Annotated in this window: 55 protein-coding genes and 1 tRNA gene (1 of these 56 only partly in view); 28 read left to right on the top strand and 28 right to left on the bottom strand. The window is 65.0% G+C overall.

Going from position 1 to position 55,446, the window contains the following annotated elements; translation table 11 throughout:
• The 4 genes from folD to KBY74_RS01690 form a co-directional block, all read left to right on the top strand.
• On the top strand, positions 1-277 hold the 3' end of the coding sequence (gene folD, locus KBY74_RS01705; RefSeq protein WP_254941215.1) for a bifunctional methylenetetrahydrofolate dehydrogenase/methenyltetrahydrofolate cyclohydrolase FolD. The gene continues 602 nt to the left of window position 1, outside the view; the window shows 277 of its 879 coding nt (coding positions 603-879); its start codon lies off the left edge, out of view; its stop codon occupies positions 275-277.
• 207 nt (positions 278-484) lie between these two features.
• Positions 485-1,387 carry a geranylgeranyl diphosphate synthase CrtE gene (gene crtE / locus KBY74_RS01700; protein ID WP_254941214.1) on the top strand — a complete coding sequence of 301 codons (903 nt, stop codon included), beginning with the start codon at positions 485-487 and terminating at the stop codon, positions 1,385-1,387.
• Entirely contained in the window at positions 1,384-1,869 is a 486-nt protein-coding gene (locus KBY74_RS01695; RefSeq protein ID WP_254941213.1) for a divergent PAP2 family protein, read from the top strand. Before crtE ends, KBY74_RS01695 begins: the two co-directional genes overlap by 4 nt.
• Positions 1,862-3,313, top strand: a complete 1,452-nt coding sequence (locus KBY74_RS01690; protein WP_254941212.1) for an ATP-dependent RecD-like DNA helicase — start codon at positions 1,862-1,864, stop codon at positions 3,311-3,313. Before KBY74_RS01695 ends, KBY74_RS01690 begins: the two co-directional genes overlap by 8 nt.
• A gap of 32 nt (positions 3,314-3,345) precedes the next feature.
• Here KBY74_RS01690 and KBY74_RS01685 read toward each other — a convergent pair whose 3' ends face one another.
• From KBY74_RS01685 to KBY74_RS01655, 7 genes are all read right to left on the bottom strand, one after another.
• The gene (locus KBY74_RS01685) at positions 3,346-4,032 is read right to left on the bottom strand and encodes a GAP family protein (protein WP_254941211.1); all 687 of its coding nucleotides are present in this window, start codon (positions 4,030-4,032) and stop codon (positions 3,346-3,348) included.
• Complete coding sequence (locus KBY74_RS01680; RefSeq protein WP_254941210.1) at positions 4,029-4,649, bottom strand: histidine phosphatase family protein; 621 nt, start codon at positions 4,647-4,649, stop codon at positions 4,029-4,031. Before KBY74_RS01680 ends, KBY74_RS01685 begins: the two co-directional genes overlap by 4 nt.
• 1 nt (position 4,650) lies before the next feature.
• A complete protein-coding gene (locus tag KBY74_RS01675) occupies positions 4,651-4,905 on the bottom strand; it encodes an acylphosphatase (RefSeq protein WP_254941209.1) in 255 nt (84 codons plus the stop codon).
• Positions 4,902-6,389 (bottom strand): cobyrinate a,c-diamide synthase, encoded by a 1,488-nt coding sequence (locus KBY74_RS01670; protein ID WP_254941208.1) that lies wholly within the window; start codon positions 6,387-6,389, stop codon positions 4,902-4,904. Before KBY74_RS01670 ends, KBY74_RS01675 begins: the two co-directional genes overlap by 4 nt.
• Positions 6,390-6,403: 14 nt before the next feature.
• Complete coding sequence (locus KBY74_RS01665) at positions 6,404-7,699, bottom strand: glucose-6-phosphate dehydrogenase assembly protein OpcA (RefSeq protein ID WP_254941207.1); 1,296 nt, start codon at positions 7,697-7,699, stop codon at positions 6,404-6,406.
• 36 nt (positions 7,700-7,735) lie between these two features.
• Positions 7,736-9,259 (bottom strand): glucose-6-phosphate dehydrogenase, encoded by a 1,524-nt coding sequence (gene zwf / locus KBY74_RS01660; protein ID WP_254941221.1) that lies wholly within the window; start codon positions 9,257-9,259, stop codon positions 7,736-7,738.
• Between the two features lie 142 nt (positions 9,260-9,401).
• On the bottom strand, positions 9,402-10,544 hold the full coding sequence (locus KBY74_RS01655; protein WP_254929628.1) for an FAD-binding oxidoreductase: 1,143 nt from the start codon (positions 10,542-10,544) through the stop codon (positions 9,402-9,404).
• 240 nt (positions 10,545-10,784) lie between these two features.
• On the opposite strand from KBY74_RS01655, the gene KBY74_RS01650 reads away from it, so the two are divergent.
• Positions 10,785-11,255, top strand: a complete 471-nt coding sequence (locus KBY74_RS01650; protein WP_254929629.1) for an SRPBCC family protein — start codon at positions 10,785-10,787, stop codon at positions 11,253-11,255.
• A gap of 93 nt (positions 11,256-11,348) precedes the next feature.
• Here the strand turns inward: KBY74_RS01650 and KBY74_RS01645 are convergent.
• Positions 11,349-11,421 (bottom strand) — tRNA-Glu (locus KBY74_RS01645).
• Positions 11,422-11,510: 89 nt separating this feature from the next.
• Positions 11,511-12,698 (bottom strand): histidine kinase, encoded by a 1,188-nt coding sequence (locus KBY74_RS01640; RefSeq protein WP_254941206.1) that lies wholly within the window; start codon positions 12,696-12,698, stop codon positions 11,511-11,513.
• A gap of 89 nt (positions 12,699-12,787) precedes the next feature.
• On the opposite strand from KBY74_RS01640, the gene KBY74_RS01635 reads away from it, so the two are divergent.
• Genes KBY74_RS01635 through pepN form a run of 3 tightly spaced genes read left to right on the top strand, consistent with a single transcriptional unit; the run spans position 12,788 to position 16,511 of the window.
• Positions 12,788-13,348: a hypothetical protein gene (locus KBY74_RS01635; protein WP_254929626.1), complete on the top strand. Its 561-nt coding sequence runs from the start codon at positions 12,788-12,790 to the stop codon at positions 13,346-13,348.
• Positions 13,348-13,848, top strand: a complete 501-nt coding sequence (locus KBY74_RS01630) for a cAMP phosphodiesterase (protein WP_254941205.1) — start codon at positions 13,348-13,350, stop codon at positions 13,846-13,848. The genes KBY74_RS01635 and KBY74_RS01630 overlap by 1 nt, the downstream gene beginning before the upstream one ends.
• 5 nt (positions 13,849-13,853) lie before the next feature.
• Positions 13,854-16,511: an aminopeptidase N gene (gene pepN / locus KBY74_RS01625; RefSeq protein ID WP_254941204.1), complete on the top strand. Its 2,658-nt coding sequence runs from the start codon at positions 13,854-13,856 to the stop codon at positions 16,509-16,511.
• Here the strand turns inward: pepN and KBY74_RS01620 are convergent, their stop codons facing one another.
• Positions 16,512-17,714, bottom strand: coding sequence for a glycoside hydrolase family 10 protein (locus tag KBY74_RS01620; protein ID WP_396123058.1), 1,203 nt, complete (start codon positions 17,712-17,714; stop codon positions 16,512-16,514).
• Positions 17,715-17,755: 41 nt separating this feature from the next.
• On the bottom strand, positions 17,756-18,763 hold the full coding sequence (locus KBY74_RS01615) for a ribose-phosphate pyrophosphokinase (RefSeq protein ID WP_254941203.1): 1,008 nt from the start codon (positions 18,761-18,763) through the stop codon (positions 17,756-17,758).
• A 68-nt stretch (positions 18,764-18,831) separates the two neighbouring features.
• Between KBY74_RS01615 and KBY74_RS01610 the strand changes: the two genes are divergently transcribed.
• On the top strand, positions 18,832-19,335 hold the full coding sequence (locus KBY74_RS01610; protein WP_254941202.1) for a hypothetical protein: 504 nt from the start codon (positions 18,832-18,834) through the stop codon (positions 19,333-19,335).
• Here KBY74_RS01610 and KBY74_RS01605 read toward each other — a convergent pair.
• Positions 19,318-20,313, bottom strand: a complete 996-nt coding sequence (locus KBY74_RS01605; RefSeq protein WP_254941201.1) for an LCP family protein — start codon at positions 20,311-20,313, stop codon at positions 19,318-19,320. The two genes, KBY74_RS01610 and KBY74_RS01605, sit on opposite strands and share 18 nt — an antisense overlap.
• A gap of 91 nt (positions 20,314-20,404) precedes the next feature.
• Here KBY74_RS01605 and KBY74_RS01600 point away from each other — a divergent pair, with 91 nt between their 5' ends.
• Together KBY74_RS01600 and malQ are read left to right on the top strand one after the other, a co-directional pair.
• On the top strand, positions 20,405-21,601 hold the full coding sequence (locus tag KBY74_RS01600; RefSeq protein ID WP_254941200.1) for a Coenzyme F420 hydrogenase/dehydrogenase, beta subunit C-terminal domain: 1,197 nt from the start codon (positions 20,405-20,407) through the stop codon (positions 21,599-21,601).
• Entirely contained in the window at positions 21,598-23,124 is a 1,527-nt protein-coding gene (gene malQ / locus KBY74_RS01595) for a 4-alpha-glucanotransferase (RefSeq protein WP_254941199.1), read from the top strand. Before KBY74_RS01600 ends, malQ begins: the two co-directional genes overlap by 4 nt.
• On the opposite strand, the gene KBY74_RS01590 is transcribed toward malQ, so the two are convergent.
• Both KBY74_RS01590 and KBY74_RS01585 read right to left on the bottom strand, forming a co-directional pair.
• Positions 23,088-23,900: a helix-turn-helix transcriptional regulator gene (locus KBY74_RS01590; RefSeq protein WP_254941198.1), complete on the bottom strand. Its 813-nt coding sequence runs from the start codon at positions 23,898-23,900 to the stop codon at positions 23,088-23,090. The genes malQ and KBY74_RS01590 overlap by 37 nt on opposite strands.
• A 128-nt stretch (positions 23,901-24,028) precedes the next feature.
• A complete protein-coding gene (locus KBY74_RS01585) occupies positions 24,029-24,760 on the bottom strand; it encodes a pseudouridine synthase (RefSeq protein ID WP_254941197.1) in 732 nt (243 codons plus the stop codon).
• A gap of 70 nt (positions 24,761-24,830) precedes the next feature.
• Between KBY74_RS01585 and KBY74_RS01580 the strand changes: the two genes are divergently transcribed.
• Positions 24,831-25,847 (top strand): RpoD/SigA family RNA polymerase sigma factor, encoded by a 1,017-nt coding sequence (locus tag KBY74_RS01580; RefSeq protein ID WP_254941196.1) that lies wholly within the window; start codon positions 24,831-24,833, stop codon positions 25,845-25,847.
• 6 nt (positions 25,848-25,853) lie between these two features.
• Here the strand turns inward: KBY74_RS01580 and KBY74_RS01575 are convergent, their stop codons facing one another.
• From KBY74_RS01575 to KBY74_RS01565, 3 genes are all read right to left on the bottom strand, one after another.
• A complete protein-coding gene (locus KBY74_RS01575) occupies positions 25,854-26,492 on the bottom strand; it encodes a hypothetical protein (RefSeq protein ID WP_254941195.1) in 639 nt (212 codons plus the stop codon).
• Positions 26,493-26,700: 208 nt separating this feature from the next.
• On the bottom strand, positions 26,701-27,168 hold the full coding sequence (locus tag KBY74_RS01570) for a hypothetical protein (RefSeq protein WP_106632733.1): 468 nt from the start codon (positions 27,166-27,168) through the stop codon (positions 26,701-26,703).
• 38 nt (positions 27,169-27,206) lie between these two features.
• Positions 27,207-28,289, bottom strand: a complete 1,083-nt coding sequence (locus KBY74_RS01565) for an ABC transporter substrate-binding protein (RefSeq protein WP_254941194.1) — start codon at positions 28,287-28,289, stop codon at positions 27,207-27,209.
• A 16-nt stretch (positions 28,290-28,305) separates the two neighbouring features.
• Here KBY74_RS01565 and KBY74_RS01560 point away from each other — a divergent pair, with 16 nt between their 5' ends.
• A complete protein-coding gene (locus KBY74_RS01560; protein ID WP_254941193.1) occupies positions 28,306-29,601 on the top strand; it encodes a hypothetical protein in 1,296 nt (431 codons plus the stop codon).
• Positions 29,602-29,656: 55 nt separating this feature from the next.
• Here KBY74_RS01560 and KBY74_RS01555 read toward each other — a convergent pair whose 3' ends face one another.
• Positions 29,657-31,297: an AarF/ABC1/UbiB kinase family protein gene (locus KBY74_RS01555; protein WP_254941219.1), complete on the bottom strand. Its 1,641-nt coding sequence runs from the start codon at positions 31,295-31,297 to the stop codon at positions 29,657-29,659.
• Positions 31,298-31,375: 78 nt separating this feature from the next.
• On the opposite strand from KBY74_RS01555, the gene KBY74_RS01550 reads away from it, so the two are divergent.
• The 3 genes from KBY74_RS01550 to KBY74_RS01540 are packed head-to-tail and all read left to right on the top strand — an operon-like array spanning position 31,376 to position 34,305.
• Entirely contained in the window at positions 31,376-32,707 is a 1,332-nt protein-coding gene (locus KBY74_RS01550) for a lysine decarboxylase (RefSeq protein ID WP_254941192.1), read from the top strand.
• A gap of 7 nt (positions 32,708-32,714) precedes the next feature.
• Entirely contained in the window at positions 32,715-33,374 is a 660-nt protein-coding gene (gene cbiT / locus KBY74_RS01545; protein ID WP_254941191.1) for a precorrin-6Y C5,15-methyltransferase subunit CbiT, read from the top strand.
• Between the two features lie 10 nt (positions 33,375-33,384).
• On the top strand, positions 33,385-34,305 hold the full coding sequence (locus KBY74_RS01540; protein ID WP_261360206.1) for a phosphatidate cytidylyltransferase: 921 nt from the start codon (positions 33,385-33,387) through the stop codon (positions 34,303-34,305).
• 7 nt (positions 34,306-34,312) lie between these two features.
• Here the strand turns inward: KBY74_RS01540 and KBY74_RS01535 are convergent, their stop codons facing one another.
• The 5 genes from KBY74_RS01535 to rimI all read right to left on the bottom strand — a co-directional run bounded on the left by KBY74_RS01535 (position 34,313) and on the right by rimI (position 40,205).
• The gene (locus KBY74_RS01535) at positions 34,313-34,951 is read right to left on the bottom strand and encodes a DUF2993 domain-containing protein (RefSeq protein WP_254941189.1); all 639 of its coding nucleotides are present in this window, start codon (positions 34,949-34,951) and stop codon (positions 34,313-34,315) included.
• Complete coding sequence (locus KBY74_RS01530; RefSeq protein ID WP_254941188.1) at positions 34,948-35,841, bottom strand: alpha/beta fold hydrolase; 894 nt, start codon at positions 35,839-35,841, stop codon at positions 34,948-34,950. The genes KBY74_RS01535 and KBY74_RS01530 overlap by 4 nt, the downstream gene beginning before the upstream one ends.
• On the bottom strand, positions 35,838-36,944 hold the full coding sequence (locus KBY74_RS01525) for an iron-containing alcohol dehydrogenase family protein (RefSeq protein WP_254941187.1): 1,107 nt from the start codon (positions 36,942-36,944) through the stop codon (positions 35,838-35,840). The genes KBY74_RS01530 and KBY74_RS01525 overlap by 4 nt, the downstream gene beginning before the upstream one ends.
• Positions 36,945-36,996: 52 nt before the next feature.
• Positions 36,997-39,549 (bottom strand): ATP-dependent Clp protease ATP-binding subunit, encoded by a 2,553-nt coding sequence (locus KBY74_RS01520; protein WP_254941186.1) that lies wholly within the window; start codon positions 39,547-39,549, stop codon positions 36,997-36,999.
• A 179-nt stretch (positions 39,550-39,728) separates the two neighbouring features.
• Positions 39,729-40,205 carry a ribosomal protein S18-alanine N-acetyltransferase gene (gene rimI, locus KBY74_RS01515; protein ID WP_254941185.1) on the bottom strand — a complete coding sequence of 159 codons (477 nt, stop codon included), beginning with the start codon at positions 40,203-40,205 and terminating at the stop codon, positions 39,729-39,731.
• Positions 40,206-40,232: 27 nt separating this feature from the next.
• On the opposite strand from rimI, the gene lysA reads away from it, so the two are divergent.
• The 7 genes from lysA to KBY74_RS01480 all read left to right on the top strand — a co-directional run bounded on the left by lysA (position 40,233) and on the right by KBY74_RS01480 (position 46,632).
• A complete protein-coding gene (gene lysA / locus KBY74_RS01510) occupies positions 40,233-41,621 on the top strand; it encodes a diaminopimelate decarboxylase (protein ID WP_254941184.1) in 1,389 nt (462 codons plus the stop codon).
• Between the two features lie 20 nt (positions 41,622-41,641).
• The gene (cdaA, locus tag KBY74_RS01505) at positions 41,642-42,472 is read left to right on the top strand and encodes a diadenylate cyclase CdaA (protein ID WP_106632743.1); all 831 of its coding nucleotides are present in this window, start codon (positions 41,642-41,644) and stop codon (positions 42,470-42,472) included.
• Complete coding sequence (locus KBY74_RS01500; RefSeq protein ID WP_254941183.1) at positions 42,469-43,242, top strand: isoprenyl transferase; 774 nt, start codon at positions 42,469-42,471, stop codon at positions 43,240-43,242. The genes cdaA and KBY74_RS01500 overlap by 4 nt, the downstream gene beginning before the upstream one ends.
• A gap of 67 nt (positions 43,243-43,309) precedes the next feature.
• Positions 43,310-44,197 carry a biotin synthase BioB gene (bioB, locus tag KBY74_RS01495; protein WP_396112063.1) on the top strand — a complete coding sequence of 296 codons (888 nt, stop codon included), beginning with the start codon at positions 43,310-43,312 and terminating at the stop codon, positions 44,195-44,197.
• Positions 44,194-45,129, top strand: coding sequence for a rhodanese-related sulfurtransferase (locus tag KBY74_RS01490; protein ID WP_254941181.1), 936 nt, complete (start codon positions 44,194-44,196; stop codon positions 45,127-45,129). The genes bioB and KBY74_RS01490 overlap by 4 nt, the downstream gene beginning before the upstream one ends.
• Positions 45,095-46,120 carry a DUF952 domain-containing protein gene (locus tag KBY74_RS01485; protein ID WP_254941180.1) on the top strand — a complete coding sequence of 342 codons (1,026 nt, stop codon included), beginning with the start codon at positions 45,095-45,097 and terminating at the stop codon, positions 46,118-46,120. The genes KBY74_RS01490 and KBY74_RS01485 overlap by 35 nt, the downstream gene beginning before the upstream one ends.
• Positions 46,117-46,632, top strand: coding sequence for a hypothetical protein (locus KBY74_RS01480; protein ID WP_254941179.1), 516 nt, complete (start codon positions 46,117-46,119; stop codon positions 46,630-46,632). Before KBY74_RS01485 ends, KBY74_RS01480 begins: the two co-directional genes overlap by 4 nt.
• 34 nt (positions 46,633-46,666) lie before the next feature.
• Here the strand turns inward: KBY74_RS01480 and KBY74_RS01475 are convergent, their stop codons facing one another.
• A complete protein-coding gene (locus tag KBY74_RS01475; RefSeq protein ID WP_254941178.1) occupies positions 46,667-47,887 on the bottom strand; it encodes a carbohydrate porin in 1,221 nt (406 codons plus the stop codon).
• Positions 47,888-47,946: 59 nt separating this feature from the next.
• On the opposite strand from KBY74_RS01475, the gene KBY74_RS01470 reads away from it, so the two are divergent.
• Complete coding sequence (locus tag KBY74_RS01470) at positions 47,947-48,726, top strand: J domain-containing protein (protein WP_254941177.1); 780 nt, start codon at positions 47,947-47,949, stop codon at positions 48,724-48,726.
• Here the strand turns inward: KBY74_RS01470 and lipA are convergent.
• The 3 genes from lipA to KBY74_RS01455 all read right to left on the bottom strand — a co-directional run bounded on the left by lipA (position 48,705) and on the right by KBY74_RS01455 (position 50,987).
• Entirely contained in the window at positions 48,705-49,631 is a 927-nt protein-coding gene (lipA, locus tag KBY74_RS01465; protein WP_254941176.1) for a lipoyl synthase, read from the bottom strand. The genes KBY74_RS01470 and lipA overlap by 22 nt on opposite strands.
• A 19-nt stretch (positions 49,632-49,650) precedes the next feature.
• A complete protein-coding gene (recR, locus tag KBY74_RS01460) occupies positions 49,651-50,229 on the bottom strand; it encodes a recombination mediator RecR (protein WP_106632752.1) in 579 nt (192 codons plus the stop codon).
• Positions 50,230-50,291: 62 nt separating this feature from the next.
• Positions 50,292-50,987, bottom strand: a complete 696-nt coding sequence (locus KBY74_RS01455) for a pentapeptide repeat-containing protein (protein WP_254941175.1) — start codon at positions 50,985-50,987, stop codon at positions 50,292-50,294.
• 142 nt (positions 50,988-51,129) lie between these two features.
• On the opposite strand from KBY74_RS01455, the gene psbP reads away from it, so the two are divergent.
• Genes psbP through KBY74_RS01435 form a run of 4 tightly spaced genes read left to right on the top strand, consistent with a single transcriptional unit; the run spans position 51,130 to position 54,304 of the window.
• The gene (gene psbP, locus KBY74_RS01450) at positions 51,130-51,660 is read left to right on the top strand and encodes a photosystem II reaction center PsbP (RefSeq protein ID WP_254941218.1); all 531 of its coding nucleotides are present in this window, start codon (positions 51,130-51,132) and stop codon (positions 51,658-51,660) included.
• Positions 51,657-52,742 (top strand): FAD-dependent oxidoreductase, encoded by a 1,086-nt coding sequence (locus KBY74_RS01445; RefSeq protein WP_254941174.1) that lies wholly within the window; start codon positions 51,657-51,659, stop codon positions 52,740-52,742. The genes psbP and KBY74_RS01445 overlap by 4 nt, the downstream gene beginning before the upstream one ends.
• Before the next feature lie 18 nt (positions 52,743-52,760).
• Positions 52,761-54,101 (top strand): NHLP bacteriocin system secretion protein, encoded by a 1,341-nt coding sequence (locus KBY74_RS01440; RefSeq protein ID WP_254941173.1) that lies wholly within the window; start codon positions 52,761-52,763, stop codon positions 54,099-54,101.
• The gene (locus KBY74_RS01435) at positions 54,098-54,304 is read left to right on the top strand and encodes a hypothetical protein (protein ID WP_254941172.1); all 207 of its coding nucleotides are present in this window, start codon (positions 54,098-54,100) and stop codon (positions 54,302-54,304) included. The genes KBY74_RS01440 and KBY74_RS01435 overlap by 4 nt, the downstream gene beginning before the upstream one ends.
• A 4-nt stretch (positions 54,305-54,308) precedes the next feature.
• Here the strand turns inward: KBY74_RS01435 and KBY74_RS01430 are convergent, their stop codons facing one another.
• A complete protein-coding gene (locus KBY74_RS01430) occupies positions 54,309-55,367 on the bottom strand; it encodes an FUSC family protein (RefSeq protein ID WP_254941171.1) in 1,059 nt (352 codons plus the stop codon).
• Positions 55,368-55,446: the final 79 nt, after the last annotated feature.

Raw genomic sequence — 55,446 nt, 5'->3', positions numbered from 1 at the left:
GGCCGACGTGCTGGTGGTGGCCGCCGGCCGGCCCCGCATGATCGGCGCCGATCATGTCAAGCCTGGTGCCGTGGTGATTGATGTGGGCATCCACCGCACCGAGACCGGCCTGTGCGGCGACGTGCGCTTTGAGGAGGTGGAGCCCTTAGCCAGCGCCATCAGCCCCGTGCCCGGTGGCGTCGGCCCGATGACCGTCACCATGCTGCTGGTAAACACCGTGGTGGCCTGGTGCCGCCGTGCCGGTGTCGAGCACGGCCTGGGCGATCTGGTGCCCTGAGCGGGGATTGGATGGTCCCTGGGGTGATGAGGGTCAAGGGGGTGATGTTCTGCTGCTCTCCTTGTTTCAGTAAAAGTTGTACGGAATCAAGGAGATCATGCGCATGGAAGCCATTGCTCTCGGCCGCAACCTTCCGTGCTCTTGAGCCCCCTGCGCCACCCCGCCTGAGAGAATCCCGCTAGCACGGAGGCCTCTGGCCGAAGCTCCATGACCGCGGCGGACTCCAGCCCCTTTGACTTCGCCGCCTATCTGGAGGCGACCCGCCTGCGGGTAGAGGCGGCCCTTGATGGCTCCCTGGGGCCGGAGCGGCCCGAATCCCTGCGGGAGGCGATGCGTTACTCGCTGCTGGCTGGTGGCAAGCGGCTGCGGCCGATCCTCTGCCTGGCGGCCTGTGAGCTGGCAGGCGGCGACAGCGAACTGGCTATGCCCACGGCGGTGGCCCTCGAGATGGTGCACACCATGTCGCTGATCCACGACGATCTGCCGGCGATGGACAACGATGATCTGCGCCGCGGCCGCCCCACCAATCACAAGGTGTATGGCGAAGCCAACGCCATCCTGGCCGGCGATGCCCTGCTCACCCGCGCCTTTGAGATGGTGGCGCTGCGCAGCCCAGGCGTGGCGGCTGAGCGATTGCTGGCGGTGGTGGGCGAGCTATCCCTGGCTTCCGGCGCCCCCGGCCTGGTGGGCGGTCAGGTGGTGGATCTGGAGTGCGAGGCCAAATCCGTCGATCTCGACACCCTCGAATACATCCACCTGCACAAAACCGGCGCCCTGCTGCGGGCCTGTGTGCTCACCGGCGCCCTGATCGCCGGCGCCTCAGAAGACCTGCTGGCCGCCCTGCGCACCTACGCCCGCGGCATTGGTTTGGCCTTTCAGATCATCGACGACATCCTCGATGTCACCGCCAGCAGTGAGGTGCTTGGCAAAACCGCCGGCAAGGATCTCACCGCCGACAAAACCACCTACCCCAAGCTGCTGGGCTTAGAGGAATCGCGCCAGCGGGCTGATGCCCTGGTGGCCGAGGCCAAGGCCGCCCTGGCTTCCTGGCACGAGAGTGCCGCGCCCCTGCTTGCCCTGGCCGACTACATCACGAGCCGCGACCGATGAGTAACCCCATGTTGGTAGGCGTCTTCGACAACGGCGTGCTCTGGTGGGGCCTGGCTGCCTGTGGCGTTGCCCAGCTCTCCAAGCTGGTTATTGAGCTGGTGGTGCATCGCCGCTGGAATCCGCGGGTGCTGGTGGAAACCGGTGGCATGCCCTCGAGCCACTCGGCCCTGCTCACCGGCACCACCGCAGCCCTGGGTTGGATGCAGGGCTTTGAGGGGCCCTTGTTTGCCCTGGCGGCCGTGCTCTGTTTTGTAGTGCTCTACGACGCCTCCGGCGTGCGCCGCGCCGCTGGCCTCACCGCCGCCCGCGTCAATGAGATGGGACCGGACGCCAAGCCCCTCAAGGAAAATCTTGGCCACACCCGCCTGGAGGTGCTGATCGGCGCCCTGATCGGTCCGCTGGTGGCCTTGCCTGGTTTGGTGCTGGCTGGCTCGCCGCTGCATCTGGCCCAGGGCCTGGGCTGGTTCACTGCGGTTGGTTGACCCCGCCGCGGCCCTAACTGCCGACCAGCAGGCAGCCGCCGCCGCTTTTGCCGATTGGCTGGCGGCGCCCGCAGATGGCACGCCCTTTGTGCTCAGTGGCTACGCCGGCACCGGCAAAACCTTCCTCTCGATGCGCTTTCTGGCCCAGGTGGAGGCCACTGGCCTCTGCTGGACCGTGGTGGCCCCCACCCATAAAGCTGTGGGGGTGCTGCGCTCCTATCTGGCTGGGGCTGGCCTTTCGCCCACCTGGTTTCCTTCCACTATTCACCGCCTGCTGCGGCTGAAACTCAAGCGCCAGCGCGATATCGAGCGCTGCGAGGAAACCGAGCAAACCGCCGTCGCCCTCGAGCACCTGGGCCTGGTGCTGATCGATGAGGCCTCGATGGTGGACTCCACCCTGCTGGAGATCAGCTTGCGCTGCGCCCACCCTTTTCGCACCCGGCTGGTGTTTGTGGGCGATCCGGCCCAGTTGCCGCCGGTTGGTGAACCCGTGAGCCCGGTGTTCAGCCTGGGCCGGGCCAGCCGGGCCGAGCTGCGCCAGGTGGTGCGCCACCAGGGGCCGGTGCTGCGCCTGGCCTCGGGGTTGCGCCAGGGCGACCTGCCCTGCCGCCGGCCGCCGCCGTTGCCGCCGATCCGCAATGCCAGCGGCCAGGTGGCTCTGCTGGAGCGGCGTGAGTGGCTTGAGGCCGCCCAGGCCGCCCTGCGCCGCAGCGCCGAAACCGACAATCCCGACCTAGCCCGCATCCTCTGCTACACCAACCGCTCCCTCGAGCAGCTGGTGCCGATCGCCCGCCGCGCCCTGCACGGCGATATGGCCGACCAGCTGCCGGTGCTGCCAGGTGAGGTGCTGATCACCCGCGCCGCCGTGATGGCCCCCGCCTGCCGCGAGGGCGAGGATGCCGCCGAGGAGCCCGACATGCTGCTGGGCTCCAACCGGGAGCTGGTGGTGCGCGATGTCATCCCCGAACGCTGCGATCTGGCCGACTTCGGCGTGCCTGATGCGCCGGTGATCGATACCCTCACCGCCCGGGTGGAGGCCGGCGATAGCCAGCTGAGCCTGCGGCTACTGCCGCCCCTGGGCTCGGCGGCCCGGATCGCCCTCGAGGCTGTGTTGGCCCGCCTACGCCAACAGGCCAAGGACGCCGGCAAGCAGGACGGCAAGGGGCTGTGGCGCCGTTTTTTCCTGGTGCGAGATGCCTTTGCCTCCCTCGGTCCGGCCGCCGTTCTCACCGTGCATCGCAGCCAGGGCAGCACTTTTGCCGAGGTGTTTGTGGATGGCGATGTCTTCTGGCCCAGCGACACCGTGCTGCGCCGCCAGCTGGTGTACGTGGCCGTGAGCCGGGCCAGCCAGGCGGTCACGCTCCAGGCCGGCGCGCCAGGTGGTGGCCCCAGCGCCCTCGCCGACCAGCAGCTCTGGAGCGACTGGTTGCAGGCTGATTCCTGATCTCTGATCCCTTCCCTGATAGCTCTGGCTGCTTAGGCCAGCCGCAGGCCCTCGATGCCCTGCCAGCCCAGATAGATCGCCAGGGCCACGCTCACCAGGCCCACCAGCAGGTCGCCCTTGGCGAACAGCCACTGCTTGCCCCGCTCCAGCAGGGGCAGCATGCGCTCTGGGCCCGCCAGCAGCAGGGCCAGCAGCGGCAGCAGCAGCAGGCTGGCGCTCACCAGGCTGAATATCCCAGTGGCCAGCAGCTCCTGGCCGCGGCCGAGCCCCGCTGACAGCAGGCTGCTGGCGGACTTGGCAAACAGGAACAGATCGTCGGGGCTGGCCACCTGCAGGCCGGCACTGATGGCCAGCAGCAGCGGCAGGGGCAGGGCACAGAACTGATCGAGGCGGCGCGTCCAGCCCGGCGGCCCCGCACCCTCTTCATTTTTATTCAGCAGCTCCTTCACCCCCAGCCCCAGCAGGGCGCCGGCGGCCAGTAGGTCGAGGCCGGTGAGGTGGTCACTGCCCTTGTCCATGCTCAGCAGCAGGCTGTGGCCCACCGTGAGCAGCAGGGTTATGGCCAGGGCGGCGGTGACCAGCCAGGCAGCCACAAACAGCCCGCCCCGCTGCAGCGGCTTGGGGCCGAGCAGGAGCAGCAGCAGCAGGCCGATGTGCAGCGGCGAAAAGCCGATCGCCAAACCAAAAGCTGATAGCTCGCCGAGCAGGTTGGTACTCATGGTGCGGTCGTTATCTGGGCATTCCAGCGCACGACCGTGCGCCGTTCCCGCTCGTGGCCGAGCACCGACAGCGTGGCCGTATTTAGGTTGAACAGGGCCCCGCCTGCAGCCCCCAGCCCCAGCCAGGTGCCCGCCAGGCTGCGCAAGATATGGCCGTGGGCAACCAGGGCAACGGCGCCCAGCTCGGCCTGGGAGGCCACCAGGGATTGGGCTAAGGCGATCACCCGCCCGCAGCGCTGCTCCACTTCCAGGCAGCTTTCACCGTCTGGGCAGCCATGGCTCCATACGGTCCAGTCGGGCACCTGGGCGCGGATCTCGGCGGTGCTGATGCCCTCGTAGCGGCCGTAGTTCCACTCCTGCAGGTCGGGGCAGATCTGGGCGCCCTCCCCCAGGCCCGCCAGCTCGGCGGTGCGCCGGGCCCGTTGCAGAGGACTCACCAGCACCGCCGCAAAGCGCTGGCTCGCCAGCCCTGGCGCTAGGGCCCGGGCCTGCGCCTCACCCTCCGGCAGCAGGGGCAGGTCGGTGCGGCCGGTGTGGCGCCCGTCGCGGGCCCAGCTGGTCATCCCGTGGCGCAGCAGCCACAGTTCGAGCTGGGGAGGGGTGTTCAGCTGAGTCATTTCAGCGGCGCACTTCAAACCAGTCGGTGCCGGCGGCGGCCACCTGGCTGCTAGCCACGCTGTTCACAACCGCTTCAGCCGGGCCCTTCTCGCACCACAGCCGCAGCTCGGTGAGCTCCTGCGGGCAGCCCTCAGCTTCTATCTCTACCGAACCATCGGAGCAGTTGCGCACCCAGCCGCTCAGGCCAAGGTCCTGGGCCCGCAGCTTGCAGGCGGCCCGGTACCCCACCCCATGCACCTGGCCGCGCACGATCAAACGCCAGCGTTCTTGCTGGATTTGGGGCCGGGGATCGTGGGGCTGCACGAAGCGGCGCTCGTCGGCAGCGGCGCGGCGCGCGCGGCTGCGGCTGCCAGGCGTGAGGGAATCACCGGGCATCCAGCCCAGTGGAGGTGCAGCCAGCTGGCGTGCACGTTCGGCGCTGTCCATCCTTCGCTCCGGGCTGCGGTCCCCCAGCCATCAAGCTGCCACAGCCCGTCGCCGGCCGCCACAGATTTGTTGCAGTTGGGTAGGGACTCCAGTTGCCAGCGGTGAAATTCATGGCCGCAAAAGCTCTCACCGGGCCGCACCAGCAAGCCATTGGCCGTGGCGGTAGCCGTGCGATAACCCAGGCTCAGAGAGCCTTTGCGGGCCTTGAAGGGCAGCACGCCAGCCATCGGCTGCAGCTGCCCCTCGCCATCGGCCAGCTGCTCGCCCAGCAGCAGCAGGCCGCCGCATTCGGCCACCAGCGGCAGCCCCGCCGCCGCCGCCCGGGCCAGGTCGCCCAGGCTGCGCCGGCTCGCCGCCAGCTGGGCCGTGTGCAGCTCCGGGTAGCCCCCCGGCAGCAGCACCGCCCGGCAGCCCTCGGGTAGGGGCTCATCGGCCAAGGGGCTCCAGGCCCGCGGCTCCAGCCCCACCGCCTCAAGCAGCTCGCCGGCCTCCGGATAGCGGAAATGGAAGGCCGCATCGCTGGCGATCGCCACCGGCAGGGGCTGGGAGCTATGTCGCAGCTGGGGGCTCTGGCGTAAGTGGGGGCTCTGCCGCAGGCACCAGTGGATCGGATTTTCTGCCCCTGGCTCGGCTGCTGGTGGGGCCAGCAGGGGCAGCAGCTGCTCCATGTTCAGGTGGCGGGCGGCCAGCTCGGCCCACTGCTCCTGGCGCTGCTCAAGGTCTTGCAGCTCCCCCGGCGGCAGCAGGCCCAAGTGACGGGAGGGCAGCTCCAGGCTGGGGTGGTGCGGCAGCACCCCCAGCAGCGGCACCTCGATGCTGGCCAGCGCCTCTGCCAGCAGGGCGTGGTGGCGCTCGCTGCCCACCCGGTTGAGCACCACCCCGGCCAGCTGAACCGCTGGTGGGCCATGGTCGCGGAAGCCCCGCACCAGCGCCGCCAGGGAGCCCGCCTGCCGCGACGCTTCCACCACAAACACCACCGGCAGGCCGAGCTGGGCCGCCACCGCTGCCGAGCTGCCCTCACTGCTGGGGCCGCGGCCATCGAACAGGCCCATCACCCCCTCCACCAGCGCCAGGTCGGCCCGGCTGCCGTGCCAGCTAAAGCAGTGCTCCAGCCACTCGGACCCGCACAGCAGGGGATCGAGGTTGCGGCAGGTGTGGCCGCTCACCCGGCTGAGCAGCTGGGGATCGAGGTAGTCGGGGCCCACCTTGAAGGGCTGCAAACCCAGGCCCTGCGCCCGGGCCCAGGCCGCCAGGCACAGCGACAGCAGGGTCTTGCCGCTACCGCTGCTGGGCGCGGCGATCAGACATGCCATTCAGGGGAGCCGGGTTAGGGCAGCAGTTTGGCGGCGAGGGGGGCGGCGGCTGCCAGCAGGGGGTTGGTGGAGTCGTGGCCACCGGAGAGCAGGCGGGCCATCTCCATCTCCTCGCTCTCATTGGGCAGGGGCACCACCTCCTCAGCCAGTTCCATGCTCGCCATGCCGCCCGATTCGAGCCGCATGCAGCCGCCCGATTCGGAGCAGAGGATCACGCATAGCGGTGAGCCCTGGCTGCTTTGGCAGATCAGCCGCAGCCCCACCATGGCGCCGGGGTGGGTTTTGGGTACGCCCACTGGCACTGGCATCTGGCGGAAGCGCACGGTCTGGCCGTCGGTGCGCTCGAATTCGGCGCCGATGCCATCGCCCACCCCGTCGCCATCCACCGCATAGGTGGAGATCAGGTGCCAGCCCAGCCGGTCGGCCAGCCAGGCCGCCAACAGCAAACCCTTCACCGGGTTGCTGCCCTCCACGTCTAGGTCGAGCTGCACCACGTGGTTGAGGGCATCACGCCGGGAGGGCGGATCAAACACCATCGCCAGCGATTCGCGCCAGCTGCGCAGCCGCAGCCAGTTGAGGTCGTTGATCGGCTGGCCCGCATCGATCCGGTCCACCAGCAGGTCGAGGCAGCGGCGCGGATCCCCCAGCGACGAATCCACCACCAGGCGCCGGGCGCCGGTGGCTAGAGCCGCCATCACCTCAGGGGCCTCGTCGAGGCTGCTGTTCCACCACACCCAGCAGGGCAGGTCTGGGGCGATCAGGGGTTGGACCAGATCGAGGTTCTGGCGCAGGGCACCGGTGCCGCCCCTGAGCACCACCACGTCGCCGCAAGCGGAGCCGCCAGCGCCCTCCTCCGGCAGGGGGCAGTAGGCGGCCACCAGGGTTTCTAAGGGCTGGCCGCCGTCGAGGGTGGGGGCCAGGGTGATCAGTCGCCGGGGCATGTGGGCGCTGATCGCCCCTTCCACAAACTGGCCGCGCTGGTCTTCGGCGTGGTGATTGCCGCCAAGCTGGCCGAGTGCCCAGGCCAGCTTGGGATCCATCGGTGCCGTGCTCAGGGGCAAGCCACAGCTCACCGCCGCGGCGCGGGCCGCCTCCAGCACCGTTTCATTGAGTAGGCCCGTGATTGGTCCATCGAGCCGGCCGCAGCGCACCAGCTGCTGCTCCAGCCAGGAGCCCTCCCACACCACCAGGGTGAAGGTGGCGGCCCCGGGGGAGCTGCCCAATTCTCGATCCCAGAGGCGCTCCAGGTAGCCGGGCACCTGGTCGGGGGGTAGGGCGAGGGGGGCCTGGAGGGTGAGCTGGGTCGACATGGGGTCAGACTCGGGATGGGGTCAGGGCAAGAGAAATCAGGGGCGACGCCAGGCCAGGCCGTCTTCGGCCAGCAGGTTGTCGGCGGCGGCAGGACCCCAGGTGCGGGCCTCGTAGGGGTACACGGGCAGCTGGGAGGGGGCGTCCTCGATCAGTTCCAGCAGCGGCGTGTAGAGACGCCAGGCGGCCTCTACCTCGTCACTGCGGGTGTACAGGGTGGGGTCGCCCAGCATGGCGTCGGCCAGCAGGCGCACGTAGCCCTCGTCGCTGGGTTCACCGAAGCTGTTGTCGTAAGAGAAGGCCATATCCACCGGCCGGCTGCGCATGCCGGAGCCGGGGGCCTTCACCTCAAATTTGAATTCAGCGCCTTCATCTGGCTGGATGCGCAGGATCAGCTGGTTGGGGGTGGGGGCGCCGCCAGCGGCATCAAACAGGTGCACGGGCGCCTCGCGGAAGGTGAGCACCACCTCGGAGAGCCGCTTGGGTAGGCGCTTGCCGGTGCGCAGGTAGAAGGGCACGCCCTGCCAGCGCCAGTTGTTGATGAACAGCTTCATCGCCACGTAGGTCTCCGTGGTGCTTTCCGGGTTCACCCCCGGCTCATGGCGGTAGCCGGCGATTGGTCGGGTGCTGGATCCCCCTGGCCCGTACTGGCCCCGCACGCAACACTTCCAGGGCTCGTCTTCATTGGCTAGGCGCGCCGCTTGCAGCACCTTGGCCTTTTCGTTGCGCATCGACTCGGGGTCGAAGCGTCCCGGTGCCTCCATCGTCGTGAGGGCCAGCATCTGGGTGAGGTGGTTCTGCACCATGTCGCGCAGGGCGCCCGAGCTTTCGTAGTAGCCGGCCCGCTCCTCCACGCCCACGGTTTCGGCCGCCGTGATCTGCACGCTTGAGATGTAATTGCGGTTCCAGATCGGCTCAAAGATCGTGTTGGCGAAGCGCATCACCAGGATGTTCTGAACCGTCTCCTTGCCCAGGTAGTGGTCGATCCGGAATATCTGGTTTTCCTGGGCGCAGGTCTGCACCACCCGGTTGAGTTCCTGGGCGCTGCCGTAGTCGCGGCCGAAGGGCTTCTCGATCACCACCCGGCTGCGGCTCGGGTCGCTCAGCAGCCCGGCGGCGGCCAGGGAGCGGCAGCCACTGCCGTAAAAGTTGGGCGACACAGACAGGTAGAAGGTGCGGTTGCCGCGGGTGGCCCGCAGCCGGTCGATGCCCTCTAGCCGCTGGCCCAGCCGCACCACCGAAGGGGGATCCTCCAGATCCACCGGCTCATAGAAGAGCCCGGCGGCAAATTGCTCCCAGGCCACCCGGTGCTCAGCCACCTCTTGGGCCATGGCCTCGGCCATCTTGCCGCGGAATTCCTCATCGCTCCAGGGGCGGCGGGCGCAGCCCAGCACCGCAAATTCACTGGGCAGGCGGCGCTGGCGAAACAACTCAAACAGCGCCGGCACCAGCTTGCGATGGGTGAGGTCGCCACTGGCCCCAAAAATCACCAGGCATTGGGGCGGGATAACCCGCTCCTGGCGGAGTCCTACCCGCAGTGGATTGGTGAGCACAGCGCCCATGAGTGCCTGTCTGGTGCCCATGGTTTAACGGGCCTGGCGCCGTCGCCCACCGCTTGGCCCACTTTGTGATGGTTTCTGTGTGGGATTCGCCAAAAAAAAGCCCGCCTTGGGGGCGGGCAGGGGAAGCGGATTGGGCTCGAATTCAATAGGTTTCGACGTGCCAGCGGTCGGCTTTTTTGAGCTGGGGACGCAACTCGGCCCAGTTCAAACCCTTGGCAGTGGCGGCGGCGGTCATCGCCTCGTCGATGCCGGGCTCCATGCCCCGCAGACCGCACATGTAGACGTGAGTCTTGGGATTCTCGATCCAGGAGAAGATCTCCTCGGCGTTCTCACTGACGCGGTCTTGGATGTACATGCGGCCGCCGTTGGCGTTTTGCTGCTCGCGGCTGATCGCCTTGGTGTAGCGGAAGTTTTCGGGAAACTCGCTGACGTAGCGGTTGAAGTCGTCGTCGTAAAGGAGGTTGGGGGTGGTGGGCACGCCCATCAACAGCCAGGCCTTACCGCGGAAATGCCAGCCGTTTTTCTCTCGCTCGGAGGGCTCAAACATGCGGCGCAGGTAGGTGCGCATCGGCGCGATACCCGTGCCGGTGGCCAGCATGATCACGTTGGCTTCCTCGTCTTCAGGAAGCAGCATCTCCTTGCCCACCGGGCCGGTGATCTTCACCTTGGCGCCGGGTTCGATGTCGCAGAGGAAGGTGGAGCAGACGCCGTTGATCGTCTCGCCGTCCTTCTCGTATTGCAGCTGGCGCACGCACAGCGACACCGTGTTGCCCTCCAGGTTGTCGCCGTGGCGGGTGCTGGCGATTGAGTAAAGGCGCAGCTTGTTGGGCTTGCCGTTGGCATCGGTGCCGTCGGGAATGATGCCGATGCTCTGGCCTTCGACGTAGTGCAGCTGGGGGTCACCACCGGAGAGGTCGAAGGTGATGTGATTCACCCGGCCGATAGCCCCTTCCGCCAGCAGGCTGTAGTTGTCGGTCACCGTGCCGACGAACGGATCCTTCGGCTTGTAAAGGTTGACGGGAACGTCGGCGTGGGACACGGCAGCGGGTTTCGAAGGAGCGGCGTTTGCTTTGGGGGCGGGTGCTGGGCTGGCGCCATCGTCTGCGAGAACGGCGCTGATGCGACCGCCTGTCTGAGCGATTGATTGCATCAGGCCCTGGAGTTGGCCGAATGGCACGGTGAAGCGGCGCTCAGCCTGACGCTGGCTTCTCACTCCGAAGGCTTCCACCACGACGGTGAACATCCGGTTGTCGGACTGGTTGGCGCGACCGGTGGAAACACGCATGCAGACTCAGTCCCCTCAAAAACGCGCTGATCATAGGGAACACGGCCGCAGCGAATTCCAGGCAGACACCGCTAGGTTTGTGCCCCAGCACACTTACGCCGTGCGTCCTTGGCGCAGCTTCTTGCCCGATCAGGTCTGCCCGGCCAACTGGCTGAGCCGGATTTGTTGTCGAATGGGCCTGCGGATTTGACCAATTCCGCCCCAACCGCCATTTGCAGCCTCGACACCATCCAGCAGGAGATGGAGCGTCTGCCCCAGGGCACCAGGCGCCTGGCGGTGCAGTTGCGCCTACCGCTTGATCCCAGCTGGATCTGGTCCGTGCTCACCGATTACGCCAATCTCAACAGCTTTATTCCCAACCTGGCCTCCTCCCGCCAGCTTTGGCGCCGCGGCAATCGGGTGGGTTTGGAGCAGGTGGGCACCCAGCAGTTCTGTGGGCTGCGTTTCAGCGCCAAGGTGGAGCTCGAGATTGAGGAAGATATCGAGGCGGGCGAGCTGCGTTTTTGCATGTGCCGCGGTGATTTCCGCCGCTTTGAAGGCTGTTGGCAGATCGGCCGCACTGGGGAAACCACCCACCTGCTCTACGAGCTCACGGTGCAGGGCCGGCCCGGCATGCCGATTGGCTTGATCGAGCAACGTCTGCGCGAAGACCTGGCCAACAACTTGCGCGGAGTGCAGCGAGAGGCGGAACGCCGCGCCGCCCAATCCTGATTAAACAGGAGTTGTATTCCTGATTAAACAAGAGTTGAACTAAATAACCCTTCTCTTTTGCCCATTGGGCATTAAAGGAGCTGGATTTATGTATACCCCCAAGGGGATTCGAACCCCTGTCGCCTCCGTGAAAGGGAGGTGTCCTAGGCCTCTAGACGATGGGGGCGAGGCCACAACGCTGTAGGGCGTTGATGTATTGGAAGCTACGGGGCAGGGGGACCCTTCGTCAAGGAGAGCAGCGCTTCAGGCCTGTTATCAGTGGGGGGCGCCGCGACGATCAGGCCCCCTTGGCGTCAGGGCGGGTTGGACCTGGCCGCTCCAGACCGGCACGCTGACGTGGAAGCAGGCACCCTCGCCGGGCTCCGACACAACCCAGATGCGCCCCCCGTGCACCTCGGCGATGCGGCGGCACACCGATAGGCCCACGCCGTAGCCAGAGGTGGTGCCGGAGGTTTGGGGCAGGCGCACCCGATCCAGAAAAATCCGTTCCTGCTCCGCTTTGGGGATACCCGGCCCGGTGTCGCAAAAGCTCACCTGCACCCACTGGTCGGTGCGGTGCAGCAGGGTCAGGTGCACCCGGCCCCGGTCCGGGGTGAACTTGAGGGCGTTTTCCAGCAGGTTCAGCAATACCTGGCGCATGCGGCGCTGGTCGGCGAACACATCTGGCAGGTCGGCGGGGATGTCGGTGATCAGCTCTAGGTCGCGGCCAATCCAGAGTTTTTCCAGCTCCAGGATCGCCTCGGCGGCCACCTTGCCCAGCGCCAGGCGCTGGGGATTAAAGAGGGCCTCCCACCGGGTTGTACCCACCTCCAGCAGGTCCTTGGAGAGTTCCTGGATGTCGTCGAGGCGGCGGGTGAGTACGTCGCGGAAGCGGGTCTCGTCGATCTGGCCGAGGGTGTGGCTCTGGAGAGCGAGCTTGGCAGCCGTCAGCGGCGTGCGCAGCTCATGGGCCACCATCCGCAGCAGGCGCTCCTGCACCCCAAGGCGCTCGGTCAGGGTTTCGTTTTCCTGGCGCAGCACCAGCAGCTGGTCTTCCAACTGCAGCTCGCGCTTGGTGCGGCTGCCATCAATTTCAGCGGGCCGCAGGCTCATGCCCAGGCTCGTAACCACCTCCATCTGCTGCCAGCGCGGCAGCCAGCTGCGCAGCTTCTGGGTGATGGCATTGCCGGCGATCACCTGCTTGGGCAGGGGGTCGAGCTTCACCAGGGCCGGGGTGGCCACCAGCCGGTGCAGCTCCAGCAGCTGGGGTTGGTGGCCCGGATCGGCGATCTCCAGGCTCACCTTGAAAGCGCACTCCTCGCTTTTGAGGAACTGGATCAGGTTGCGTAGGTCCTGGCTGGCCAGGTGGTAGCTGGTGGCGACAAGCAGCAGCTTCAGTTCGGGGCGTTCGGTCGCTCCGTCGTTGGCGACCTGGGCGGCCGTGGTGGGGTGATCGGCGCTCACGTGGCCAACCCTATGGGGAATTGGCCAGAGCAGCTCGATTTCGCTATGACTAAATAAACCAATGCCGTGCGCCCTAGGGCCGGGATGTCATGAGCATGCCTTCAAATTCCAGTCCAGTGGCGCCGCGCCCCAGGATTCAGCTCGACAGCAATACAAGGCGCTGGTTTGCCCGCAACCTGGGCCTGTGGCGCTCGCGCCGGCTGTATTTATTTGAGGATGGGGAGGCGCTGCGGCTCGACATGATGCTGCGGGTGGAGATATTCAGTGAGCCGGTGGAGGGTGATGCTGCCTATCGCTTCACTTGGTGGCCCGAGCAGGAGTTTGGCTTCTTCGAGAAAAAGCCCAGCTACGTGCCCACTGGCACCATGGAGGCCAATCTCTGCGGTCACCAGCTCAGCCGCAGCTCCGGCTACTTGAGCGGCGCTCCCACCAAAAGTCAGATCCGCCAGGTGGATGAGCACGAGCTGATTTTTGAATCCCACTATCAGGAGTGGGACATCCTTGAGCACACTCGCCTGGTCGACCAAGACCGCTACCGCTCCCGTTCGATCTACTCCTGGAAGAACGGCGCCCTGGATGTGGCCGAAACCCACCACGAGATCAGAGTTGAAGAAGCGGGGGCGCCCATCCCGCACGACGCCCTGCCTTGATGCAGCAGCATGCAGTCAGCAATTTTTCTTTTCCGGTGTTCCTGATGCCCCGTAGTTTTCTGGCTCCCCTGCTGGTGCTTCCCCTGCTGCTGGTCCCGGCAGCAGCCCTGGCAGCTCCAGCCACTGAGGCGGAAATGAACCTCTACACCCGGATTGCAGCCGTAAACGTTTGCATTGCCCGGGGGGCAGGGGTGCCCTTCGATAAAGCGGTGGGCATTGCTGGCGAAACCATCGCCCAGCTGATTCAGGGCCAGCACGATGGCGTGATCAGCCAGGTGGGAGCTAAGCCGCTCAGCATCGACGACCTGCGCAAGGGATCAATCAACTCGGCTGTCCTCGGTGCCGCTGAGATCTGCCCCAAGGAGGTGCCAGCAGATGTGATGGCAAAGGTGCAGGACGCCATCAAGCAGTCGCCCGATGCCAAGCCAGCAGTGAAGCCCGCTACTCCTAAGCCCGCCACCCCTAAGCCCGCTACTCCTAAGCCCAATACCACTAAGTAATTCCCATGCCCCTCGTGCGCCTCGCCGATTACCGTCCGGCGCCGTATCTGCTTGAGCGCACCGATCTGACGGTGCAGCTCCACTCCGGCCACACCGAGGTGCTGGCCCAGCTGGCCTTCGTGCCCAATCCGCTGGCCCAGTCGGGACCGTTGGTGCTCCAGGGCGTCGACTTGGAGCTGCTGGAATTGCGTCTCGATGGCGAGCTCCTGCCGGCTGAGGCCTTTGAGCTCAGCGCCGACCAGCTGGTGATCACCCAGCCTCCCGCTGGGGTTTTTCAGCTGCAGAGCCGGGTGCGCATCCACCCGGAAACCAACAGCACCCTTGAAGGGCTCTACGCCAGTGGCGGGCTGTTCACGACCCAGTGCGAAGCAGAGGGATTTCGGCGTATCACCTTTCACCCCGACCGCCCCGATCTGCTCAGTCGCTTTCAGGTGCGGATCGAAGCCAATCGGGCCAGCTGTCCGGTGCTGCTCTCCAATGGCAACTGCATCGAAACCGGCGACCTCGACGCCGGACGCCACTTCGCTGTTTGGGACGACCCTTTCCCCAAACCCTCCTATTTGTTTGCCCTGGTAGCTGGCCAGCTTGAGGAGGTGAAAGACAGCTTCACCACCGCCAGCGGCCGCGCCGTGGCCCTGCGCATCCACGTGGAACCCGGCGATGCGTCTTACACCGCCCACGCCATGGCGTCCCTGAAACGCTCGATGGCCTGGGATGAGCAGCGCTACGGCCTCGAATACGACCTCGATGAGTTCAACATCGTGGCGGTGCGTCACTTCAATATGGGCGCGATGGAGAATAAAAGCCTCAATATCTTTAATTCCAAGCTGGTGCTAGCCGACGCCGAAACCGCTACTGATGGCGAGCTTGAGCGGATCGAGAGCGTGATTGCCCACGAGTATTTCCACAACTGGACAGGTAATCGCATTACCTGCCGCGACTGGTTCCAGCTTTCGCTTAAAGAAGGCCTAACAGTGTTTCGCGACCAGAGCTTCACGGAAGATATGCATGGTGCGGCATTGAATCGCATCGAAAATGTTTCGATGTTGCGTAATAGCCAGTTTCGTGAAGATGCCGGCCCCACGGCCCATCCCGTGCAGCCTGATGCCTATCAGGCGATCGACAACTTCTACACCACCACGATCTACGAAAAGGGATCGGAACTTATTCGTATGTTGCACACCCTGCTGGGTGAGGAGGCGTTCATGCGGGGGATGGCGCTCTATGTGAGCCGCCACGACGGCACCGCCGCCACCTGCGAAGACTTCGTGCAGGCCATGCAGGATGCCGCCCCCGTGCCGCCGCCCTTTGATTTCGCCCAATTTCGCCGCTGGTATCACCAGGCCGGCACGCCGCGGCTGCACATCCAGCGTCACTGGGATGGCGAAACGGGCGTACTGGAGCTGCAGGTTCAACAACACACCCCACCGACACCCGGCCAGAGCGACAAGCAGCCGCTGGTGATTCCCCTGGCCCTGGGACTGCTGGGTCAGGGCGGCGAATCCCTCCCCGTGCGTCTCGAGGGAGAACCAGACCCAGCCCGGCTAGCTGGCGATGGCACCCGCCTGCTGGTGATCGACCAGCCCCAGCAGAACCTGCGCTTGGTGGGACTCCCTCGCCAGCACCATCCCCCGGCCCTTTCCCTACTACGCCATTTTTCAGCGCCGGTGATCCTGGAAATGGGCCGGCCCACCGCCGAGCTGGTGCACCTGCTGGCTGCCGATAGCGATCCTTTTGCCCGCTGGGATGCGGGCCAGGTGCTGCTGCGCCAAGCCGTGCTGGCCCGCGCCGCAGGCAGCGCCGATGGCCTGCTGGAAGAGGAGCTGATCGATGCCTTCGGCCGGATCCTGGCCGATCCCTCCCTATCCGAGGCCAGCCGCAGCGTGTTGCTGGCCCTGCCAGGTTTGCCAGAGCTCGAAGATGCCGCCGTTGCCGTTGGCGCTGAGCCCGATCCGCCGGCCCTGTTTGCGGCGCTTCTTGCCCTGCAGCAGCGTTTTGGTGCGGACTTGGCCGTGCCCCTGAGCGCTGCCCTGGAGCGCTGCACGCCCCAGTGGAGCCTGGCCTGGCCCGCTGGTAACGGCGATCGCCTGCTTACGGGCACCGTGTGGAGCTGGCGGGTGGCCGCCGGTGATGCGCAGGTTGCGGCGGCCGCAGCGGCGGCGGTGCACGGCCCCTCGATGACCCTGGCCCGGGCCGGCCTGCGGGCTTTGCAGTGCCATCCGATCGCTGAGCGCCAGCAGGCGGTGGAGGCTTTTTACCAGCGCTGGCAGCACAAGCCGGTGATCCTTGATGCCTGGTTTGCCTTAGAAGCATCTGCGCCCTTTGCCGATGGCTTGGAGCGGGTGGCTCGCCTGCTGGAACATCCCCGCTTTGATCCCGCGGCGCCCAATTCGGTGCGGGCCGTGCTCGGGGGGCTCGCCGGTAATACGGCGGTGTTCCATGCCGCCGATGGCTCCGGCTACCGCTTCATGGCAGCTCGCATCGCCGATCTCGACCAGCGCAACCCGATCACAGCCTCGCGCCTGGCCAAGGTGTTTAGCCGTTGGCAGAGCTACGGACCAGTCCGTTCAGCCGCGATGAACGCAGCCCTTGAGCAGCTGGCGGCAGCATCTCTCTCCCCAAACACCGGTGAGGTGGTTAGTCAGTGCCTGGGCGCAAACTAATCAGCGCCGCTGCGGCAGATCTACCGGCGGAGGGGGCATGGGCGCCCCCTTGAGGCTCTGGTGCAGCTGGCGAAAGGCAGCTTTGCGGTAGGCAGCCCCCTCAGGACCGGCGTGCAAACCCCAAAGGCCCTCCCAATAGAAATAGATCACGCCATGGCCCCGCTGCAGCGACAGCTGGGCTTTCTGGGCCAGGGTCGCCATGGTTGGGGTACGGCCACCGAAGCCCGCCAGGATGCCGATCTCCACAGGCATGCCCCAGCTGCGCGCCTTCACCAGAGCCGGTTGGTTGAGGTCCTTTTCGAAGCCCTTCACCGAGTGGGCGTAGTTCTGCACTACGAGGTCGTCGATCAGCTCGCCCAAGGACCAAAGCTCCCAGTCCTGCAGCCAGTGGTTGTAAGCAAAGCGGAAGGGGCCCGGCGAGAGGCTGATCACCGTGCCAGAGGGCTTGAGCTGGCCCCGCAGCTCCCGCAGCAGGGCGGTGAGCTGCTGACGCCGCCAGCGCATCCAGGCCCGATCCGTGTGGTCGTTTGGCGGCTCCCGGCCCGTGGCCGCCCGGAATAGTTCGCGGCTGTAGGGGTCGTAGCCCAGCTCCACCGGCCAGGCGAAGTGATCGTCGAGTTGGATGCCATCGACGCTGCAGCGCTGCACGATTTCGCCGATCAGGCCAAGAAAGCGCTGCCGCACCCCCGGGTGGGCCGGGTTGAGCCACACCATTGGCTTGCCGTGCATGACCATCTCAGTGCTGCCATCCCGGCGCTGCAGCACCCAATCGGGGTTTTGGCGCACCACGGCTGCGTCGGCAGGCTCCATCAGGCCGTACTCAAACCAGGGGATCACCTGCAGGCCGCGGCGATGGGCGGCCTTGGTGAAGCGGCAGATCGGATCGAGGTTGGGGTTGGCCTTCTCCAGGGCCGGCTCCATCGGCGCGTGGCGGGAGCGGTGGAAGGTGGTGCCCCGGCTCCACACGTTTGGATAGAGGGTGTTGAAGCCCGCTTCGGCCAGCTCCTGCACCGCCCGATCGATGCGGGCGGGGTCGTAGTAGAGGGGGCTGGGGCTATTGGTGAGCCACACGCCGATGCGCCGGGGCGGAGCTGGCTGCGTTTGGGCCAGCAGTGGAGCGGTGGCAGCCCAAGGCAGGGTGAGCAAAATGCTCGCCGCAGCTGGCAAAAAGGCCTTTAAGCGGGCGAAACGACTCAACTTCACCGGAACTGCCCTCAGCGGATCTGGTTTCAGCGGATCTGCCCTCAGCGGAACATTGAGCTCACCGAGCTCTCCTCGTGGATGCGCCAGATCGCTTCGCCGAGCATCTTGGCCACCGAGAGCACTTGCAGCTGGGGGAAGCGGTCTTCATCGCGGCGGGGAATGCTGTTGGTGACAAGCACCTCCTCGAACAACCCAGGCTCCGACATCCGCTCGATTGCCGGTGGGGAAAACACCGCATGGCTGGCGCAGGCCAGCACCCGGGTTGCCCCCCGCTGCCGCAGCAGCCGGGCACCGGCACAGATCGTGCCGCCGGTGTCGATCATGTCGTCGATCAGGATTGCGGTCTTGCCCACCACATCGCCAATCACGGTGAGGCTTTCGGCCACGTTGTGACCGGAGCGACGCTTGTCGATGATCGCCAGGGGAGCGTCATTCATCTGCTTGGCGAAGGCCCGGGCCCGAGCTACCCCGCCCACGTCCGGGGACACCACCACCACTTCGCAGAGGTCGCGGGTGCGCAAATAGTCGACCAGCACCGGCGAGCCATAGATGTGGTCGCAGGGGATGTCGAAATAGCCCTGGATCTGGGCGGAGTGCAGGTCCATGGCAAGCACCCGATCCACCCCTGATTTAGCCAGCAGGTTGGCAACGAGTTTGGCGGTGATCGATTCCCGTCCGGCGGTCTTGCGGTCGGCACGGGCATAGCCGTAATACGGAACTACTGCGGTGATCTGCCGGGCCGAGGCCCGCTTGCAGGCATCCACCATGATCAGCAGCTCCATTAGGTGATCGTTCACCGGGGCGCAGGTGGGCTGGATCAGGAAGACATCGCAGCCCCGGATCGACTCCTGAATCTGGATGTAAAGCTCGCCGTCTGCGAAGCGTTTGATCACCCTCGGCCCATCTGGCACTCCCAGATAGGTGCCAATTTCCTGAGCCAGGGCTTGGTTGGCGGTGCCACTAAACAACCTCAGTCGCCGGGTGTCGTGATTCGACTGGCTCGCGCTGCCCTGGGGTGCCACGCGATCAGCGGTCAGAAAACTGGTCACGGCGGGCGCTAACGCGTCGGCTGAAACCTGATGGTAGAAGCGAGCCCGCCCACCTAGTACAAAAATCCATGACTCTTTCCCTGTCTGGTCGGCAACGCCCCTTGGTGCTGGTGGGAGCTGGTGCAGCGGCTGCGGTGGCGGCACTGCAAGCAGAGGCGGGGCCACCGCTGGCCTTGGCCCTGGGCCTGCCCTGGGGCAACCCGCTCGCAATTGAGCAACCGCCCCAATCGCTGGCCTCCCTGGCTGAGCAGGGACCAGGCCTGGTGCCCTTGCCGCTTGATCCCGGCCTGGTGTTGCAGGGATTCGGCCACTGGGCCGAGTCCCTGGGGGCCTGGCGCCAGCCGGTGCTGCTGCTGCTGGCGGCCGAGCAGCTGCAGACGGGCCTGCCGGCGGCGATGGCGGCCCTGCTGGCCCAGTGGCAAGTGCCCTTGGCCGGGCTGGTGCAGGCCGGTGGCCCCTGGCAGCCAGACCTGCGCCGCGGCGATGGCCTGCCCTGGTTGGGAACCCTGGAGGAGCCTTTTGACCTGGCCCCTGCTTTGGCCCTGCGATGGGAGCTATTGCTGAGCTGTTGAAGTCGTCGCTGCCGGCCAGAGGGGCTCAGGGGCGCTGCTGCTGATCTCGCGCAGGCTCAGTTTGGTGCTCCGGCTGTTGTTGGGTTCCTGTTCCTGTTCGGGTGCCGGTGCCAGGGGCAGGCTGGTGAATTGCACGCTCTCGGCCTGATCTAGGCCAGCCGCCAGCAGGCTCAGGGTTTCTGGCTGGCTCAAGTTGGTGACAACCCCCTGGTTGTTGAGTGATTTGAGCAAATTGGCAAGTTGGCCCAGCTGTTCCGGCATGACCAGCTCCCGCAGCAGGCTGCGCACCACCAGTTGCTGGTTGTCCTGGCGACTCTCCTCAGGCCGGTCTGGATCGCGGTAGCGCACCAGTTGCTCCACCTGGTTGCCCTTGAGCCGTTGCAGCCCGCCCTGAAGGTTGATGCTGAAGCGCTGGCTCTTGTCGTTGTAGCGAAGAGCCAGGGTGGGATTGGCGGCGATGCTGCCGAGGCCATCCACCAGGCTGCGCAGGTTGGAGCGGCCCAGCACCAAAAAGCGCGCTGGCTGGCCCGAGTCGAGGCCTACCAGGTTGCCCACCGCATCAGCGGTGAGGGCTACGCCGCCGATGCGATAGAGGCTGCCGAGACTCTGGGGGCGTTTCTGGCCCGGTAGTTGCACGGCCAGGTTGGGCGGCAGGCTGAGCACCTGCAGGGGCCCCTGGGGATTAACCCGCACCAGCAGCAGGGCATCGGCGTTGGCTGCCCCACGGGGAGCGGCCTTGTTGAGCGGATCCCCGGGACGCTCGCTGTCGAGGCCGATCACCAGCAGGGTGATGCTGCGGCTAGGTGGCTTGGCCAGGTCGGCTGGCGTCAGCTGCTGCAGCGGTTCTGTGGCACGGTCGCCTATGGGCCAGAGCACACCGATTAGACCAGCGCCCGTGGCCATGCCCACGGCTAACGCACCCAGCCGCAACAGGGTGGGTCCCCGGCGGGGTTGGCTTGGGGCGGAACGTCGGGCCATAAGGGCTTGTCGGCAATCCACTTTGGCCCAAGCCTCTACGCCTTGCACCCGATAGGTTGTGGCGGCGCAGATGCGATGGGGAAATCCGCTGATGGCTGCAAGTGCTCCCCATGAGCGCGCCCGGCCCCTGGCCAAGGGCAGCGTCTATCCAGCCAAGGATTTATGCAGCCAGTGCGGTCTGTGTGACAGCCGCTGGGTTGCTTACGTGAAAAACAGTTGCGCCTTTCTGGAGCAGCGCTTTGAGGCTATGGAGGCTGCGGCCCATGGCCGTAGCCGCGACCTCGACAACGAGGAGGAGCTTTATTTCGGGGTGCAGCAGCGCATGCTCACCGCCCGGCTCCAGCAACCGATCGAAGGGGCCCAGTGGACCGGGATCGTTAGCCGCATCGGTGTGCGGGCCCTGGAAACTGGCCTGGTCGACGCGGTGCTTTGCGTTGGCCAAAGCGAGGAGGATCGCTTCACGCCCGTGCCCCGCCTCGCCCGCACCCCGGAGGAGGTGCTCAGCGCCCGGGTGAATAAGCCCACCCTGTCCCCAAACCTGGAGGTGCTGGAGCAGCTGCCCGGCAGCGGCATCCGCAAGCTGCTGGCGATCGGTGTGGGCTGCCAGATCCAGGCCCTGCGGGCGGTGCAACCCACCCTGCCCCTCGACGAGCTCTACGTGCTGGGCTTGCCCTGCGTAGACAACGTCAGCCGAGCGGGCCTGCAGACCTTCCTCGACAGCACCGTCAGCTCGCCAGAGACGGTGGTGCACTACGAGTTCATGCAGGACTTCCGCATCCACTTCCGCCACAGCGACGGCCGCGAGGAAACGGTGCCCTTCTTTGGCTTGGACACACCCAAGCTCAAGGATGTATTTGCTCCGAGTTGTTTGAGCTGTTTCGACTACACCAACGCCGGCGCCGATCTGGTGGTGGGCTACATGGGCGCGACCTTCGGCCGCCAATGGCTCACGGTGCGCAACCCCAGGGGCCAGCTGCTGCTGGATCTGGTGGAGGAGGAGCTTGACGTGGCCCCTGTTACCTCCAGTGGTGAGCGTTTTGCGGCGGTGCAGCAGGGCATCGAGGCCTACGACAAGGCCCTGAAGCTGCCCATGTGGCTTGCCAACCTGATTGGTTTGGTGGTGCAGCGGCTAGGGCCGAAGGGCCTGGAATATGGCCGCTTTTCTATCGACTCCCACTTCACCCGCAACGCCCTCTGGTTGCGGCGTAACCACCCAGAAAAGCTCGAAGCCCACATTCCGGCGTTTGCCAAGGCCATCATTAGTCGATATCGGCTGCCGGCCTCGTGAATCAGGCCCACCGCCATGCCGGGGTGCTGCTGCACCCCACCTCCCTGCCCGGTAAGGGTGGTAGCGGCAGCTTTGGCCAGGCTGCCCACGATTGGCTTGACCTCCTCGGTCGCCATCGCATTGGCGTTTGGCAACTGCTGCCCCTTGCTCCCCCCGACGGCACTGGTTCGCCCTACAGCTCCCCTAGCGGCTCAGCCCTCAACCCCTGGCTGCTGGATGGTGAGCGGTTGCGGCAGGAGGGTTTCCTGGAGCCCCATGACTTAGAGGCTCTACCTGGAGCTGCGATGGCGGCCGGGCCGATGGATTTGTCTGTGGTTGCGGCCCGCAGTACGGCTCTGGGGGAGGCCCTGGCCCGCCGCTGGGGCGCCCAGCCGGCAGAGCAGCAACGGGCTTTTGCCCGCTGGCGGCGCAGCCAACGGCGCTGGTTGCCAGACCACGCCCTATTCATGGTGATCCGTCGGCTCCAAGGCGGCCAGCCCTGGTGGCAGTGGCCGGCGCCCCTGGCCCAGCGTCAGCGCCGCGCCCTAGCGCGAATTGCCACCGAGCGCGCCGACTGGCTGCTGCAGGAGCAGCTGCTTCAGTGGCAGCTGCAGCGCCAGTGGCAGCTGCTGCGCCGTCAGGCAAGTCAGGCCGGCGTGCAGCTGCTGGGAGACCTGCCGTTTTATGTGGCCCACGACAGCGCCGATGTCTGGGCCCACCGCTCGTTGTTCTCCCTGCGCTCCGATGGCTCGCTCACGGCCCAGAGCGGCGTGCCGCCCGACTACTTCTCGGCCACCGGCCAGCTCTGGGGCACCCCTGTTTATCGCTGGCCCAGACACCTGCTCAGCGGCTTTAGCTGGTGGCTGGCCCGCCTGCAGCGTCAATTCGAACTGTTTGACCAGCTGCGGCTCGATCACTTCCGCGCTCTGGAGTCTTTTTGGAGCGTGCCCGGTGATGCACTCACCGCCGAAAACGGAAGCTGGCGCTGGTTTCCAGGCTGGCCGTTGCTGGCCTTGCTCTGGCTGCGCCGCGGCAGGCACCTGCCCCTAATTGCTGAGGATCTTGGTGTGATCACCCCGGCGGTGGAGGCCCTGCGTGATGGCTTCGGTTTGCCAGGCATGAAGATCCTGCAGTTCGCCTTTGATGGCGACTCCACCAATCCCTACCTACCAGCCAACATCCGCGGTCGCCGCTGGGTTGTGTACACCGGCACCCACGACAACGCCACCAGCGTTGGCTGGTGGCAGAGCCTCGGTGACGACGCCCGTCAGCGGCTGGCCGAGGCGGTGGGTGCACCGATCACGGCGCCGGCCTGGCAGCTGCTGGAGCTGGCCCTGGCCAGTCCTGCCGACCTAGCGGTTGTGCCCCTTCAGGATCTGCTGGAGCTCGATGACCGGGCCCGCTTCAATACCCCAGGCACCAGCTCGGGCAACTGGACTTGGCGCCTGCAGCAGCCGGTGGCCAGCCTGGACGGGGCCCTGCAGGGCTATGGCGCCATGGCGGCGAGCTACGGCCGGGCTGCGTCTGCTGGTGAGCTGAACTGACCGGGCTGGCCCTTTACTGGCTGCAGGGGCGAGCCGTTCCAGCTCACTAGATCGCCGGCGCTGGGTGGAGGGTTGAGGCTGAGTCGGAAGCTGCCACTGAGGGGCAGGCTGATGCTGCCGCTGCTGTTACGCAGGTTGGTGCGAACTCCGCTGGCGCTCTCCAGCGTGAGCTGGCTGGGCTGGCTTAATTGCAGCTCCAGCACTCCGGCCGCTGGAATTTGGCTTGGCTTTGCCCGCCGCAGTTGCCCAACCCCCTGGCCCCTGGCGGCCAGCTCCAGGGGGCGCAGCTCGGGATAAAGCTGCAGTAGGGCTTGATCAGCCCGCGGCGGTTTGGCCTGGTCAGCGGCAGGCAGGGGCGAAATCGGCCGTAGTGCCAGCAGCCCCCGGGCTGCCAGTTGCTGCTGCTGCAGGTTCACCGCGTAGATCAGTCCCAGGGTCAGTAGGCCGTAGAGCAGGGTGCCCTGCCAGGTGGTGAATACATCGATTGAGCCCGGCGTGAAACGACGCAGCAGGGGCTCTCGCTTTTGGCCCTGGAAACGGCGGTGTTGCTCGCTGCTGGGCAGCGCCGTTTCCAGGCTGCCCGCTGGCAGCTCTAGGTGTCGCTCGATCAGCGGCACCATGGTGCGTAGGTAGGTGGCCTCCGGTAGCCGGTCGCGCCAGCCTCGCTCTAGGGCTTCCAGCACTGCCGCGCTGATGCGTGTTTGCAGGGCGAGGTCCCGCAGGCTCAGGCCCCGTTCCTCGCGCCGCAGCCGCAGCCGCTGGCCTGCTGCCAGCAACGGATCAGCCGGAGCCTCGGCAGGCCCACTTGGGGCCGCTGATTGTCCAGGGCGCCACCAGCCACCAAAGCGCCACCAGCGGCCGGGGCGGCCTCGCGGGCGCTTTGGTGGCAGCGGGGTGGAGGGGCTCAGGGTGGGGGCGTGGAATTAAGCAGCTGCCATTCTTGGCGATCGAGGCGCCGCCAGCGACCTTCGGGCAATGCGCCCAGCTGCAGGGGGCCGATTGCCAGCCGCTGCAGATCGAGCACGGGGTGGCCAAGGGCCTCGGCGGTGCGCCGGATCTGACGGTTGCGTCCCTCCCCCATCCGCAGTTCGATTTCGGTTGCCTGGGGGCGCCTTTGAATCAGCACCAGCCCCACCGGTTGGCTGGCCTGGCCATCAAGGGGCACTCCGGCAGCCCAGCGCTCCAGCACCCGGTCCTCCGGTTGGCCCTTCACCCACACCCGGTAAGTCTTGCGGTGGCCGTAGCGGGGATGGGTGAGCCGCAGGGTCACCTCCCCCTGGTTGCTGAGCAGCAGGGCGCCGCGGCTGTTGGCATCGAGCCGGCCCACCGGGTGGAGTCCACTGCCGTGGCGCAGTTCTGCTGGCAGCAGGTCCAGCACGGTGGTTCGCCCCTCGGGATCGTGGCAGCTGCAAACCACTCCCACCGGTTTGTTGAGCAGCAGCAGTAGGGGCTGGGGCCGGGCCGCCAGGGGCTCTCCCCGCACGGTGATGCGATCGCGCTCGGTGTCGGCCCGATCGCCCAGTTGGGCCACGGCACCATTTACCTGCACCAGGCCTTGATTCAGCAGCTGTTCTGCCTGTCGACGGGAGCAGAGCCCGGCGTTGGCTATCAGTTTTTGCAGCCGTTCAGTGGCCATGCCACCCATGTTCGCCCTTAAAAAGAATGGTAGGTTTGCGAAACCAAAGAGTTTCGTAAACCGGCTCGCCATGTCCGCCCTGCCCGTTCTTGGCTCCAGCCCCAGTGCCGGTGCTGCCTCGGCCCAATCAGGTGGCGACCTGGTGCGTAGCTACCTGCGGGACATCGGGCGAGTGCCGCTGCTGTCCCATGAGCAGGAGATCACGCTGGGCCGCCAGGTGCAGGAGCTGGTGGGTCTAGAGGAGCTGGAGCTGGAGCTGGAGGTGCAACTGGGCAATAAGCCAAGCCAGGCGGAATTGGCCCAGGCCGCTGGTCTGAGCGCGCCATTGCTTAAGAAGCGCTTGCAGGCGGGCCGGCGTGCCAAGGAGCGGATGGTGGCTGCGAATTTGCGGCTGGTGGTGAGTGTGGCCAAGAAGTACACGCGGCGGAATATGGAGCTGCTGGACCTGATCCAGGAGGGCACGATCGGTTTGGTGCGCGGCGTTGAGAAGTTCGATCCAACCCGTGGCTACAAATTTTCAACCTATGCGTATTGGTGGATTCGGCAGGGGATCACGCGGGCAATCGCTGAGAAGAGCCGGACGATCCGGCTGCCAATCCACATCACCGAAACGCTGAACAAGCTGAAGAAGGGTCAGCGTGAACTGAGCCAGCTGCTGGGGCGCACGCCGACGGTGACGGAGCTTGCCGAAGCGGTGGAACTGCCAGAAGAAGAGGTGAAGGATCTGCTGTGCCGTGCGCGCCAACCGGTGAGCTTGGAGACGAAGGTGGGCGACGGTGATGACACCGAACTGCTGGACCTGCTGGCAGGAGATGCGGAACTGCCGGAGGAGCGAGTGGATGGAGAGTGCCTGAAGGGCGACCTGCGAGCGCTGCTGGAGCAACTGCCGGAGCTGCAGGGGCGGGTGCTGAAGATGCGTTATGGGATTGAGGCTGGGGAGCCGCAAGAGAGCTCGGAGCCGATGAGCCTCAGTGCCATTGCTAAGCAATTGGGCATGAGCCGCGACAAAACTCGCAACCTGGAGCGCAAAGCCCTCGAAGGCGTACGGGCCCAGTCACGCATGCTTGAGGGTTATCTGGTGGCTTGAGCTGACTCAGCCGGTGGAGCTGACGCTGCGAGCAATCAGTACGGTCAACATCACGATGGCAAGAAGAACCTGGAGAGCCATAACGAGCTTGGCTCTCCGTGACATAACGGCTTCAGATGTGGGTCCGTAGGTGGAATTGACGTTCATCGAGATAAACAGGTAGTCGATGATGTGGGGTTCGGGTGGTTCTTCTCCCTGTCGGCTGGGCCAAATAAATGCACCGCCTGGAGTGCTGACATCAAGAAAGATATAGACAAACATAAATACGAGCACGCTTTCCATATAGACGGCTGCCACATCCCACAATCCTGCTAGTCCACCGCCTTGATGGCTGCCAGCAGTTGCAACCATGGACAGCACGTTGGCTATCACCTGAAGCATTGAAAACAGCAGATAGGCCAGGGCCCAGCGGAACAGATGGCGGTTTTTACCGCGAAATAGGCTGACCGTTAGCCCGATTGTTACGGCGATGAAGGCAATTGTGGCAACGATGTCGATGCTGTGTACCAAATCGCTGAGATTTGGAGCAATCAAGCTGCGATGCCGCAGATGATTAACCAGCAGAAGATCCATTCCCCAGACGCCTGTTGTAGCAGCAATTACCGATAGTCGTCCCCTGCCGCTGGTTAGGCGCTCGCGCAGCATATCGGCGGGTCCAGCGCTTGTCTGGTTTGAAGGCTCACTTGTCATAATTTTGCTCCGGCCGATGGTGGGATGTAGTATTTAAGATTAATTGGGGAATTTTAGAATTAATTTAGGTGAAAAATTGGCAACCATGAATATATCTTTTGGTGATTGTCTTGATTTTATCGCCTATGTCGCAGGCATGCTGATATCTTTTTAAGTAGTAAAGTTAGAAAAACTGATCGAAGTTGTCGAAGTCGACTGCGCTGAAGGTGCCTGCTTCTACCTGAGCCATAAGCCGTTCCAGCTGCACCCACAGGGCGCCAGCTGTGGCAATCGACAACACAAAAGAAACCAGCAGGGCAACCCCCGCCGAGAAACCGAATACCTGCAGGCTGCCGCCAATAAACAGGGTGATGCCGATCACCACGCCGAAGTAAGGCAGGGTGACCGCAAAACTGCCAAGCGGAAGCAGGGGCAGGCGATCCTGTTTCCAGCCCTCCAGCTTGTTTTCTACCAATTTGGCGAAGGTGAGCCCGCAGAGCACGCCGATGGCCAGGCCCACACCAGCTACTAGGTAGGGGGGCTGGATGATCTGTGCATATTCCAGCAGGATGTCGCTCGCATCGAGGTCGGCGTACATCCAGCCGTCCGGCAGGGCGCTGCTGTCCATGGCGTCGAGGGGCAGGCTGGCCATCTGCTGAGACTGGTCTGGGTGGCCGAGACCCTAGGCCCTCACGGTTCCCAGCGCTGGGAACCCAGGAAGGTGAGTTCGACGAAGCTGCTGCCGTTGTGGTCCTGGGGACCCAGTTGCACCCGGTAGCCGCCAAGGTCTAAATCGCGCATCGTTTCAAGCGCGGTCACAAAGCGTTGGCGGGTGGGTGCCGGCCCAGCCCGACGCAGGCCTTCCACTGTCATTTTTGCGGCAAGGAAGCCCTCGAGGCTGATGAAGCCGAATTGGGGTTTGGCCTGCTGGCGGCGCATTAATTTCTGGTATTCCTTCACCACTGGCACCCTTTCGTTCCAAGGGAAAGGCACCACCTGGGCCACGCCAATGCCACTGGCCTCATGGCTTTGCAGCGAGGCCCGCAGGGCGCTGGTACCTACAAACGACACGTTCATCAGCTGGGCTGTGCTGCCGCGCCGCCGCATCTCGCGGCTTAAGGAGGCCGAGCTCGGGTAGGCCGCTATCACCAAAACCGCGTTGGCATTGGCGTTTTGCACCATGCTGGCTGCCCCGCCGGTTTGGTTTGAGTTGCGCTCAACGCTGGCAGTGGCCACTGGCTTGAGGCCATGGCGTCTCAAGGCCTTGAGAGATCCCTTGAGGCCGTCTTTACCAAAGGCATCGTTTTGAAAGACAACCGCAACGCGATGGCGGCCGCTGCGCACCAGGTAGTCGACCATCCGGTCAATTTCCATGTGGTAGCTGGTACGTAGGTTGAACACCATGGGGCGATGGGGCTGGCGTAGCAGCTGGGCGCCGGTGAGTGGAGCTATAAGTGGAATTTTCTGTGTCTCAACCAAGGGCAACACCGCCTTGACGGTGGGGGTGCCCACATAACCAAATAAAGCAAACACCTTGTCGCGTTCAACCAGCTGCTTGGTGTTGCGCAGGGTGAGAGGTGGGTCATAGCGGTCGTCGAGGCTCAGCAGCTTCAGTCGCTTGCCATGGACGCCACCTTGGCGATTCACTTCGGCGAAATAGGCCAGAGCCCCTTCCCGGTATTCGCTGCCGAGCATGCCGGAGGGGCCGCTGAGGGCCGCCGACTGCCCCAGCACCATTTCTGTTGATGCCAGGGCAGGCAGGCTCAGCGTCAAGGCCAAAGCCGCTGCGGTGCCCACTCGCCCCCAACCGGCTTTCGGACTTAACTTCAGCAAACTGCAGCGATTGGGCATGGGTAATCGCAGGCAAAGGCCTTGGAACGTGCTGGCGATGGTTGCCGTTGTTCTGGCGGCCATCTTGGCAATTTTGGGGATCGGGCGCATTGATGTGAGCCCAGTGCTAAGCCGCGACTCTTTGCGTCTCTCTTCCGCGTCCCGTGCTCTCACCACCTTGCCCTTCGGCGAAAAGCCTGCCCTTGGTGTGTGGAGCGCCATGCGGGGAGACCAGCTCAGCGCCGGGGAGGAACGGGTGGATCGGGCTGAGTTTGAGCGAGCCCAATACAAGGTAGAAGTGGGAGTGTATTCAACTAGCAATTATGAGCTTGATCTAACGGTGCCAACCTATTCGAGTAATGGCTATGTTTGGCTGCGCTGGGAGGAGCCTATGCAGCGCTATGTGGAGGCTCGCGGTGGAGATATTTCGAGTATGTTTATTGTTCTTAACACCCTGCTTTCTGACAAGGATTCAAGCCTTAGGCCGGTGGGCAATGTTCCCGCGCGGCTTGCGGATGGTAGTTACTATCAATTGTTTACCTATGTGGGTCGGTATTATGTAGATAAGGCTAGTTTTCGGCACTATCCTTTCATGAGCATAAGCCTGCCACTTGTGATTGAGGCTAGCGATATAGACGGCCAGCTTAGCTATCAAAATCTCCGTTTAATTCCTGAGATTCGCAACAGTGGTATGGGTCTCTACGCTCGCATTATTGGCTGGCTAAATACCGGCTGGTCGATTGCGGAATACAGGCACCACTACGCTACGAATTTTGGGCTTGGTGGCGAAGAAAATGACTACAGCCAAATCCTCTTTGAGATTTCCTATGGCACCTCTTCGTGGTCGTCTTTCTGGAGATTGTTGTTGCCCCTCTCCGTGTTGATGGCCATGGTGTTGTTGGTATTTAAGGTGCGCCCTGATGAGCAGGATGCTCGTGCCAGTATCCCGGTCACTGTGCTCCTTACCCTGGTTTTCCTACAGCAAACCTATCGTGACAAGTTGCCTGATTTGCCCTTTCTTACCTTCCTTGATCAAGTGTACGTCGTTGCTTACGTAGTTACTCTGACGGCATTTGTGTTGGTTCTATGGATTGGACGACGCTATGCCGTGATGGAATCGATTGAAGATCCCGCCGAGAAGCAAGCGTTATTGCTGCATCTAAATCGCCTTGATGATACCTGGCCCCTAGTGGTGGTTCTGTTGGGTGGTACTGCAATTACCTTCTGCTGGATGACGATCCCCCAGGTTGGCTGAAATATCTATTGTTTAAGCCTATTATTTAAGACCATTGTTTAAGCATCTCTATAGTTTAAGCGGGTTGCAGTGTGAGTTTCGCCAGCATGCCACTCACCATCTTGCGAGGTGAAAAAGTACGTCCCATCAGGCCCATCAGGGCTCGCAAATCGTCTGTGTGCAGGCGATCTCCCTGAACCAGAGTAAGAAGGAGCCGTTGCCTCAGGCTGCCGCCTTCTGGACCCAGCAGCAGCTTCAGGCCAGCTCCCGCAACTGGAAGCAAATCGGGGCTAGTGGAATCGTTCTCCACAACCGCCAATAGATTTTCTAGTCGTTCAAGCTGCAGGCGCCCTTGTCGATCAAAGAGCACCTCAAGTAGTTTTTCGCGCATCTCACTGGTGTCGCCTGCCAGCAGGCGCCGGGCCACGTATGGATAGGCAACCCTGATGATCTTGAAGCTGGGATCAAGCCGCAAGGCCAAGCCCTCCTGGCTCACCACTGCCCTAAGGATCAGGGCGAAACGAGCCGGCACACGAAAGGGATAGGCATACATCAGCTCCGAAAAGCGATCGGTGATGGCTTTGAAGTTGAAGGAGCCCACGTTGTCGCCTAGGGCGCCACCAAGCACCTCCTCAAGGGCAGGAATGATTGGCTCGAGATCGGCCCGGGGATTGAGGAAACCCAGGCTGACGAAATCAGCAGCGAGGGCGGTGAAATCCCGATTGATCAGGTGAACAACGGCGCCGGTGAGGGTGAGGCGATCGCTGTCGCTAATCGAATCCATCATGCCGAAATCCACATAGGCCACATGGCCCAGGGGGCCGGTTTTGCCGGAGAGCGCAAACAGGTTGCCGGGGTGGGGATCAGCGTGGAAATAGCCAAATTCGAGCAGTTGCTGCAGCCCGGCGATCACGCCAGTGCGGATCAGGGCCGAGGGGTCCAGGTTGCGAGCCTCCAGCGCCTGGCGTTCCTGCAACTTGGTGCCATTAATCCACTGGGTGGTGAGCACCCGCTGGCTGGATAGCAGTCGCTCCACCCGCGGCACGGTCACCTCTGGTTGGCGGGCGAACAGATCGGCAAATCGTTCAGCGTTATTGGCCTCGAGCCGGTAATCAATCTCCTCGAACAAAGTTGAGCCGAATTCATCGATGATGTCGCCGAGGCCAAAGCCCAGGTTGAGTGGCAGCAGCGGCGCACTCAGCACAGCCAACAGGCGGATGATCACTAGATCCCGCCGCAGAATGGTGGGCAGATTGGGGCGTTGCACCTTGACGGCCACCCAGTGGCCATCAGCGAGCTGCGCTTTGTATACCTGGCCCAGGCTGGCTGCTGCTACGGGGTAGTCGGGGAATACCTCAAATAGCTGGTCGGCCGGGGCGCCCAATTCCTGCTCAATGGTTGCTAGCGCAATCCCATGGGGATAGGCGGGCAGGTTGTCCTGCAGCTGGGTGAGCTGTTCGAGCCAGTCGCGCCGCACCAGATCGGGCCGGGTGGAAAGGGCTTGGCCCACCTTGATGAAGCAGGGGCCCAGGTCCGTGAGCGTTGTGAGAATGCGCCTTCCCAGTCGTTGCTGCACTTGGGCATTGCTGCTGTTCCCCTGCACCACCAACACCAGGGCCAGGCTGGACAGCTGCCAGATCACCACGAGCAGCCGTGCTATCAGCACCCAGGGACGCAACAGCAACCAGCGCAGGTCTCTGCCTGGGTCGTAACCCAGCTCGCTGGCAGCTTCGGCGTTGGTCAAGTCACGGCAGCGGCTAGTTGAGCAGACTCTATTAACGCCATCCCTCTTTCCATGGGCCTGCCGCTGCATCTGCCGGCCCACGGCCGTGGTCGGGGTCTGTCTCCTGCCCTGCGGCGCCTGCTGCGCCAGCGGCCGGGCAGCTGGGATCTGCCGGAGCTGCCGGAGCAGGGTGGTCCCCTGATCGATACCGGCGCCGTCGCTGAGGCTCAGCGGCGTTGTGCATCCCAGCTTGGAGCGGAGGCGCTCTGGTTTGGTGTTAATGGTGCCAGTGGCCTGCTGCAGGCAGCCCTGCTAGCCCTCGCTCCCCCTGGCAGCCGGGTGCTGCTTCCCCGCAACCTGCACCGCTCCCTGCTGCACGGCTGCGTGCTGGGCCAGCTGCGGCCCGTGCTGTTTGACCTGCCCTTCGATCCGGCCAGTGGCCTGTGGCTGCCTCCGGGTCCAGCCCATCTCGAGGTGGTGCTTGCAGCAGCAGAGCAGGACGGTCCCCTGGCGGCCCTTGTGCTGGTGTCGCCGAGCTACCAGGGCCAGCGCGCCGAGCTGCCGGCCCTGGTGGCATTGGCCCACGGCCGTGGGCTACCCGTCCTGGTTGATCAAGCCCATGGCCGCGGCGAGGCCTTGGCGGCCGGGGCCGACCTGGTGGTGCTCTCGGGCCAGAAGGCTGGCGGCGGTTTGGCCCAGAGCGCCGCCCTGCTGCTGCAGGGCGGCAGGGCTGATCGCGATGCCGTGGTCCGGGCCCTGCTGTGGCTGCAGACCTCCAGCCCCAGCGCCCTGCTGCTGGCCTCCGCAGCAGCTGCCCTCGATGACCTCACCAGCTCGGCAGGCCGGCGCCGCTGGCAAGCGGCATGGCGCTGCGGCGAGCGCCTGCAGCGCCGCTGTCGTGCACTGGGCTTGCCCCTGGTTGCAAATGACGACCCGCTGCGGTTGGTGCTGCACACCGCTGCCATGGGAATCAATGGGCTGGAGGCCGATGCCTGGTTGCTGCAGCGGGGTGTGATCGCGGAGTTGCCGGAACCGGGGGCGCTCACTTTTTGCTTGGGTATGGCGCCGCCCCCTGGGCTGCTTTGGCGCCTGCCCCACCAGCTGCTGCGCCTGCGGCGTGCCCTGGGGGGACCACCCCTGCCACCCTTCAGCGCGCCACCGCTGCCGCTGGTAGCTGAGCCGGAGCTGCCCCTGGCCGAGGCCTGGCGCGCTCCGGCGGAAGTAGTGGCTTTGGCGGCGGCAGCTGGACGGATCGCCGCCGAACCCCTTTGTCCCTATCCGCCGGGTATACCCCTGCTGGTGCCCGGCGAGCGGATCGATCTGGCTAGGGCTACCTGGCTGCGGCAGCAGCAGCACCTTTGGCCAGGCCAGATCGCTGATACGGTGAGGGTTGTGGCCGGATAGGAGGCCGATGGATCCCAACGCCGCGGCCGATCTAGGCCAAGCTTCCCAGCAGCCGACCTACCAGTGGGATTTCGTCACCCCTGGGCTGCCGGATAGTGCCTTTGAAGACGCTCCGGGCTTCAGCCCCACCCCCATGGAGCTGAGGGTGATGCTGCTGGCCCATCTGCGCCCCCGCGCCGATTCCCTGGTGTGGGATGTGGGCGGCGGCACCGGCGCCCTGGCCCTGGAAATCGCCCGGCTGATGCCCAGGGGTGCGGTGCATACCCTTGAGCGCGACCCCGATGCCATCGAGTTGTTGGAGCAAAACCGACGCCGCTTTGGCATCACCAACCTGCACATTCACGCTGGCGCTGCGCCAGATGATCTGGACCAGCTGCCCGCCCACCCAGATCGGGTGCTGCTGGAGGTGGGACGGCCCTTGGGTGATGTGCTGCTGGCGGTATGGGAAGCGCTGGTGCCCCGCGGGCGCTTGGTGATTAGCACCGCCAGCCTGGAGGGCTTGGTGGATGCCACCGATACCCTGGGCCAGCTGGCGGCCCGCGATGTGCAGGTGGTGCAGGCCACCGTGCATCGCATGCAACGGCGCGGCAGCCAGGCCAAATTGGCTGCGGCCGAACCACTGTTTTTGATTGCTGCCGAGCGCCCAGCTAGCTCTGAGCCCTCCTGATCGCCGCGTGTTGATACCCCCTACCCAGCCAGCTAAACCCCGCACCGCCACCTCCCTGCCCCGGCTGCTGAGCGGCTGGCTGGCTGGGGGCTTTGGCTTCGTGGTGGTGATGCTTGGGGGCTGGTGGTTCACGGTGGCCGTAGGGGTGATCGTGCACTTGGGGCTGCTGGAGTTCTTCCGGATGGCCCAGTTCAAGGGGATCCGGCCCGCCACCAAAACCACCCTGGTGGCGGTGCAGCTGCTGCTGGTCACCACCCAGCTGGCCAGTGGCAGTGGCTTACTGGGTGGCGGTTGGTTTGCCGGCGATGTGGCCGCAGCGGTGCTGCCGGCCTCTGGGGCGGTGATCTGCGGCTGGCTGCTGTTGCAGCCGGTCACCGGCACCATCGCCGACATCGCCGCTTCAATTTTCGGGCTGTTTTACCTGGGTTTTCTGCCCAGCTACTGGATACGTCTGCGCGACCTGGCCGGCGACGTTCTGGCGCCCAACCTGGCCGGCCAGCCCTGGCCCGCCAGCGCCGGGCTCGCCCTCACCCTGCTGGCCTGCTTCCTGATCGTTGCTACCGACATCGGCTCCTACGTGATCGGCCGCCGGCTGGGGCGCCATCCGCTTTCGCCAATCTCCCCTGGCAAAACGGTGGAGGGTGCCCTGGGCGGGGTGGCCTGTGCTGTGGCGGTGGGTGCTTTCGGCGGCACCTTGATCGGCTGGAGCTGGGGCTGGCTGATCGGTGCGGTGCTCGGTGCGGTGGTGGCCCTGTTTGCCCTGGTGGGTGATCTCACCGAATCGATGATGAAGCGCGATGCAGGCCTAAAGGATTCCGGTGATGCCATCCCTGGCCATGGCGGGATCCTGGATCGAATCGACAGCTATCTGTTTGTGCCGGCGGTGGTTTACTCGCTGGTAACCCTGGTGTTGCCGCTTTTGCAGGGCTAGTGCAGGCCTAAGGGCTCACCTGGGCTGTGCCAATCAGCTGCACCATGCCTGCTTCTATGCGGGCATCACTGATGTGGATGCTGGGATCCATCGGCAGCCTGCTGCTGACGTTGCCGACTACGGAGTTGATTTCGATGCTGCCCCTGGCTGCCACAACGGTGGTGGCCAGCTCGACCAGGTCTGGAGTGCCGAGGGCCCGGGCTGCAAACACCAGGTTGTCGCGGCACATGCGCAGTTCCACCAGGGGCACGATGCCAAGCAGGGCTTCGCCTAGGCCATCGCCTAAAGCGCGCCACTGGGGGGCGCTGAGGGAGCGGGTGAGGCCGTCGGCGGTGAGGCTTACCTGGCCCTGGATCTCGAAGGCCCGCTCCAGCTGCAGCGGTTGGCCCTTGAGCAGGTTGCCGCTGTGCACCTGGATGGGGCCGCTGTTTAGCTCCACCAGCTCGAAGTGGAGGTCTTTGTAGATCACCCGGCGGGCCAGCAGTTGCACGCCGGCCAGGCGACCGCGCAGTAGTTGCAGGCCAGTTCCTTGCAGCTGGATATCGAGACTGCCGATGGACTGGCACTGCTGGCGCACCCAGAGCTGCAGGCCGCTGGCCAGCAGCTGCATCACCGGCCCGCCTGGTTTGTCGTCGCTGCTGCTCATTGCTGGGAAGGGGCGTCGAGCCAGGTGGCCGCGACGGTGGAGGTCTGGTCGAGGTGCGGAAGGTGGCCGCAGGCATCCAGCTCACGCACCCGCTCTCCTAACAGGGCCAGGGCCGCCCGCTTCTGGGGTGCCCGCAGGATGCGGTCATTGGCTCCCCACAGCACCGTGATTGGTTGGTTGGGCAGGGGGGCGCCGCCGCCGGCGAAGCCACCGGAGCGGGCAAAGCGCCGCAGGGCATCAGCCCAGCCAGGGCTTTGCAGGTGCAGCGATGCGATCTCCAGTTCGGCAGCTCCCACGGCGGCGTCCGGATCGGCGAAGGCGGTGCGGCAAAGGCCCCGGCGCACCCCTGGCAGGGCCAGAAAGCGCACCCCTAGGCCATCGAGCAGGGGCGGCAGGGGCATGGGACGGCCAGTTAGGCCGGCGGGAGCCAGCAGCAGTAGCCGATTCACCTGCTCGGGCAGGCGTCGGGCCAGCTCCACCGCCACCGAGCCACCCATCGAGGCGCCGATCAGGCCGAGGGGGGCGGGATTGCGGCTGCCAATTTCCCTCGCCAAAACCTCCAGGTGGCGCAGCACGCCACTGGGGCTGTAATCGCCGCCGGTGGGCCTTGGGCAGAAGCCAAAGCCGTAAAGGTCGGGAATGAATAGCTGCACGCCGCTGGCCAGCAGGGGGGCCACACGCCGGAATTCCAGGAAGGAACTATCAAAGCCATGCAGCAGCAACACCGGTGGCCCTTCGCCCAGCACGGCCACAGGCCAGGGCCCCTCCTCGCCGAGTTCAGGCAGGGGCCACCACTGCACCTGCGCTGCCAGGGCCCTGCCCTGGGGATCCAGCAGGCTGCTGGCCGCTGCCGCCACCAGGGCTTGCTGGGCTGTGGGCTCCCTGTTCACGCGGGCTGGCGCTCGCTGCTGCAGGTGCTCACCAGGGCGGCCAGTAGGTCGTTGGGCCCTACGGGAAAGGGCAGGTGGTGCAGATCGGAATCATCGCGGCAGGCAAAGGCGCAGGCCTGCTGCAGCTGGTGCAGGCCTGCCTCAGCCAGACCAAGCTCCTCCAGGCTCACCGGCAGGCCGAGCTTGCGGAACAGGGGCAGCAGCTGGCGCCGGGATTGGCCGGCGAGCTGGTTGCCGCCGAGCACCTCCTCCAGCCGCAGCTGCACCAGGATTCCGAAGCCCACCTTCTCGCCATGTAGGCGGCCATGGCTGGCCTCCAGTTGGGTGAGGCCGTTGTGAACGGCATGGGCAGCCACGGTGCGGCAGCGGGCTCCCCCAATACCGCCGATCAAGCCAGCGCTGAGCCCGCAGGCTTCAGCCACCCGCTCCCAGGCGGCGCCGTGGGGATCCTGGAGGGCAAATTCAGCTTCAAGCATGAGTTGGTCACGCAGCACCCGGGCCATCTGAACCGCTTGCTGCACAAGGCCATCGCCGCTGGCGCCACTACTCACCGACGACTCGTACCACTTGGCCATGGCGTCGGCGATGCCGCTTGCCAAGGTGCGGGCTGGGGCTTGGCGGACCAGGTCGTGGTCAAAGATCAACAGATCTGGGCAGCGGGCCAGGGCCACATCGCCCAGAAAGGCACCTTCAACTGAATAGATGTTTGCCAGGGCAGTCCAGCCCGCGCAGGTGGCCGCACTGGTGGGCACGGTGATGCAGGCCAGACTCAGCCGGTGGGCCAGCAACTTGCCGGCATCGAGCACCTTGCCGCCACCAATGGCAACAACTGCATCGCAGCTTTGCTTTTGACAAATCGCAGAGACCTTTTTCAGGTCTTCTTCGCAGCAGTCGAACTGCAACTCGGCGCAGTGGGGCTGGAGCCCAGCCTTGTGTAGGTCGGCAACTAGTTGCTGCCTCAGCTGGGCTGTTACGGCGCTGCGACCAAGCACCAGTGGGCGCTGGCCCAGGGCTGCAAGCCGCGAGATGCCCTGGAGCCACGCTCCAGGGCCCCGCAACACCTCTGCAGGTGCGATGGCGTGTTGGCTCAGGGAGTTGCTCATCCCGCTGCTGCTTTCATCCCCAAGTGATGGTACGGGCTAGACCCGAATCTCCTCAAACTGCAGCCGCAGCCAATTCCGGCTCGGCCGGCAGGGCTGCCTGCTTGCGGATAAATACCTGCTTGTCCTCATTGACATCCACCAGGGCGGAGTCACCATCGCCAATCCGTCCGGTGAGGAATTCCTCAGCCAGCGAATCTTCAAGCAGCCGCATCACTGCTCGACGTAGGGGACGGGCGCCGTAGGAGGGGTTGTAGCCCTCCTCGACCAGCCGTTCCTTAAAGGCTTCAGTAACGGATAGGGCAATACCCTTCTCCAACATCCGGCCGAACACTTCTTTGAGCATGATCTCGGCAATGTCTTTGACTTCCTCGCGGTTGAGCTGACGGAAGACAATGATTTCGTCAAGGCGGTTGAGGAATTCGGGGCGGAAGTATTGCTTCAGCTCCTCATTGACTAGCGAGCGAATGCGGTTGTAGTTGGTTTCATCCGCGTCACCACCGCCGAACTCAAAGCCAAGGCCACCGCCGCCCTTTTCAATCACCTTCGAACCAATGTTCGAGGTCATGATTATGAGGGTGTTCTTAAAGTCCACCGTGCGGCCCTTGGAATCGGTCAGGCGACCGTCTTCGAGCAACTGCAGCAGCAGGTTGAACACATCGGGGTGAGCTTTTTCGATCTCGTCGAATAGCACCACGGTGTAGGGACGGCGGCGCACAGCCTCGGTGAGCTGGCCACCTTCATTGAAGCCCACATATCCGGGAGGGGAGCCGATCAGCTTGCTGACCGTGTGGCGCTCCATGAATTCCGACATGTCAAGCCGGATCATGGCTTCTTCGCTGCCGAAGAAGTAAGCCGCCAACGACTTGGTGAGCTCGGTTTTGCCAACGCCGGTGGGGCCGGAGAAGATGAAGCTGGCAATCGGGCGGTTGGGATTTTTCAGCCCCACCCGGGCCCGGCGGATGGCACGGGACACGGCCTTAACGGCTTCGTCTTGGCCAATCAAACGCTGGTGGAGGGTCTCCTCCATGTTCAGCAGCTTGGCTGTCTCGCTTTCAGTGAGCTTCTGAACAGGCACACCAGTCCAGGAGGCAACGATGTGGGCGATGTCCTCCTCCGTAACCATGGGCGTGCGATCGCCTTCGGCGGCGCCTTCAAAAACCGCTACGGGTGCACTACTACCGACCTCAGCGGCCATGGCCTCGGATGCGGGCTCTTCATCTTTGCGGGTCTGCAGGATCGAGCGAATCTGCTCGCGCAGCTCTACTTCCTTATCGCGCAACTCACCAGCCTTGGTGAAGTCTTGCTCGCGCACGGCCTGTTCCTTGTCTTTCTGGACAGCGCGCAGCTGCTTGTCGACTTCCTTGGCCGCCGGCGGCAACTTGGAATTCATCAGCCGCACTCGGCTGCCGGCCTCATCAACCAGGTCGATTGCCTTGTCTGGAAGGAAGCGATCAGAGATGTAGCGGTCGCCCAGGGTGGCTGCCGCAATCAGGGCCTCATCGGCGATCTTGAGGCGATGGTGAGCTTCGTAGCGATCCTTGAGACCGCGCAGAATTTCGATCGTGTCGATAACGGAAGGCTCGCCCACCATGACCGGCTGGAAGCGACGCTCCAAGGCCGCGTCGCGCTCGATGTGTTTCCGGTACTCATCAAGGGTGGTGGCACCGATGCACTGAAGTTCGCCCCGGGCTAGGGCAGGCTTGAGGATGTTTGCGGCATCGATTGCACCTTCTGCTGCACCTGCGCCAATCAAGGTATGCACCTCATCGATCACGAGGATCACGTTGCCGGCGCTGCGAATTTCCTCCATGATTTTTTTGAGGCGCTCCTCAAATTCACCCCGATATTTGGTGCCTGCCACCAGCAGGCCGATGTCCAGGGTGAGGACTCGCTTGTCTTCGAGGATGTCTGGAATATCACCAGAATTGATCCGCTGAGCCAAGCCCTCGGCGATGGCTGTTTTGCCAACGCCAGGCTCGCCAATTAGGACCGGATTATTCTTAGTGCGACGACCCAATATTTGTATTACCCGCTCGATTTCGTTCTGACGACCCACCACCGGATCGAGCTTGCCATCAGCGGCCTGCTGGGTGAGGTTGCTGCCGAACTCATCGAGAGTTGGTGTTTTTGTGGAGCCCTTGCCGCTGCCGCCACCGGCGGCGACTTCGGCTGTTTCTCCCAGCATGCGGATCACCTGGGTGCGCACCTTGGCTAGGTCAACGCCAAGGTTTTCCAGGACCCGAGCAGCTACACCCTCACCCTCACGGATCAAGCCAAGCAGTAGGTGCTCCGTGCCGATGTAGTTGTGACCAAGCTGGCGAGCTTCTTCTAGGGAGAGTTCCAGCACTCGCTTGGCGCGAGGAGTGAAAGGGATCTCCACGGCGACGAAGCCGGAGCCTCTGCCGATGATTTTTTCAACCTCAACGCGGGCATCCTTGAGGTTCACCCCCATCGACTTCAGCACCTTGGCGGCAACGCCAGTGCCTTCACCGATCAGGCCAAGCAAAATCTGTTCGGTGCCCACAAAGTTGTGGCCAAGGCGGCGGGCCTCCTCTTGGGCCAGCATGATCACCTTGATGGCTTTCTCGGTAAACCGCTCGAACATGGGCCTAGGCCTGGTGCAAGTGCTTCCAAGCTACCAGGGTTAACAGGTGAGGTGTGGTTTACGCCGCATCAAAGGCAGATCCCCTGCGGTGGCTGGCTCTAAGGCGTTCGAAGGCAACAATGCAAATTGCTGAATTGCCGGTCATTAGCAATAAGAAAAGCCGGTTATCCACACCATGGCTACGCATCATTCATGTCAGATAACCGCAGCCATTGGATCAGGGCGTCTTCGCCATTGCGGTAGTAACCGCGACGCACTCCTGCATCACGGAAGCCCAGTCGTCGGTATAGGGCTACTGCCGCAGTGTTTGCCGGGCTTACTTCCAGGGTGGCGTGCAGGGCTCCCTGCTGCCCGGCCTCCAGCAGCAGGGCCTTCAGCACCTGCTGGCCTAAGCCCCGGCGCCGCTGCTCGGGATCCACCGCCACCACGGTGATGTGCAGTTCATCAACCACCAGCCAACCGCTAGCCAAGGCCAGTAGCTGCTGCCCTTGCCAAAGACCCACCCCGGGGCGTCGCTGCTCCGCCAGCTCGCTCTGCCACTGGGCGCGGTTCCACAGGCCGCCGAGGCTGGCTTGGTCGAGGATTAAGCAGGCCTCCAGGTGCTCAGGACACAGGGCTGTCAGGTGCAGCGCCGCCAAGTAGTTCCTTACATTCATGCTCACTTGACCCGCGCGGCCACAGTCATGCTGACCTCCCCTGAGCCCGTTGCGCTGCTGAATCCCTTTGAACGCGATAGGGATCCCCATAGTCCTAATCGCAATCTCACCCCCCTCACCACTGCCCTCGACAGTGAGGGGCGCCTAGTGGTGGGTGGCTGCCTGCTGAGCGACCTGGCCCGCGATTACGGCACTCCTTTATATGTGCTCGATGAAGCCACCCTGCGGGGCACCTGCCGGGCCTACCGGGAAGCCCTCGCGGAGCACTACCCAGGGCATGCCCTAGCTATCTACGCCTCCAAAGCTAATAGCTCCTTGGCCATAACTGCCCTAGTGGCATCCGAAGGCCTGGGGCTTGATGCGGTTTCTGCTGGCGAGTTGCTCACCGCCCTGCAGGGGGGCATGCCGGCGGAGCGCATCGTGCTGCACGGCAACAACAAGAGCCGCGAAGAGCTGGCCCTCGCCGCTGAGCAGGGCGTCACGGTTGTGGCTGACAACTGGCGCGATCTTGAGCTGCTGGCTGCCCTGGCCCCTGACTTGCAGCGAACCGTGCAGCTGATGCTGCGTTTTACGCCGGGTATTGAGTGCCACACCCATGAGTACATCCGCACCGGCCACCTCGATAGCAAGTTTGGTTTCGATCCCGACCAGCTCGAAGCGGTGCTGCAGCACCTGGCGACCTGTTCCTGGGCCCAGCTCACCGGGCTGCACGCCCATATTGGCTCCCAGATTTTCGAGCTCCAGCCCCATCGCGACCTAGCTGGCGTGATGGCCGATGCCCTGGCCTTGGCCCGCTCCCTGGGTCACCCGGTGGTTGATCTCAACGTGGGCGGTGGCCTGGGTATTCGCTACACCACCAGCGACGATCCGCCGAGCATCACTGAGTGGGTGCGCACCGTGGCCGAGGCGGTGGCGGCGGCCTGTCAGGAGCGGGGGCTGGAGTTGCCCCGCCTGCTCTGTGAACCGGGGCGTTCCCTGGTGGCCAGCGGTGGGGTCACCCTCTACGAGGTGGGCAGCCGCAAGGACATCCCTGGCATCCGCACCTACCTCTCGGTGGACGGCGGCATGAGCGACAACCCTCGGCCGATCACCTACCAGTCTCAATACACGGCGTTGTTGGCCGATCGCCCCACGGCCGAGGCCACCGAAACCGTCACCGTTGCTGGTAAGCACTGCGAATCCGGCGACGTGCTGCTCAAGGATCTGGCCCTGCCGCCAGCTGGCAGTGGCGATGTGTTGGCTGTGTTTGCCACCGGCGCATACAACGCCTCGATGAGCTCCAACTACAACCGCATCCCTCGGCCAGCGGCGGTGCTGGTCCACGACGGGGTCGCTGATTTGGTGCAGCGCCGCGAGCAGCCGGAAGACCTACTGCGCTACGACGTTTTGCCAACTCGGTTGCGATCGGTAAGGTGAATTAATCGACTGGAGTGCGCGTGATCGGGCCGCAACTGGGTGAGTTGCTAAGGCTGATTGATTTGCGCTTGCTCCTTGATCTGCTATTTGCCTTCGGCCTGGGCGTGCTTGTGCTCGGCCGGGTCACCGAAGCCCGCACCCTCTGGCTGCTACGGGGTTATTTGTTGCTGGTGGCCCTGGCCTGGGTGGTTCAGCGCTACGCCAACCTGCCGCTCACCAGCAAGCTTGTTGATGCCCTGGTGCTGGCCTGCAGCCTCGCCCTGGCGATTCTCTGGCAGGGGGAGCTGCGCAGGCTGATGGAGCTGCTTGGCACCGGCCGCATCGGAGTTTTGTTTGGCAGCCGCAGCCAAGATCAACTGGGGTCGGGATCGGTGGCGGTTCTGAGTGAGGCTGCCGGCCGTCTTTCCCAGGCCCGCCGGGGCGGCTTGATCGTTGTGGATCTGGGCAGCGACCTGCGCCCCGAAGACTTCTTGAATCCAGGCATTGGCCTCGACGCCAAGCTGTCGGTGGATTTGCTGCTCAACCTGTTCGCCGCTGACACGCCACTACACGACGGTGCCGTGCTGGTGAAGGCCAACCGCATCGTCGCTGCAGGTGTGATCCTGCCCCTATCCCGTCAGGGCATCAACCGCTATGGCACCCGCCATCTGGCGGCTCTAGGGCTGACCGAGCGCTTCGATCAGTGCCTCGCGATCGTTGTGTCGGAGGAAACCGGCACCCTGTCGCTGGCGAGTCAGGGCCGCCTGGAGCGGCCAATTACCAGTAGCCGTCTGCACGACCTGCTCAGCCAGGCCCTGGCCTTGCCTGTTGGGCGTAGCGTGGCGAAGGACACGCCGGAATCACGCGGATGAGTCGCGCCCTGGCGACCACCACTGCGAAAGCCTCCCAGCCCGTTCCGGTTGGCCTCGATCCCGCGCGCCTGCCGGTCCATGTGGCCGTGATCATGGACGGCAATGGCCGCTGGGCAAAGCAGCGCAACCTGCCCCGGGTGATGGGCCACCGGGAGGGGGTTGAGGCCCTTAAGCGCACCTTGCGGCTCTGCAGCGACTGGGGCATCGGCGCCCTCACCGCCTACGCCTTTTCCACCGAAAACTGGAGCCGCCCTGGCGAGGAGGTGAGCTTTCTGATGGCCCTGTTTGAGCGGGTGCTGGCCCGCGAGCTTCAGTCCCTGGAGCAGGAGCAGGTGCGGATTCGCTTTCTTGGCGATCTTGAGCCACTGCCAGAGGGTCTGCGGCGCCTGATTGCCGATGCCACCGAGCGCACGGCAGCTAATACGGGAATTCACTTCAACGTTTGCACCAACTACGGCGGCCGAGCCGAGCTGGTGCGGGCTGCCCAGCGACTGGCCCAGCGCTGCGTGGCTGGGGAACTAGATCCTGCCGCAATCGATGAGCAGCAGCTTGCCGCCGAGCTGCACACCGCTGGTGAGTGCGATCCGGATCTGTTGATCCGCACCAGTGGCGAGAGGCGCATCAGCAATTTCCTGCTTTGGCAGCTCGCCTACGCCGAAATCCACATCACCGATGTGCTCTGGCCCGATTTCAATCAGGCGGCCCTGCTGGATGCCCTGCTCGACTACCAGGGCCGCCAGCGCCGCTTTGGTGGTGTCGAACCCTGCTGAACTCGCCTTGATCACGCGTCACGACTGGTCCCGTTCTGAAATCCAGGCGCTGTTGGAGCAGCCGCTGATGGAGTTGCTTTGGCAGGCCCAGCAGGTGCACCGCGCCGCCAACCCCGGCTACCACGTGCAGCTGGCCTCCCTACTCAGCGTCAAGACCGGCGGCTGCGAAGAGGACTGCGCCTACTGCCCCCAGTCGCTGCACAACAGCAGCGATGTGGCGGGCCGGCCGGAGCTGGAGGTGGAGCCGGTGCTGGAGCGGGCCCGGGCCGCCAAGCAAGCCGGGGCCCATCGCTTCTGCATGGGCTGGGCCTGGCGTGAAATCCGCGACGGCGCTCCCTTTGAGGCAATGCTGCAGATGGTGCGCGGCGTGCGCGAGCTGGGCCTGGAGGCCTGTGTGACCGCCGGCATGCTGAGCGATTCCCAGGCCGAGCGCCTAGCTGAGGCCGGTCTCACCGCCTACAACCACAACCTCGACACCAGCCCCGAGCACTACGACCGGATCATCACCACCCGCACTTACCAGGAGCGGCTGGAGACCCTGGCCCGGGTGCGGCGCTCCGGCATCACCCTCTGTTGTGGCGGCATCATCGGCATGGGCGAAACCGACGCCGACCGGGCCGGGCTGCTGCAGGTGCTTGCCAACCTGGATCCCCACCCGGAGAGTGTGCCGATCAATGCCCTGGTGGCGGTGGAGGGCACACCCTTAGAAGATCTGCCGCCGGTCGACCCCCTAGAGCTGGTGCGGATGGTGGCCACGGCCAGGATCTTGATGCCCCAGGCGCGGGTGCGGCTCAGTGCAGGCCGCGAGCAGCTGGGTCGGGAAGCCCAGATTCTTTGCCTGCTCGCTGGGGCCGATTCAATTTTTTATGGCGACACCCTGCTCACCACCTCCAATCCAGCCGTCGATGCCGATCGGGAGCTCCTGGCCGCCGCCGGCGTGCAGGTGGGCGGATGAGTGTGCTGGTGGCGGCGTTTTATCGCTTCGCCGCCCTTGAGGGCCTGCCAGACCTGCAGCGTGAGCTGGGCGACCTGGCAGCAGCCGAGGGGGTGAGCGGCACGATCCTGCTGGCGGCTGAGGGGGTAAACGGCACGATTGCCGGAGCAGATGCTGGCGTGCAGGCGCTGCTGGCTCGGCTGCGGCAGGTGGCAGGCCTGGAGCGGTTGGAAGCCAAGTTCAGCCGCTCGGAAATTCAGGCTTTCCACCGGCTCAAAGTGCGGCTCAAGCGCGAGATCGTGACCATGGGTGAGCCCCAGGTGAGTCCCTATCTGGCCTCGGAGGTGGGCACCCACGTGCCCCCTGGGCAGTGGGATGCCTTGATCGCCGACCCCGACACCCTGGTGATTGACACCCGCAACGCCTACGAGGTGGCGATCGGCAGCTTTGAGGGTGCGATTGATCCGGGCACCGCAACTTTTCGCGAGTTTCCCCAGTGGGTGGAGCGGGAGCTCAGGCCGCTGGTTGAGCAGCGCCAGCCCCGGGCGATTGCGATGTTCTGCACCGGTGGCATCCGCTGTGAGAAGGCCACGGCCTACCTGCAGCAGCAGGGTTTTGCCGGGGTGCACCACCTTGAGGGGGGCATCCTGCGCTACCTCGAGGAGATCCCCGAGCCGCTAAGTAGCTGGCGCGGCGAGTGCTTTGTGTTTGATAAGCGAGTAGCCGTCAACCACCAGCTCGAGCCCGGTGAGCACAGCGTTTGCCATGCCTGCGGCCTGCCGCTTTCACCTGCCGATCGTGCGCTGGCCAGCTACGTGGCCGGGGTGAGCTGTCGCCACTGCCTCGAGCGCTTCAGCGACGCTGATCGGCAGCGCTTCGCCGAGCGTCAGCGCCAGATGGAGCGAGCCCGCCAGCGGGGTGAGTACCACCTTGGTGGGCGCCCCGTTGGCTGATCACCAGCCAATTTTGTTTGGCTTCCGCCGCTGTCCCTACGCGATCCGGGCGCGGCTGGCTTTAGCTGCAGCGGGCCTGCAGCCTGGCCAGGACTTGGAGTTGCGCGAGGTGAGCCTCAAGGCCAAGCCCCCCGAGCTGCTGGAGGCCTCCGCCAAGGGCACGGTGCCAGTGCTGGTGTTGGGGGCTCAGGTGCTGGATGAAAGCCTGGCAATCATGCGCTGGGCCCTGGAGCGCCGCGACCCCCTCGGCTGGTTGGAGGGCTGGAGCCCTGCCCAGCTGGCCGATATGGATTCACTGATCGCCGCCAACGACGGCCCCTTCAAGCAGTATCTCGATCGCTTCAAATACCCAGATCGCTATCCAGGGGAGCCAGCCAGCACCAACCGGCTTGCTGGCCTCACGATCCTGCGCCGCTGGAACGAGCAACTGGGGGCAGGAGGCTGGTTGCTCGGCGATCGCCCTTCCCTTGCCGACTGGGCCATGCTGCCCTTCGTGCGCCAGTTCCGCCTGGTGGATCCGGCGGGTTTTGATGCCGAGCCGCAGTTGGCGGCGCTCCAGGCCTGGCTGGGTCGGTTTTTGGCTTCTCCGGAGCTGGCGGCCGTGCAGGAGTTTCCCTGGGCGGCGCGGACCCCTTGGCGCTCACCTGGCTTGCTTTATCACCTGGCGCTTCGGCAGGAGTGGCAGGCGGCCCGGGCCGATGGCGTGTATCGCCGCTCTACTCGTGGCTTGGCTTTGGAATCGGTGGGCTTCATCCACCTCAGCTCAGCGCACCAGGTGCCGGCCACCGCTAGCCGCTTCTACGCCGATCTGCCCGCCGCTGAGGTGTTGTTGCTCACGATTGATCCCCAGCGCCTTGCCGCTGCCGGTTTGGAGGTGCGCTTTGAGCCGGCTGCCCCGAACGCCGGCAGTACGGGCGGGGAGCTGTTCCCCCATCTCTACGGCGCCCTGCCCCCAGAGGCGGTGCGGCTGGCTGAGCCGTGGCGGCCATGATCAGCCCTCTGCCAGCACCGAGTCTGGTCGAGCTGGAGGCCGAGGCCAGTCGGCGCGGTCTGTTGCTGCGCCTGCAGGTGGGCCGGCCAGCTGGGGTGGCCTGGAGCCTGCGGCTGGGGGTGGCGCGCAGGGATGGGGAGAGGTTGGTGCTGCTGGGTGAGATGAAGGGCTGGGCCCTGCCTGCGGCCGCTGGCCTGCGGCTCGACACGATGCGGGTGCAGGGGGAGGACACGGCCGCCGTAGGACCCTTGATCTGGGCGGCCACCTTTGCCTGGGCCCTGGAGGCAACCCCCTGCCGCCAGGCCACGATCCTGGCCATCCGCGACAGCGAGGCCCAGCACCGCCGCCTGGTGCGCTACTTCCGCCAGCTGGGCTTCAGCCCCCTGCGCGAGCTCGGTGCCGGCGTTGCCGATTTGGCCCCCCGGCTGATCTGGGGAGGCGCTGGCCTGTTGATGCGGGCCGATTGCACAGAGGTGTTGCGCCGCAGTGGACGGCGGCTGGGGCTGGGTTGATCAACTTAGAAGCCGGCATCGGCTTGCAGCTGCTTCAAAACTGCAGCTGCAAGCCGATGCCGGCCGCCAGGATCGGTTCGACGTTGCTGCCATCGGGGTTGAGGATCAGCTGCAGCACCGGCTGAAGGCTGAGGTTGGCGTTCACCAGCCAGCTGTAGTTGAGCTCGAGCACGGTTTCACTGCTTTGGCCAGGCGAGAGGCTGGGGCTGAAGCGGCTGCCGCCGATCCCTAGGGCCAGCACGTCGAGGGGGCGGCCTGGCACTAGCCCCTGACTGAGCCAGCCCCCACCGATAAACAGGGGTATGGGGTTGGTGTCCCACTCAAAGCCGGCGTTTACGCCCAGCCAGAAGCGGTTGTCGAGCCCCAGCGGTAGCGGCGCCGCCATGGTGAGGGTGGCCATGGCGGCGCCATCCAGGTTGCCTGTGCTGCGGTTGTCCACGTAGCCGCTGGCGATCTGTAGCAGGGGTGGTGGCAGCTGGCGAGTGATTTGCTGGTCGCCGGCGCGGATTGGCTTTTGCATCGCCGCCGCTCCTGGTAAACGCTCATAACGCCATTGCACTATCTGCAGGTGGCCGTTTAGGCGCTGCTGGTCGGGGTTGACGCCGAATAGGGAAGCCAGGCTGTATTCGGGATCCAGCAGAAAGGCGCCGTAGTGCCATTCGCCCCAGCGGCCGGCGGGCTCCGGTCGCCAACTCAGCTGCAGGCCAGGGGCGGTGTAGGGGTTGATTGGCAGCCCGTCAACACTGAGGTTGAGGGTGTCGTTGAGGGCTGAGTGCACGTAGGCATCAAGCACCGGTGCACTGACGAACCCCGGATTGAGCGAGAACACCCCGGCCTTGATTCCGATACCGCCCTGGCCTGGCTGACGCTCCACGCTGGCTTCGGTGAGCCAGAGGCCGGTGGGGTGGGCCGTGCTCTGCAGTGGGAAGGCGGCGCCGAGGCTCTCTGCGTAGTTGGCATCACCGCTGAACAGCATCAGCTGCAGGTTGGTGCGCCAGTGGTCGGCTTCTTGCCACTCGTGAGGCTCCTTGGCCAGCCCGCTGCTGAGTGTTGCCCCCAAGGTGAGTTGCTGCATCCAGCTGGCGCCTTGACGCTCGCCACCGCTGGGGTTGGCCAGGGGCTGGGCCTGCAGATTGAGGTCGATGTCGAGCCAGCTGGCTGTTGGCGCTGGCTCGGCCAAAACTGAATACGGCAGCAGCCCATGGCTTGCCAGCAGCAGTAGGGGTGCCAGCAGGCGTTTGGGGGATCTTGCCACTGGCTTGGAGCGGCGCTGGAGCAAGTATGCCGCTGCTGGCATCTCCGTGCTCCGCAACAATGGCTCCCTGGGTTGAGGTAGGGGGTTGGATGGGTTTTGATCCCCGCCACTGGCGCCCCTCTGCCACCTCCCCTCCGGTTACGGCCAATCTGGAGGAGCTGCTGGCCGAAAACGAGAGCCTGCGCCGGGAGGTGCGGGCTCTGAGGCAGCAGTTGGACCAGCACGCTTGGTCGCAGCAGCACGATTGGTCGCCCCAGCAAGCCTGGTCACCCAATCGGGCCCGCAGCCGCGTCACCTCCGCCGCTTCCCACGGGATTACCGCGGCCCGGCTGGAGCGCTGGGGAGCCGCCATGGCATCCCATCCCCGCTGGCAGGAGCTGCGCCTGGGGCCGCCCGCTGGCTTGCGGGGTTTGGTGGAGGAGTTGCGCAGCCAGTGGTGGGATCCGCGACTCGAGCTGGAACAGGAGCTAAACCGCCGCTGCCCCGGCCTGGGCTCTGAGCTGGTTGAGGCCTTGCGGGGACCCCATTGCCGCTGGCGTTGGGCTGTGCGGGCGGCCTTTGCGCTCTATGGACCGCGCGCTCCGGAGTGGCTGGAGGAGGCCCCAATGCGGGTCGTGGAGGAGTTGCTGCGGCGCAGCCCAGGCAGCTCTGGCACAACCTCCAGCGCAGCTGATCCTCGCCAGCAAGCCCTAGCACTACTGGGCTTGGCGCCCGGTGCCAGCCCTGCCGAGATCCGGCGGGCTTACCGGCGACTGGCTAAAAATCACCACCCCGATCTAGGTGGAGAGGTGACGGCCTTCCATCGCCTTGATGCGGCCTATCGATTGCTGGTCGGTTGAGGGGCAGCGTGATAGCTGCTACGCACCAGCGGCCCGCTGCGCACCTGCTCAAACCCCAGCTCTCGGGCGATGGCTCCCAGCCGTTCGAATTCAGCCGGAGTCCAATAGCGAGCCACCGGAATGTGGGCAAGGGATGGGCGCAGGTATTGGCCCAGGGTTAGGCGCTGGCAATCGACTGATCGCAGGTCGCCCATCGTCTGCAGCACCTCGGCTTCGGTTTCGCCCAGCCCCAGCATCAGCCCACTCTTGGTGGGGATGGCGGGCGCCAGTTCGCGGGCAGCGTCCAGCAGCCCCAGGGAGCGGCGGTAGGTGGCGCCCCGGCGCACCTCCCCCTGAAGGCGCTCCACGGTTTCGAGGTTGTGGTTGAAGCAGGCGGGCTGCGCCGCCAGCACTGCGGCCAGCCGTTGCCGTTGGGCCGCCAACCCCTCCTGTTCGTCGCGATGGCCGCCCCAGAAGTCGGGGGTGAGCACTTCAATGCCCACTCCGGGTGTTCGCTGGCGGATCGCAGCCATGGCGGTGGTGAATAGGTGGGCGCCGTGGTCGGCCATGTCGTCGCGGGCCACGGCCGTGAGCACCACATAGGAGAGCCGGAGCGCGGCAACTGCCTCGGCCACCCGCACCGCCTCGGCCGCATCGAGCGGGGCAGGGGCCTGGCCCTTCTCCACCTGGCAGAAGGCGCAGCTGCGGGTGCAGATCGGGCCTCCCAGCAAAAAGGTGGCGGTGCCAGCGGCGTAGCACTCTGCTCGGTTGGGGCAGCGGCCCTCCTCGCAGATGGTGTGCAGCCGTTGCTGCTTCACCAATCCCTGCACGTTTTCCAGGGCTGAGGCATTGCCCACCGGACGCCGCAGCCACTCGGGCAGCCGTTCGGCCGGGGTGATGCTGCTGTAGCGGGTCGTGCTGGTCATGACAGGGCCACCTTTGCGCTTACTCCACCTGGCGCCGGCCTTCAAATGCCCGGGCCAGGGTTACCTCGTCGGCGTATTCCAGCTCGCTGCCGACGGGCAAGCCGTAGGCGATGCGGCTCACGGTGGTGAAGGGCTTGAGTAGCCGGGCTAAATAGAGGCTAGTGGTATCCCCTTCGACGCTTGGTGTCAGGGCCAGGATTACCTCAGTGATGGACTCCTTGTCGACCCGGTTCACCAGGGGCTGGATCTGCAGCAGCTCTGGGCCGATGCCATCCATTGGTGAGATCAAGCCGCAGAGGACGTGGTAGTGCCCCTTGAACTCCCGGGTGCGCTCCATCGCCAGCAGGTCGCGGGAATCGGCCACAACACAAAGCTGGCCGTTGCCGCGCTCCTCGTTGCGGCAGATCTCACAGATCGGCTCGGCCGAGAGGTGGAAGCAGCACTTGCACTGGCCCACCTGGCTGCGGGCCGCCAGCAGGGCGTCGGCGAAGTTGCGGACCTGCTCCTCCGGCTGGCGTAAGAGGTGCAGGGCAAGCCGCTGGGCCGTGCGCGGGCCAATGCCAGGTAAGCGCTCGAACTGGTCGATCAGCCTGGCCAGGGGGCGGGTAAAGCCGCTCAGCAGTCCGCCGCAATTGCTCAGAACTTAGGCAGCCAGCTCGATCAGCTGGGATTGGGGGCACCGCTATCGAGGCTGGCCCTATCAAGTTGTGCTCCATCCAGTTCTGCTCCATCAAGTTGAGCCCCTTCCAGCAGGGCACCCTCAAGATCCGCCCCAACTAAAATGGCTCTGCGCAGGTCGGCATCGCGCAGATCAGCGCCGCGCAGGTTGGATCCGCTCAGATCGGTGCCGGCCAGGTTGGCTCGGCGCAGCACGCTCCCTTCCAGGTTGACGTTGTGCCAGTGGCCGTTGGCAGCCTGCAGATTGCGTAGGTCAAAGCCCGCTAGCTGCTGGCCGTCGATTGGGAGCCCGGCGCTGTTAAGGATTTCCAGAGCAGAAATACGCCCCACCAGCCATTTGACGCCGGAGGCATTGCAGTTCATCAGCAGCTCGTAGGCCTCGATGTTGTCGCGCTGGCGCCGTTTTTGAGCCTCCAGCACGTAGAGGAAGGCGGCCGTCACGATGCTCAGCGATTCCACATTGCCGACGCTGATCAGGGCCTCCGCATCCCGCCAAAGGCACCCCGGGGCCCAGCGGTTGTTGCGGCAGGTGGCGTAGCTGTTCACCACCAGCAGCAGCGCCATGGCCGCCGCACCCGATAGGGCCAGGCGGAAAAGAAAGGAGCCGTCCAGCAGGCGGAAGAAGCGGGAGTCGTGACGACGCTGCTGCCGGTCCACCCAGGTGGATTGGCGTGGCATGGGGAGACTGGAGATCAGGAACCCATGCTGACCCCTGGGGGCTCGGCTGCCCAGCAGAATGGCGCCACGCAACGCGCCTTGAGCCATGGCTGTTTTTTGCAATCAGGCTGGTTTTTGCAATCGGGCTGGCCTACGCGCCTTTATGCCGCGTTTGGTTGCCTTGGTGCTGGCGGGGCTGCTGGTTGCTTGCAGTGCTGCGGCAGCCGGGCTCAATGGTTTCCAGAGCCCCGATGGGCGCTATGCGTTCCTCTATCCCACCGGTTGGACGCGGGTGCAGGTGAGTGGCGGCCCCCAGGTGGTGTTCCACGACCTGATCAACAGCGATGAAACCCTCAGCCTGGTGATCTCGGAGGTGAATCCCACCAATGACTTGGAAAAGCTGGGCAGCGCCGTGGCGGTCGGCGAGCAGCTGCGCCGCACGGTGATTGCCCCTGAGGGCAGTGGCCGCCAGGCTGAGCTGGTGGAGGCGTCGGAGCGGCAGGAAGGTCCCCGCACCTTCTACGACCTTGAATATGCCGTGCACCTTGAAGATCGCGACCGCCACGAGTTGGCCACCGTGGTGCTCGATCGCGGCCGGCTATACACGTTTGCGGCCAGCACCAACGAGATTCGTTGGGCCAAGGTCAAGGACATGTTCCATCAGGTCGTCACCTCCTTCACCCTGCTGGTGTGACGGTTTCGGCCCCCGCCGATGTGGTGATCGTTGGCGCTGGGGTGGCTGGTGGTCTGTTGGCCTTGGCGTTGCGGGAGCTGGGGGCGTCGGTGACGGTCGTCGATGCCCCCGCCATTAATGGGCTTTGCTCCGCTTCAGAGCTCAGTTATGGCGCTCTGCCGGGATGGCCCCTGGCTCCAACCCCCTTAGCTCGTTTGGCGGCAGGAGCCTCGAAGCGCTGGCGGCTCCTGCAAGAACGCCATGGTGACCTGGGCTGGCGGCCCTGCCGCTTGCGTTTGCACCGGGCTGCCGTCGGATGGCGGCCCCTTAGTGCCTGGTGGCCGCTGCCCTTCGCCCAGGTGGATTCCGCCGTGCTGACGGCGCGCTTGCCGCTGGCGCTGGCGGCGGCCGGAGTGAGGTGCAAAACGGGCCGGGTGGAGCGCTTGGAGCCGCAGGCTGGGGCAGGTTGGGAATTGACCCTCAGTGATGGCTCCAGCCTGCCGGCTGTCCAGCTGGTGCTGGCGGCAGGCGCTCATTGCCGCCAGCTCTGGCCGGCCCTGCCCCAGCGCTTGCGCAGCAGCTGGGCGGCGGCGCTGCAGCTGGCCTCCTTCCCGGCGCCGCTGGGCCGAGCGGCTGCCTGGCTGCCGGTCAGCTTTGGTCGGGTCGCTCTGGAGCGGCGCGCCGCTGGCCTGAGCCAGCCGGAGTGGCTGGTGGATGGCGGTTTGGTGCCCCGGGCAGAAGGGGCCTTGCTGGGCCAGCACACCCTGGTGCTACCAGGCCTGGAGCTGGGCCCCGCGCCGCCGCCTTTGGAGGTGGAACAGCAACTGCGCCAAGAGCTAGCGGCGCAAGCCTGGGGGGCGCCGCTAGCGGCGTTGCCTGGTTACTTGCGCCAAGCGGCCGTGGCCTTTTGCAGTGAGGGCTTGCCCCTGGTGGGGCCGCTGGCAGGCGCGCCTGGGTTGTGGATGTTTACGGGCTTTAGTGCGGGCTTTAGCCAGGTGCCGGTGTTGGCGCCTCTGCTGGCCCAGGCCCTCGCCTTGGAGGGCGCGCCGGCAGCTGCGGCAACGCGGCGCCTGCAGCAGCTGGGACTGACAAGTGCCATTTAATCCTGCAAACTGGGTTCCATGACTCAGGCCAGCCCCACCGCAGCAGCGCCCACGCCCCGCGGCCCCCTGCAGCGGCTTCAGGCGAGCTGGAACGGATTCAGCGACCACAACCAGGTGGGCGTGAGCCTGGCGGGGGTGGGCGGTGTGCTGGTGCTCTGGGCCCTGTTCTGGCCAGTGCCCACCGAGGTGGAAGGCATGGGCGTGTTGATCTATCCCGACAACGCCGGCATCCTCAACGCCCGTGCCGGCGGCCAGGTGCGGGAGGTGTTCGTCAAGGAGGGACAGCCGGTGGCGCGCGGCCAGGTGTTGATGCAGCTGTATCTGCCGGTGCTGGAGCGCCAGCTCGACCAGCAGCGCGGCAACCTGCGTCAGTTGGAGCGGCATAACGCCCAGCTCGACGAGCGCGATGCCCTGCGCCTCCTCACCGAGAAGCGGGCCCTGGATACGTCTCTGGCCAAGTTTTCCGACGATCGCCGTCGCTACGGGGAATTGCAGTCGACGTACGCCAGCAAACTGCGCAATCTCGACTTCCTGGCCCAGCGCGAGGTGGTGGCCCCGCTCTCGACCGAGGTGGTGTCGGCGGAGCAGGGGCTCACCAGCACCAGCGTGAATCTCGACGACGTGAAAATCAACGAGAAGAACGTGGTGACCAACTACCAGCAGGTGAAGCTCAATATTGAGACCCAGGCCCTGCAGCGCCGCTATCAGATCGACGATCTCAAGCGTCAGATCCAGGTGACCGATGCCAAGATCGCCTACGACGGCAAGGTGCATGCCGACCGGGACGGCACGGTGTTGGATCTGCAGGTGATCTCTGGCCAGACCGTGGGCACCGGCCAGCGGCTGGGCACGATTGGCCGGCCTGAGCAACCCAGCGCCAAAGACCGCCCGCTGCGGGTGGTGGCTTACTTCGCGCCCGCCGATGCCCGCCGCTTGCCCCTGGGGCTGCCAGTGGAGGTGGTCCCGCAGTGGAACCAGCGCGGCCGCTTCGGCGGCATCGTGGGCAAGGTGACGCAGGTGCTCACCCTGCCCGCCACCGAAGACGACATTTCCACCACCACCGGGAACGCGCAGCTGGCCCAGGCGCTGACGAAGAACGGTCCGGTGATGCGCAGTGAAATCGAGCTGGAGCGGGATCCCTCCAGCGTGGACGGCTACCGCTGGACCCTCTCGGGCGGGAGTGGCGTGTTCCCGATCCGCGACGGACTCACCGTGTCGACCCATGCCTACGTGGAGTGGCGCTCGCCGATCAGCTACGTAATTCCGGGCCTGCGCTCCCTCACCGGCGGCTTCCGCACCCCTTGGATCGATCTGCGCTGGAACCAGCCCTCCCTGCGCCAGCCCAACACCGTTCCATGAGTTCCCCTGTGAAGTCGCCGTCCCTTCCCCTGATCCGCAATCCCCTGCTGCGCCAGGAGTTTCCCTGGCTGGTCAGCGAGGTGGTGCTGCTGCTGATCCTGTTCAACGCCAACCCGCCGGAGCTGTGGTTCTGGCTGGTGGTGCTGCTGGTGGTGCTGCTCTATCGCGTCGAGCGCTGGTGGTCGTCGCGGCCAAACGCCTGAGTGCTCAGCTCACAAGCTCTCGCCATTGGCGTTCGGTGCTCTCCATGGTGTGATCCATGCGGTTGAGCACCATCAACTGAGCGGCCACCCGTTGCAGTTGCTCTGGACTTAGCTGCCTGTAGGCAGACTTGGATTCGGGCGACTGCAGGGCCTCCAAGGACAACGTCGAACGCGGTTGGCTCGGCGGTGGCTGTAGTTGGGTTGAATCGCTCAGTTGCTGTCGCCAGCTCAGCAAACGCTCGACCACACCCTGCACAAAAGCCAGGCCTGCGTCGTAGTCGACCCGTAGGCCCCAGCCCTGCCAGTCGGCATTCGGTAGGCGCCGCAGCTCGTCAAGATCCAGGATCAGGGCCTCGCTGGCCTGGTCCAGCAGTGCCCACATCCGTGCCACAGGATGCTCGCTCGCCAGTGTTCCCAGTTCCAGCAGGGCGCCCTGGCGTTGGTCGCGCAGGCCCTGCAGGCTGGTGCGCAGGCTACGGATCTGCTGCCCTAGCTGGCGGCGCCGTTGCGCCTGGGATTGGATCGCTTCCGGCGGGTGCTGCACCACCTGCAGCAGGGTGTGTCCCAGATCCACCAGCAGCTGCAGCAGCCCCTCGCGCTGCTGGATCCGGGCTCTAGACGGCCAGAAAAGGCGCAGGCTGAGCAGGGCCATCAGGATGCCGAACGCTGTCCATAACAGGCGCAGCGGGATCCAGCTGTCGAGCTGCTGGTCGTGCGTCAGCCAGCCCATCACCACCACAAAGCAGCAGACCCCGTAGCCCACGGTGAGCCGCAACGAGCCGGCGATCAGCCGGGCCAGCAGCAAGGCCAGCGGCAGCGCCACCACCAGCGGCAGATGCCCCCAGGCCCGGTAGCCGAAGAACACCACTATGGCGCCAATGGCGGTGCCAACCAATCGCTGACGGCCGAGCTCGAGGGTGTTGCCGTAGTTGCCTACGGTGACGCTCAGCACCGCTAGGGAGGCGTAGAGCGCAAAGGGCACTCCGGTGAGATTGGCGAAGCCGTTCACCACCGTCACAGTGGCAGCGAGGCGCAGGGTGTCCCTCAGGGCTGGGCTGGTCATCCCTGCGAGGCCGAGAGCTGGGCCAGGCCCGCGCTGAGCAGTGCCCGGCTGTGGAGCAGCTGTTTCAACACTTGGCACT

Source organism: Cyanobium sp. A1C-AMD, from assembly GCF_024346495.1.
Lineage (GTDB): Bacteria > Cyanobacteriota > Cyanobacteriia > PCC-6307 > Cyanobiaceae > Cyanobium_A > Cyanobium_A usitatum.
This window is presented reverse-complemented; position numbering and strand designations above follow the sequence as displayed.

Coding starts and splice junctions, on each gene's coding strand:
- crtE (WP_254941214.1), top strand. CDS start 485: ATGACCGCGGCGGACTCCAGCCCCTTTGACTTCGCCGCCTATCTGGAG.
- KBY74_RS01695 (WP_254941213.1), top strand. CDS start 1,384: ATGAGTAACCCCATGTTGGTAGGCGTCTTCGACAACGGCGTGCTCTGG.
- KBY74_RS01685 (WP_254941211.1), bottom strand. CDS start 4,032: ATGAGTACCAACCTGCTCGGCGAGCTATCAGCTTTTGGTTTGGCGATC.
- KBY74_RS01680 (WP_254941210.1), bottom strand. CDS start 4,649: ATGACTCAGCTGAACACCCCTCCCCAGCTCGAACTGTGGCTGCTGCGC.
- KBY74_RS01670 (WP_254941208.1), bottom strand. CDS start 6,389: ATGGCATGTCTGATCGCCGCGCCCAGCAGCGGTAGCGGCAAGACCCTG.
- KBY74_RS01665 (WP_254941207.1), bottom strand. CDS start 7,699: ATGTCGACCCAGCTCACCCTCCAGGCCCCCCTCGCCCTACCCCCCGAC.
- zwf (WP_254941221.1), bottom strand. CDS start 9,259: ATGGGCGCTGTGCTCACCAATCCACTGCGGGTAGGACTCCGCCAGGAG.
- KBY74_RS01655 (WP_254929628.1), bottom strand. CDS start 10,544: ATGCGTGTTTCCACCGGTCGCGCCAACCAGTCCGACAACCGGATGTTC.
- KBY74_RS01650 (WP_254929629.1), top strand. CDS start 10,785: ATGGAGCGTCTGCCCCAGGGCACCAGGCGCCTGGCGGTGCAGTTGCGC.
- KBY74_RS01635 (WP_254929626.1), top strand. CDS start 12,788: ATGAGCATGCCTTCAAATTCCAGTCCAGTGGCGCCGCGCCCCAGGATT.
- KBY74_RS01630 (WP_254941205.1), top strand. CDS start 13,348: ATGCAGCAGCATGCAGTCAGCAATTTTTCTTTTCCGGTGTTCCTGATG.
- pepN (WP_254941204.1), top strand. CDS start 13,854: ATGCCCCTCGTGCGCCTCGCCGATTACCGTCCGGCGCCGTATCTGCTT.
- KBY74_RS01610 (WP_254941202.1), top strand. CDS start 18,832: ATGACTCTTTCCCTGTCTGGTCGGCAACGCCCCTTGGTGCTGGTGGGA.
- KBY74_RS01605 (WP_254941201.1), bottom strand. CDS start 20,313: ATGGCCCGACGTTCCGCCCCAAGCCAACCCCGCCGGGGACCCACCCTG.
- KBY74_RS01600 (WP_254941200.1), top strand. CDS start 20,405: ATGGCTGCAAGTGCTCCCCATGAGCGCGCCCGGCCCCTGGCCAAGGGC.
- KBY74_RS01585 (WP_254941197.1), bottom strand. CDS start 24,760: ATGGCCACTGAACGGCTGCAAAAACTGATAGCCAACGCCGGGCTCTGC.
- KBY74_RS01580 (WP_254941196.1), top strand. CDS start 24,831: ATGTCCGCCCTGCCCGTTCTTGGCTCCAGCCCCAGTGCCGGTGCTGCC.
- KBY74_RS01575 (WP_254941195.1), bottom strand. CDS start 26,492: ATGCTGCGCGAGCGCCTAACCAGCGGCAGGGGACGACTATCGGTAATT.
- KBY74_RS01570 (WP_106632733.1), bottom strand. CDS start 27,168: ATGGCCAGCCTGCCCCTCGACGCCATGGACAGCAGCGCCCTGCCGGAC.
- KBY74_RS01550 (WP_254941192.1), top strand. CDS start 31,376: ATGGGCCTGCCGCTGCATCTGCCGGCCCACGGCCGTGGTCGGGGTCTG.
- cbiT (WP_254941191.1), top strand. CDS start 32,715: ATGGATCCCAACGCCGCGGCCGATCTAGGCCAAGCTTCCCAGCAGCCG.
- KBY74_RS01535 (WP_254941189.1), bottom strand. CDS start 34,951: ATGAGCAGCAGCGACGACAAACCAGGCGGGCCGGTGATGCAGCTGCTG.
- KBY74_RS01525 (WP_254941187.1), bottom strand. CDS start 36,944: ATGAGCAACTCCCTGAGCCAACACGCCATCGCACCTGCAGAGGTGTTG.
- KBY74_RS01520 (WP_254941186.1), bottom strand. CDS start 39,549: ATGTTCGAGCGGTTTACCGAGAAAGCCATCAAGGTGATCATGCTGGCC.
- rimI (WP_254941185.1), bottom strand. CDS start 40,205: ATGAATGTAAGGAACTACTTGGCGGCGCTGCACCTGACAGCCCTGTGT.
- lysA (WP_254941184.1), top strand. CDS start 40,233: ATGCTGACCTCCCCTGAGCCCGTTGCGCTGCTGAATCCCTTTGAACGC.
- KBY74_RS01500 (WP_254941183.1), top strand. CDS start 42,469: ATGAGTCGCGCCCTGGCGACCACCACTGCGAAAGCCTCCCAGCCCGTT.
- bioB (WP_396112063.1), top strand. CDS start 43,310: ATGGAGTTGCTTTGGCAGGCCCAGCAGGTGCACCGCGCCGCCAACCCC.
- KBY74_RS01490 (WP_254941181.1), top strand. CDS start 44,194: ATGAGTGTGCTGGTGGCGGCGTTTTATCGCTTCGCCGCCCTTGAGGGC.
- KBY74_RS01480 (WP_254941179.1), top strand. CDS start 46,117: ATGATCAGCCCTCTGCCAGCACCGAGTCTGGTCGAGCTGGAGGCCGAG.
- KBY74_RS01470 (WP_254941177.1), top strand. CDS start 47,947: ATGGCTCCCTGGGTTGAGGTAGGGGGTTGGATGGGTTTTGATCCCCGC.
- lipA (WP_254941176.1), bottom strand. CDS start 49,631: ATGACCAGCACGACCCGCTACAGCAGCATCACCCCGGCCGAACGGCTG.
- KBY74_RS01455 (WP_254941175.1), bottom strand. CDS start 50,987: ATGCCACGCCAATCCACCTGGGTGGACCGGCAGCAGCGTCGTCACGAC.
- psbP (WP_254941218.1), top strand. CDS start 51,130: ATGCCGCGTTTGGTTGCCTTGGTGCTGGCGGGGCTGCTGGTTGCTTGC.
- KBY74_RS01440 (WP_254941173.1), top strand. CDS start 52,761: ATGACTCAGGCCAGCCCCACCGCAGCAGCGCCCACGCCCCGCGGCCCC.
- KBY74_RS01435 (WP_254941172.1), top strand. CDS start 54,098: ATGAGTTCCCCTGTGAAGTCGCCGTCCCTTCCCCTGATCCGCAATCCC.
- KBY74_RS01430 (WP_254941171.1), bottom strand. CDS start 55,367: ATGACCAGCCCAGCCCTGAGGGACACCCTGCGCCTCGCTGCCACTGTG.